At 62.5% G+C, this 57,554-nt stretch carries 51 protein-coding genes and 2 pseudogenes (1 of these 53 running past the window's edge); 28 read left to right on the top strand and 25 right to left on the bottom strand.

Annotated features, from left to right (window positions below):
* A partial coding sequence (locus ABDB81_RS07425) for a GntR family transcriptional regulator (protein ID WP_346810572.1) occupies window positions 1-168 on the bottom strand: 168 nt, incomplete at its 3' end.
* 152 nt (window positions 169-320) lie between these two features.
* On the opposite strand from ABDB81_RS07425, the gene ABDB81_RS07430 reads away from it, so the two are divergent.
* Window positions 321-767, top strand: a complete 447-nt coding sequence (locus ABDB81_RS07430; RefSeq protein ID WP_137925200.1) for a carboxymuconolactone decarboxylase family protein — start codon at window positions 321-323, stop codon at window positions 765-767.
* A gap of 22 nt (window positions 768-789) precedes the next feature.
* Here ABDB81_RS07430 and ABDB81_RS07435 read toward each other — a convergent pair whose 3' ends face one another.
* The 4 genes from ABDB81_RS07435 to ABDB81_RS07450 all read right to left on the bottom strand — a co-directional run bounded on the left by ABDB81_RS07435 (window position 790) and on the right by ABDB81_RS07450 (window position 6,207).
* Complete coding sequence (locus tag ABDB81_RS07435) at window positions 790-1,983, bottom strand: PepSY-associated TM helix domain-containing protein (RefSeq protein ID WP_346810533.1); 1,194 nt, start codon at window positions 1,981-1,983, stop codon at window positions 790-792.
* An 11-nt stretch (window positions 1,984-1,994) separates the two neighbouring features.
* The gene (locus ABDB81_RS07440) at window positions 1,995-4,535 is read right to left on the bottom strand and encodes a TonB-dependent siderophore receptor (protein ID WP_346810534.1); all 2,541 of its coding nucleotides are present in this window, start codon (window positions 4,533-4,535) and stop codon (window positions 1,995-1,997) included.
* Between the two features lie 80 nt (window positions 4,536-4,615).
* Window positions 4,616-5,668, bottom strand: coding sequence for a FecR domain-containing protein (locus ABDB81_RS07445; protein ID WP_346810535.1), 1,053 nt, complete (start codon window positions 5,666-5,668; stop codon window positions 4,616-4,618).
* Window positions 5,669-5,670: 2 nt separating this feature from the next.
* Window positions 5,671-6,207 (bottom strand): sigma-70 family RNA polymerase sigma factor, encoded by a 537-nt coding sequence (locus tag ABDB81_RS07450; RefSeq protein ID WP_160473719.1) that lies wholly within the window; start codon window positions 6,205-6,207, stop codon window positions 5,671-5,673.
* Between the two features lie 133 nt (window positions 6,208-6,340).
* On the opposite strand from ABDB81_RS07450, the pseudogene ABDB81_RS07455 reads away from it, so the two are divergent.
* Window positions 6,341-6,531: pseudogene (locus tag ABDB81_RS07455) on the top strand (GNAT family N-acetyltransferase); the annotation flags it as partial.
* 102 nt (window positions 6,532-6,633) lie between these two features.
* A complete protein-coding gene (locus tag ABDB81_RS07460) occupies window positions 6,634-7,845 on the top strand; it encodes an MFS transporter (RefSeq protein WP_346810573.1) in 1,212 nt (403 codons plus the stop codon).
* Between the two features lie 69 nt (window positions 7,846-7,914).
* On the opposite strand, the gene ABDB81_RS07465 is transcribed toward ABDB81_RS07460, so the two are convergent.
* Window positions 7,915-9,090, bottom strand: coding sequence for a hypothetical protein (locus ABDB81_RS07465; RefSeq protein WP_346810536.1), 1,176 nt, complete (start codon window positions 9,088-9,090; stop codon window positions 7,915-7,917).
* 181 nt (window positions 9,091-9,271) lie between these two features.
* Between ABDB81_RS07465 and ABDB81_RS07470 the strand changes: the two genes are divergently transcribed.
* The gene (locus ABDB81_RS07470; RefSeq protein ID WP_137925208.1) at window positions 9,272-9,865 is read left to right on the top strand and encodes a hypothetical protein; all 594 of its coding nucleotides are present in this window, start codon (window positions 9,272-9,274) and stop codon (window positions 9,863-9,865) included.
* A gap of 257 nt (window positions 9,866-10,122) precedes the next feature.
* On the opposite strand, the gene ABDB81_RS07475 is transcribed toward ABDB81_RS07470, so the two are convergent.
* A complete protein-coding gene (locus ABDB81_RS07475) occupies window positions 10,123-10,257 on the bottom strand; it encodes a hypothetical protein (protein WP_346810574.1) in 135 nt (44 codons plus the stop codon).
* Window positions 10,258-10,309: 52 nt separating this feature from the next.
* The gene (locus ABDB81_RS07480) at window positions 10,310-11,503 is read right to left on the bottom strand and encodes a DUF4382 domain-containing protein (RefSeq protein WP_346810537.1); all 1,194 of its coding nucleotides are present in this window, start codon (window positions 11,501-11,503) and stop codon (window positions 10,310-10,312) included.
* A gap of 363 nt (window positions 11,504-11,866) precedes the next feature.
* Between ABDB81_RS07480 and ABDB81_RS07485 the strand changes: the two genes are divergently transcribed.
* Window positions 11,867-12,148, top strand: coding sequence for a DUF2502 domain-containing protein (locus ABDB81_RS07485; protein WP_346810538.1), 282 nt, complete (start codon window positions 11,867-11,869; stop codon window positions 12,146-12,148).
* Between the two features lie 96 nt (window positions 12,149-12,244).
* Here ABDB81_RS07485 and ABDB81_RS07490 read toward each other — a convergent pair whose 3' ends face one another.
* The 5 genes from ABDB81_RS07490 to ABDB81_RS07510 form a co-directional block, all read right to left on the bottom strand.
* A complete protein-coding gene (locus ABDB81_RS07490) occupies window positions 12,245-13,045 on the bottom strand; it encodes a YecA family protein (protein ID WP_137925211.1) in 801 nt (266 codons plus the stop codon).
* A 199-nt stretch (window positions 13,046-13,244) separates the two neighbouring features.
* A complete protein-coding gene (locus ABDB81_RS07495) occupies window positions 13,245-14,087 on the bottom strand; it encodes a lysophospholipid acyltransferase family protein (RefSeq protein ID WP_137925254.1) in 843 nt (280 codons plus the stop codon).
* A gap of 331 nt (window positions 14,088-14,418) precedes the next feature.
* Window positions 14,419-15,792 carry an L-serine ammonia-lyase gene (locus ABDB81_RS07500; RefSeq protein WP_346810539.1) on the bottom strand — a complete coding sequence of 458 codons (1,374 nt, stop codon included), beginning with the start codon at window positions 15,790-15,792 and terminating at the stop codon, window positions 14,419-14,421.
* Between the two features lie 61 nt (window positions 15,793-15,853).
* Window positions 15,854-16,981 carry a C45 family peptidase gene (locus ABDB81_RS07505; protein ID WP_346810540.1) on the bottom strand — a complete coding sequence of 376 codons (1,128 nt, stop codon included), beginning with the start codon at window positions 16,979-16,981 and terminating at the stop codon, window positions 15,854-15,856.
* A 59-nt stretch (window positions 16,982-17,040) separates the two neighbouring features.
* Window positions 17,041-18,024 (bottom strand): tripartite tricarboxylate transporter substrate binding protein, encoded by a 984-nt coding sequence (locus ABDB81_RS07510; RefSeq protein ID WP_346810541.1) that lies wholly within the window; start codon window positions 18,022-18,024, stop codon window positions 17,041-17,043.
* A gap of 176 nt (window positions 18,025-18,200) precedes the next feature.
* Between ABDB81_RS07510 and ABDB81_RS07515 the strand changes: the two genes are divergently transcribed.
* Window positions 18,201-19,115, top strand: a complete 915-nt coding sequence (locus tag ABDB81_RS07515) for a LysR family transcriptional regulator (RefSeq protein WP_346810542.1) — start codon at window positions 18,201-18,203, stop codon at window positions 19,113-19,115.
* 428 nt (window positions 19,116-19,543) lie between these two features.
* On the opposite strand, the gene ABDB81_RS07520 is transcribed toward ABDB81_RS07515, so the two are convergent.
* Both ABDB81_RS07520 and ABDB81_RS07525 read right to left on the bottom strand, forming a co-directional pair.
* The gene (locus tag ABDB81_RS07520; RefSeq protein ID WP_137925213.1) at window positions 19,544-21,037 is read right to left on the bottom strand and encodes a DUF1214 domain-containing protein; all 1,494 of its coding nucleotides are present in this window, start codon (window positions 21,035-21,037) and stop codon (window positions 19,544-19,546) included.
* A gap of 90 nt (window positions 21,038-21,127) precedes the next feature.
* Window positions 21,128-22,558, bottom strand: coding sequence for a DUF1254 domain-containing protein (locus tag ABDB81_RS07525; RefSeq protein ID WP_137925214.1), 1,431 nt, complete (start codon window positions 22,556-22,558; stop codon window positions 21,128-21,130).
* Window positions 22,559-22,821: 263 nt separating this feature from the next.
* On the opposite strand from ABDB81_RS07525, the gene ABDB81_RS07530 reads away from it, so the two are divergent.
* Window positions 22,822-23,595, top strand: a complete 774-nt coding sequence (locus ABDB81_RS07530) for a transporter (RefSeq protein ID WP_202126901.1) — start codon at window positions 22,822-22,824, stop codon at window positions 23,593-23,595.
* Between the two features lie 276 nt (window positions 23,596-23,871).
* Here ABDB81_RS07530 and ABDB81_RS07535 read toward each other — a convergent pair whose 3' ends face one another.
* The 9 genes and pseudogenes from ABDB81_RS07535 to ABDB81_RS07575 all read right to left on the bottom strand — a co-directional run bounded on the left by ABDB81_RS07535 (window position 23,872) and on the right by ABDB81_RS07575 (window position 33,368).
* A complete protein-coding gene (locus ABDB81_RS07535; RefSeq protein WP_160473726.1) occupies window positions 23,872-25,086 on the bottom strand; it encodes an MFS transporter in 1,215 nt (404 codons plus the stop codon).
* A gap of 11 nt (window positions 25,087-25,097) precedes the next feature.
* A pseudogene (gene chrA, locus ABDB81_RS07540) lies at window positions 25,098-25,811 on the bottom strand (chromate efflux transporter); the annotation flags it as partial.
* A gap of 62 nt (window positions 25,812-25,873) precedes the next feature.
* Window positions 25,874-26,311, bottom strand: a complete 438-nt coding sequence (locus ABDB81_RS07545) for a Chromate resistance protein ChrB (RefSeq protein ID WP_346810543.1) — start codon at window positions 26,309-26,311, stop codon at window positions 25,874-25,876.
* 140 nt (window positions 26,312-26,451) lie between these two features.
* The gene (locus ABDB81_RS07550) at window positions 26,452-26,802 is read right to left on the bottom strand and encodes a hypothetical protein (protein WP_346810544.1); all 351 of its coding nucleotides are present in this window, start codon (window positions 26,800-26,802) and stop codon (window positions 26,452-26,454) included.
* 98 nt (window positions 26,803-26,900) lie between these two features.
* Window positions 26,901-30,005, bottom strand: a complete 3,105-nt coding sequence (locus tag ABDB81_RS07555) for an efflux RND transporter permease subunit (protein ID WP_346810545.1) — start codon at window positions 30,003-30,005, stop codon at window positions 26,901-26,903.
* A gap of 9 nt (window positions 30,006-30,014) precedes the next feature.
* Window positions 30,015-31,127 carry an HlyD family efflux transporter periplasmic adaptor subunit gene (locus ABDB81_RS07560; protein ID WP_346810546.1) on the bottom strand — a complete coding sequence of 371 codons (1,113 nt, stop codon included), beginning with the start codon at window positions 31,125-31,127 and terminating at the stop codon, window positions 30,015-30,017.
* A 13-nt stretch (window positions 31,128-31,140) separates the two neighbouring features.
* Entirely contained in the window at window positions 31,141-31,701 is a 561-nt protein-coding gene (locus ABDB81_RS07565; protein ID WP_346810547.1) for a hypothetical protein, read from the bottom strand.
* Window positions 31,698-32,903, bottom strand: a complete 1,206-nt coding sequence (locus tag ABDB81_RS07570) for a TolC family protein (RefSeq protein ID WP_346810548.1) — start codon at window positions 32,901-32,903, stop codon at window positions 31,698-31,700. The genes ABDB81_RS07565 and ABDB81_RS07570 overlap by 4 nt, the downstream gene beginning before the upstream one ends.
* Before the next feature lie 93 nt (window positions 32,904-32,996).
* Window positions 32,997-33,368: a hypothetical protein gene (locus ABDB81_RS07575; RefSeq protein ID WP_346810549.1), complete on the bottom strand. Its 372-nt coding sequence runs from the start codon at window positions 33,366-33,368 to the stop codon at window positions 32,997-32,999.
* Here ABDB81_RS07575 and ABDB81_RS07580 point away from each other — a divergent pair.
* The 12 genes from ABDB81_RS07580 (at window position 33,355) to ABDB81_RS07635 (ending at window position 45,474) form a co-directional block, all read left to right on the top strand.
* Complete coding sequence (locus tag ABDB81_RS07580) at window positions 33,355-34,344, top strand: isoprenylcysteine carboxylmethyltransferase family protein (protein WP_346810550.1); 990 nt, start codon at window positions 33,355-33,357, stop codon at window positions 34,342-34,344. The genes ABDB81_RS07575 and ABDB81_RS07580 overlap by 14 nt on opposite strands.
* An 82-nt stretch (window positions 34,345-34,426) precedes the next feature.
* Window positions 34,427-34,714, top strand: coding sequence for a CnrY/NccY family anti-sigma factor (locus tag ABDB81_RS07585; protein ID WP_346810551.1), 288 nt, complete (start codon window positions 34,427-34,429; stop codon window positions 34,712-34,714).
* Window positions 34,711-35,157 (top strand): periplasmic heavy metal sensor, encoded by a 447-nt coding sequence (locus ABDB81_RS07590; protein ID WP_137925226.1) that lies wholly within the window; start codon window positions 34,711-34,713, stop codon window positions 35,155-35,157. The genes ABDB81_RS07585 and ABDB81_RS07590 overlap by 4 nt, the downstream gene beginning before the upstream one ends.
* A complete protein-coding gene (locus ABDB81_RS07595) occupies window positions 35,154-35,732 on the top strand; it encodes a sigma-70 family RNA polymerase sigma factor (RefSeq protein WP_346810552.1) in 579 nt (192 codons plus the stop codon). Before ABDB81_RS07590 ends, ABDB81_RS07595 begins: the two co-directional genes overlap by 4 nt.
* Window positions 35,733-35,810: 78 nt before the next feature.
* On the top strand, window positions 35,811-37,073 hold the full coding sequence (locus ABDB81_RS07600) for a TolC family protein (protein WP_137925228.1): 1,263 nt from the start codon (window positions 35,811-35,813) through the stop codon (window positions 37,071-37,073).
* Entirely contained in the window at window positions 37,070-38,257 is a 1,188-nt protein-coding gene (gene nccB / locus ABDB81_RS07605; RefSeq protein WP_346810553.1) for a nickel/cobalt/cadmium efflux RND transporter periplasmic adaptor subunit NccB, read from the top strand. Before ABDB81_RS07600 ends, nccB begins: the two co-directional genes overlap by 4 nt.
* On the top strand, window positions 38,254-41,487 hold the full coding sequence (locus tag ABDB81_RS07610) for a CusA/CzcA family heavy metal efflux RND transporter (RefSeq protein WP_346810554.1): 3,234 nt from the start codon (window positions 38,254-38,256) through the stop codon (window positions 41,485-41,487). The genes nccB and ABDB81_RS07610 overlap by 4 nt, the downstream gene beginning before the upstream one ends.
* Window positions 41,488-41,511: 24 nt before the next feature.
* Window positions 41,512-42,846: an MFS transporter gene (locus ABDB81_RS07615; RefSeq protein ID WP_346810555.1), complete on the top strand. Its 1,335-nt coding sequence runs from the start codon at window positions 41,512-41,514 to the stop codon at window positions 42,844-42,846.
* A gap of 34 nt (window positions 42,847-42,880) precedes the next feature.
* Complete coding sequence (locus ABDB81_RS07620) at window positions 42,881-43,555, top strand: heavy metal response regulator transcription factor (RefSeq protein WP_346810556.1); 675 nt, start codon at window positions 42,881-42,883, stop codon at window positions 43,553-43,555.
* 43 nt (window positions 43,556-43,598) lie between these two features.
* Complete coding sequence (locus ABDB81_RS07625; protein ID WP_346810557.1) at window positions 43,599-43,973, top strand: hypothetical protein; 375 nt, start codon at window positions 43,599-43,601, stop codon at window positions 43,971-43,973.
* A 103-nt stretch (window positions 43,974-44,076) separates the two neighbouring features.
* A complete protein-coding gene (locus ABDB81_RS07630; RefSeq protein WP_237380498.1) occupies window positions 44,077-44,751 on the top strand; it encodes a HupE/UreJ family protein in 675 nt (224 codons plus the stop codon).
* A gap of 12 nt (window positions 44,752-44,763) precedes the next feature.
* Window positions 44,764-45,474, top strand: coding sequence for a transmembrane anchor protein (locus ABDB81_RS07635; protein WP_346810558.1), 711 nt, complete (start codon window positions 44,764-44,766; stop codon window positions 45,472-45,474).
* Between the two features lie 290 nt (window positions 45,475-45,764).
* On the opposite strand, the gene ABDB81_RS07640 is transcribed toward ABDB81_RS07635, so the two are convergent.
* Window positions 45,765-46,493, bottom strand: a complete 729-nt coding sequence (locus tag ABDB81_RS07640; RefSeq protein ID WP_346810559.1) for a GntR family transcriptional regulator — start codon at window positions 46,491-46,493, stop codon at window positions 45,765-45,767.
* Between the two features lie 228 nt (window positions 46,494-46,721).
* Here ABDB81_RS07640 and ABDB81_RS07645 point away from each other — a divergent pair, with 228 nt between their 5' ends.
* The 9 genes from ABDB81_RS07645 to ABDB81_RS07685 all read left to right on the top strand — a co-directional run.
* Window positions 46,722-48,041 (top strand): FAD-binding oxidoreductase, encoded by a 1,320-nt coding sequence (locus ABDB81_RS07645; protein ID WP_346810560.1) that lies wholly within the window; start codon window positions 46,722-46,724, stop codon window positions 48,039-48,041.
* An 86-nt stretch (window positions 48,042-48,127) separates the two neighbouring features.
* Window positions 48,128-49,456 carry an MFS transporter gene (locus ABDB81_RS07650; protein ID WP_346810561.1) on the top strand — a complete coding sequence of 443 codons (1,329 nt, stop codon included), beginning with the start codon at window positions 48,128-48,130 and terminating at the stop codon, window positions 49,454-49,456.
* A 48-nt stretch (window positions 49,457-49,504) separates the two neighbouring features.
* A complete protein-coding gene (locus ABDB81_RS07655; protein WP_346810562.1) occupies window positions 49,505-50,413 on the top strand; it encodes a dihydrodipicolinate synthase family protein in 909 nt (302 codons plus the stop codon).
* Complete coding sequence (locus ABDB81_RS07660) at window positions 50,413-51,915, top strand: aldehyde dehydrogenase (RefSeq protein ID WP_346810563.1); 1,503 nt, start codon at window positions 50,413-50,415, stop codon at window positions 51,913-51,915. Before ABDB81_RS07655 ends, ABDB81_RS07660 begins: the two co-directional genes overlap by 1 nt.
* Before the next feature lie 48 nt (window positions 51,916-51,963).
* Window positions 51,964-52,887: an aromatic amino acid DMT transporter YddG gene (yddG, locus tag ABDB81_RS07665; protein ID WP_346810564.1), complete on the top strand. Its 924-nt coding sequence runs from the start codon at window positions 51,964-51,966 to the stop codon at window positions 52,885-52,887.
* A 42-nt stretch (window positions 52,888-52,929) separates the two neighbouring features.
* Window positions 52,930-54,105, top strand: a complete 1,176-nt coding sequence (locus ABDB81_RS07670) for a porin (RefSeq protein ID WP_346810565.1) — start codon at window positions 52,930-52,932, stop codon at window positions 54,103-54,105.
* A gap of 136 nt (window positions 54,106-54,241) precedes the next feature.
* Window positions 54,242-55,363, top strand: coding sequence for a triacylglycerol lipase (locus ABDB81_RS07675; protein WP_137925243.1), 1,122 nt, complete (start codon window positions 54,242-54,244; stop codon window positions 55,361-55,363).
* Window positions 55,350-56,408, top strand: coding sequence for a lipase secretion chaperone (locus ABDB81_RS07680; RefSeq protein WP_346810566.1), 1,059 nt, complete (start codon window positions 55,350-55,352; stop codon window positions 56,406-56,408). The genes ABDB81_RS07675 and ABDB81_RS07680 overlap by 14 nt, the downstream gene beginning before the upstream one ends.
* Before the next feature lie 272 nt (window positions 56,409-56,680).
* Window positions 56,681-57,554, top strand: partial view of an efflux transporter outer membrane subunit gene (locus ABDB81_RS07685; RefSeq protein ID WP_346810567.1) — the 5' portion only. It continues 647 nt past the right edge of the window; the window shows 874 of its 1,521 coding nt (coding positions 1-874); it begins with the start codon at window positions 56,681-56,683; its stop codon lies off the right edge, out of view.

The raw sequence follows: 57,554 nt of genomic DNA on the forward strand, positions 1-57,554 counted from the left end.
ACCGAGCTGCGTCGCGAGATCCCGGCCAGACGGCAAACGCTGGCCGGATGCCAGCCGACCGTCGACGATTGCCTGTCGCAGGCTCGCATGGATCTGGTCGCCGATGGGCACGGCTGTGGCACGGTCCACCTGGATGGAAAGCGTAGCGGGCGCATTCGGGTCGGTCATGTTGGATCAGTCGTTTTGGCAGTTTTTGGGTCTGTTGCTCCAATGCCCGGCGGAGTAACGTGGCTTTATGACATGTTCCGCGCCCGGCGTCGATATACGGACCGTGCGCCCTGACTGCTCTTTACGTCCCTCAACGACAGGAAAGGACCGAGATGACCCGCTTGAACTGGCAAGACATCGCACCTGACGGCGCGAAGGCACTATTTGGTATCCACCACTATGTAACCAGGAAGACGAACCTGCCGGAAGAACTTGTCCACCTTGTGTTTCTTCGCGTTTCGCAGATCAACGGCTGCGCCCACTGCATCGACATGCACAGCCGCGATCTTCGGAAAACCATGTCGATCGACAAGATCACGTTAATACCGGTCTGGGATGAGGTGCACCATCTGTTCTCCGACCAGGAACGCGCCGCGCTGGCCTGGGCAGAGGAAGTGACCCGCGTCAGCGAAACGCATGCCTCGGATGAAGCGTATGCCGCGGCCTCGGCAGCATTCACGCCCAAAGACCTTGTCGACTTAACGATCACGATCGCCGCAATGAATGCGTTCAACCGACTCGGTGCGCCGTTTCGGCTGCCTGTTGCCGCCGAGGCGTGAGCTGGCGATGGCCCGTGACCACCTACGACCGAAGGCGATTCGTCCTGCGCGCTCTACGCTTGCGCATCCAGATCACGAGGCCGGTCGCGCTGAGCGCCGCCACAAGGATTCCCATGAACGACATCAGCACGCGTCCCGGCATGCCCAGCAGACGGCCGGAGTGAAGTGGCAACTGCGCCTGCATGAAAATGTCGCCCGCAGTGCCTTGCCCCGGCACCTTCTCGCCGAGGATCGCACCGGTATTCCCGTCCAGATAGAGGACCTCGTTCCCCATGCCGTCGTCATCCCGGTCGTCTTCCGGTGTGAAGAACGCCACGCCGTAGATGCTGAAGCGTTGAGCATAGAAGATGGACCCCGCAGGACGGGTCCAGCCGCGGCGGCGACCTTCGGCCTCGGCTGCCGCGATGGCCTGCTCGCGGCTCAATATCGGCTCGGCAATTTCCCGCTCGCGACTGCCTTGGCGCACCTGGAATGGCGAGGGCGTCAACGGAGAGAAAACCGACACGAGCGGTCGCATGACTTGCGTTCCCAGATTCAGCGAGACCGAGGTCACCGCCAGCATCAGCAGCAGACCCCACACCCAGACGCCGCCGGAGCGGTGGATATCGAAATTGAGTTTGAATCCGCCCTGGCGCAATCGGAAGGTCAGCGATTTACGCCAGGCGCGCGCGCTGGGAAACGAGACATATAGCGCCAGGAAGCAGTCCACAATCCAGACAGCGGACACCACGCCCATCAGCCACACGCCAATATCGATACCCCAGCCCTTGGGAATGTGCATGGTGTAATGCAGCTTGTAGAGGAAGGGCAGCAGGTTCTCGCGCGATAGCGATATCTGGCCCCATTGACGCCGCCCCTGCACGTGGCCGCTGGCCGGGTCCACCGCCACCTGGTTGAAGCCAAGGGCGTATGGCGCGCCGGTGGCGGGGTCAATGCGCGCGGCAACACCCAGCATGGCCGTATGACCGGGCTCCAGCGTCAGCGGCAGGAAGCTGACCCGCAGTCGCGGCTCCTCCGCCTCAATGCGGCGCGCCAGCTCAAGAGGCGGAAGCGGGCTCTCCGTCGCACCGGAGGTGGCCTGGAACAGCCGGGGATTCACCCACTCGTCGAGTTCATGATCCCAGGCGATCACCGCGCCGGTCAGGCCGGCGATAAACAGGAAACCGGCGATGAAGAGGCCACACCAGCGGTGCAGCACCACCAGCGCGCCACGCATGCGGCCCCGCATCAGAACTGGTAGCGCGCGGACAGCATTGCATTGCGCGGCTCGCCATAGACGTTGCTCGGGAAACTGACGCTACCGGACAGCGCGTTGTAGTACCGCCTGTTAAAGAGGTTATTGATGTTGAGTTGCAAGTCCAGCTTCGGTATCGGCTGCCATCCCACTACCAGATCGACCAGGGTGTAGGCACCCTGGGCGATGCGGAATGGCACACCGCTCGTGGTGCCCTGGTTGTAAATGGAGTCCTGCCCGTAGATCGAACCACCAATGCGCCAGCCCTGCAATGAGCCGCGCAGCCGGTACATGGTGGACAGTTTGAACAGGTGCCGTGGCGTGTCGGTGTCGAAGATCGCGCCCACGTTGCTGGCTGTGGCGTCCTTGCGATAGCGCGCAATCGCCACGGTGTAGCCAGCCCCCACCTGCCAGTTGGGCGTGATGGCGCCTTGCACTTCGAACTCCACACCCTGGCTGCGCACCTCGCCGGCGGCCGAGTAGCACACTACGGTCGGGTAGCTGGCGCACTGGGTCTGATCGGCGCTGCGGAAGGCACGGTTGTTCTGGTCGATGCGGAACACTGCCGCCGAGGCATTCAGCGCACCTTCGAAATACTCGCCCTTGATACCGATTTCGTAGTTCTTTCCCACCACCGGGTCCAGCAGCTTGTTGCTGGCATCCAGATAATTCTGGGGCTTGAAGATATCGGTGTAGCTGGCGTAAAGCGAGTGGTGGGCGTCAAGGTCGAAGACCAGTCCCGCATATTTCGTCAGTTGGTTGTTGACGCTGTATCGGTTGTGCGCACTGACGGATGGCGTGTTGGCGTTGAAGTTCGGATAAGTGTTGACGGTGTCGTTGTAGTCGAACCAGTCCAGCCGTCCGCCCAGAATCAGTTTCAGGCGATCGGCCAGATTCAGGCGCGTGGTGGCATAAAGGCTTTGCTGGCTGATCCTTGCGTCCATCCAGTCCCGTAACGGAATGTTCGGATCTGCGACGGCACCCGGATTGAAGTTGTAGAGGTTGAGGTTGCTGTTGAGCACCAGGCCCTGGCGGCTATTGCCGTTGAAATCGACGTTGCGGTAGCTGGCGCCCAGTACCAGCTCGTGCTTGCGGCCCAGCAGTTCGAAGGGGCCATTGGCATACACATCCGCACTGCTTTGCTTCTCCCGGTGTGCATTGCGCGCACCCAGCTGGCTGTAATTGCCAGTGGCGTAGCTGTAGCTGAGGTAATGGCCCTCCATGTCGACATCGGCCTGCGCATAGTAGGCCGAGAGGTGCATGCGCCAGCCGTTGTCGAATCGGTGGTCGAGTCCGATGAAACCAGAGTTCGTGGTCTTGTTCCAGTACTCCCAGTCATTGGCGTAGGAGGTGGATCGCGGAAGTCCGAGATCGCTGCCGTCGCGCGCCACGGGCAGACCGGTGAAGCCGTTGCCGTGCAGTCGGCTTTCCTGATGCAGTCCGCTCAACGTGAGCGTGGTGGCGGGCCCAAGATCTTTCTCCAGGATGCCGTAGAACGTCTGGCCGTTGCTGTTTTCGCCGCGCTTGTAGCTACCGTAGTCCTGTGCCGCGATCACCGCGCGACCGCGCAGGGTGCCGTCCTCCGACAGCGGGCCCGAGGCATCCACCTCCGCGCGATAGCGGTCCCAGCTTCCAGCCTTCACACCGACGGACACCTGCGGCACCTTGGTCGGCCGCTTGCGCACAAGATTGATGGCCGCCGATGGGTTGCCCGCGCCCTGCACGAGGCCGGTGGCGCCACGTACGATCTCCACACGGTCGTAGATCGCCATGTCGGTGGCCAGCAGGTCTTGCGACAGGTTGGAACTGTCCAGGCCCACGGGCAGGCCGTCGTACATGATGTTGTCCACATACAGGCCGCGTGAATAGAAGGACGCGCGCTCTGGCCCGAAACGCCGGAAGGTCAGACCCGGAGCCGTCTGCACCACGTCGTTGACCGTTGCCAGGCCCTGATCCTGTATGCGTTGATTCGTGATGACGGTGACCGCCTGCGGCGTCTCGCGCAGCGCCAGCTCAAGCTTTGTGGCCGTGCTGACCGGCCCGGAGTCGGTGTAGGAGCCGGTGCCCTCGGTAGTACCGCTCATGCCTCCAGCCTGCACGACGACTTCGGGCAGCGTTGCGCCATGAGCCGCATCGCCGGTGCTTGCCACCTTGCGCAGTACGTAGCCCGCCGATGTCGGTACGGCGGTGTAGCCGCTGCCGCGCAACAGGTGCTCGAATCCCTCTTCGCGACCATAGCTGCCGTGCAGCGCCGGCGCCTGCATGCCGTGCAACTGTCCGGCGTCCATCACGATCGATACGCCGGATTGCTGCGCGAAGCGGTTCAGCGATGTTGCCAGCGGCCCGGCGGGAATGTCATACCGCGTGGCCTGCGCTGCGGTCTGTGCGCTCGCGGGGGCCGGCGTGGCAAGCCAGAGCGCGGCGGCAAAGCTCAGGTGGGCCGCCACGGCTAGCGGGGTCAGCCGCATATGGCGGCGTGCAACGGTCAGGGCTGGGCGCCGGAAGCGGGCGTTGCGGTGCGGTGTTGCGGACATGCTTGCGGTTCCTCGATTCGTGATCTCTCATGGCCTTGACGCATGAAGATCGGAATGCGGAACCGGTTCGAAGAAAAAGTTTATCGGACCGATGCGGCGGGCATGTCGATGTACACGAGGTAGGGCGTCAGTGTCCGGATGCGCAGGGCGGGGTAGTTGATTGCCAGTAGCTGCAGCGCGCGGTCCGTATCGTCCAGCGGCAGGACGGCATTGACGCGGATACCGGTTACTGCGCCGCGGTCGAAGTACAGCCCGCCCCGTCGATTACGCGCCAGTTCGTCGAGCACATCGGCCAGCGGGCGGTCATTGACCACAAGCTGATGATGCCGCCAGGCATCGTCAAGACTGCGCGCATCGATGGACTCCACCGGACCGATGCCATCCGGCGTGATCCGCACGCGCTCGCCCGCCTGTACGGCGGTCCCTTCGCGCTCCCCGGTCTGACGCTGGCGTGGCGTTTGGGCCAGGACTCTGGATTCGATGACGTCGAGTACCGTGGCGTCAGCCTCGCGATCCACGACGAACCGGGTGCCTAGCGCCCGCATGCTGCCGTCGGCGGTCTCCACCACGAACGGACGGGCGGCATCCTTGGCCACGTCCACCAGTATTTCGCCTTGTACGAGTTCCACGACCCGGCGCGCCGCGTCGTAGTGCAGGTTGACGGCGCTCCCGCTGCGCAGCGTGATGCGGCTGCCGTCGATCAGCGTGTGCGTCTTCCATTCGCCAGAAGCGGTGCGGATATCGGCAAGCAGATAGGCGGGCGGCCAGGCATGAAGGGCCAGCCACGCGGGCATGACGACGAGACAGGCAAAGACCAGCGCCATGCCGGCGCGCTTGAGCCGCTGCTGACGGCGCACGCCGGCACCCGCGGCGTCAAGCGCCGAGCGCGCTGGCCGTCCAGAGCCCGCTGTGCTGTTGCGCACGCCGCGAACCTTCCCGAGCAGGTGCTCGAAACTTGCTGCGGCCGCCGCGTGACGAGGATCGGCGCGCTTCCATCTCTCGAAATCCGCACGCGCCTGTTCACGTTCGTTGGGGTCGTCGGATGAAAGCGCGACGATCCATTCCGCAGCTTGCTCCAGCAGCAGGTCTTCGGATGATGCGGGGGTGCGTTCGGCAGTCGAGCGATGCGGCATGTTCACAGTGGGTGATCCGCCAGGGCAGCGCATCGGGCCCGGCAATGCAGCAGCGCCTGCACGAGATACTTCCGCACCATGCGTTCGGAAACGCCCATGTCTACGGCGATGGCTGCCTGTGTCTGATCATCGAGATAGTGACGCAGGAACGCTTCCCGCACGCGCGCCGGCGCGCCTTCGAGCGCATCGGCAATCTGGGCCAGGGCCTCGACGGCCATGGCAATCTCTTCCGGGGAGGGGTAGCCGGGCAGCGTATCGGCAATGAGCGCGATCTCGGCCAGATAAGCCTGCTCCACCAGTTGCCGGCGTGACCGATCGATCAGGAGACGCTTGGCAATGGTGGTCAGGTAAGCGCGCGGCTGGTCAATGCCAAGCAATGCATCGCGCGAGCTGATAATCCGCACGAAAGTGTCTTGCGCCACGTCAGCGGCATGGTGCGCGCACCCCAGCTTGCCCTGCAGCCAGCGATGGAGCCATCCATGGTGGCCGCTGTAGAGAGCCTCGAGTTCTTGACGCTGCGCGAGATCGGACGAAGACACGTTTGGCCTGCTACGCCCGGATAAGCAGAGTACGGGGCGCGTTCAGTAAATGAGAATGGTTCGCATTGTAATGCAACTTTGGCGCGCGGCCCAGCGCCGGAACTATTGGAAGCAGATGCCGGCGGCTTCGTCAGGCGAGCACATCATGGTTGGCGCCATCTTGGCTGGAAATGCCAGTTCCATTCGTCCGCACGAAAAGCTGGGATTCGCGCATGTTGGCTTGATGCGGTAGTGGGTACGAAGTTTGGCAAGTGGCTGGCCCTGGTTTTCATGCAGTTCAAGGTCGATCATTGCCGTGATTCGGATGGAGTGAGCAAGCAGTAATTCCCCATCGCTACACATTTCCTTCCCCTAGAATTATCCGTGTCTGCGCTGGCTGGCGATGCCATTCGCGTCGGGAGCCAGCGCCGCATGCATTTTCAGAACATGATTCCCCCATCGAATACCGCCTCGAGATCGCGGACGTCTCGTCTCAATCCCGTACTGGCGATAGCCACGGCCCAATTGTTTGGCACATCCTTGTGGTTCAGCGCCAATAGCGCTGCCGATGACCTCGCCAGGGCATGGGGGCTGACCGCCGCGAATATTGGCATGCTCACGGCAGCCGTCCAGGGTGGTTTCATCCTTGGCACGCTTGTGTTTGCACTGTTCGGTCTGGCTGACAGGTTTTCCGCGAGTCGTATTTTTTGTATTTCGGCGTTGCTGGGCGCCGCCTTCAATGCCTGGTTTGCCTGCTTGTCCGGGGACTTCACGGCGGCAATCGGACTTCGGTTCGCCGTGGGTATTTGTCTTGCCGGCATTTACCCGATCGGGATGAAACTGATGATTGGGTGGGCCCCCGAGAGAGCAGGCGCCGCGCTCGCGTTGCTGGTAGGCATGCTGACCCTGGGAACTGCCTTGCCGCACGGGTTGCGCATTGTCGCGGCGCAGTGGCCGTGGCAACTCGTGATGGCGGGATCGTCTGTGCTGGCGTGCATTGCAGCCGGTATGGTCATCTACCTGGGCAATGGCCCGCACTTGCCGGCGCGTCGTGCTGACGGACCGAATCCAGGAAATCCGTTGCGAGCCTTTCGAGCCCGCCAGTTTCGCGCTGTTGCCGTGGGCTACTTCGGGCATATGTGGGAGCTCTACGCGTTCTGGACGATGGTACCCATGCTCATCGCGCGCACGTCGCTTCCTGCCCAGTTTGGGGGGCAGGGCGTTTCCGCACTTGCGTTTGCCGTGATCGGTATCGGCGCCTTCGGGTGCGTCTTCGGTGGATGGCTGACGCGTTGGGTGGGAAGTGCCAACGTCGCGCTGACCGCGCTGGTCATTTCCGGTGTGTGTTGCCTGCTACTGCCAGTGGCCGCCGATACGCTGTCGCCTGGTTGGCTGCTGCTGTTCTTCCTGGTGTGGGGCGCCGCAGTCGTGGCCGACTCTCCACAGTTTTCGGCGCTCGCGGCCAAGGCATGCCCGCCGGCATTGATCGGTGGCGCGCTGGCGATCCAGAACTCGATCGGATTTGCGCTGACTGTGGGGTCTATCGCGCTGGTCTCCACACTGCTGGGCGATCTCGGTATGAAGATCTCCTGGCTTCTCCTGCCGGGGCCGATCGTCGGTGTGTTGGGCTTTCTCTGGCTTCGTCGTAGCGCTCGCTGAAAGACTTTGACCGAGCGATCCCCACCAACTGCAACATGCCGCCATTGCGCTCCCCGCCGTCCCCCGGTGTTAGCGGAGCGCCGGACCCGAGTCGATATCCGGAAAGTGATATAGATGCCTGTTACTTGCCGGTTCGCCGATCCGGATTCCCGCGGGTTGGAACAGGGCGCGACGGCGGTAATTTTCGCTATCGGACTTCGCCGCTGTCTTTGCAAGAGAGACTGCGTCGGCATACGTCATGGGTTCTTTCTCTTTTTCGATTCGAAGTCGCTTAGTCGCTTCGTCAATGCGCACGCTAAAACGGCCGAGGTTGTAGAGCAAGTACATGGCAAAGAGGTTGTCAAAATCGCGATACTCACCTTGCTCTCTTCGGAAATCGAGTGATAACACCGACGGAAAGCGGTCGGGCAGATTTTTGAAGGCAACTTTTGGATCTTCACGCGGTTCAATATATTCCGATGCTTCGAATTTCTTGTATAGAACCACATCCATCTTGTATTGACGCAGATTCCACTGCTCCATCAATTTCAGGGCCATTTCGGTAGGGACATTTGCTGTCGCCGCCGCAACGACGCGCCGACCACGGAGTAGCTGAGGATCGTTGACCTCAAGACGTTCATAGCCTGCGCCGAACTTGAACGCTGCGCCAATAACCTTTGCACAGTTCAGTCTCAGATAGTCGTACTTGACCTCGCCGTGGTGATACTCCGCATTATTCACGTGCCGGTGATAGTCGCCGTTGATACGCGAGAAGTATGAAACCAACGCTTGTTTCTCGGAGGATGGCATGCCGAAGACCCGTATGCCGATGACCGAGCGCTTATAAACTTCGCCGTAGTCGAGGCCAAAGACCGCAAGAGCATCCAGCGATGAAGTCGTCTTGAACAAATACTCCATCTTGGGAACACCGACCACCAATTCCTTAGTGTAGAAGCGACCTTCATGTTCAGGTGCACGGTCGGCGTAGAAATTTGCGGAATACACCGTTTCGTCGGCTGCTCCATCGCTGCGTACCGCCAGTGCAATATGCCCGGCCGAGCCGCCCTTGGATGTCCCGAAGCTAATCAGAAGTTCGAGTTCGTAAGGATCTCGACGCAAAAATTCGGCCAGTTCCAGAATGTTGTCCGGCTCAGGGCCTTCCGTGGTTCCGAACTCGGCTGCCAGGCTGCTTTCGACAACGAGAGCGAGCACCAGGAGCGATAACTCGGCTACCCACTTTCTCAAATGTGGAAATGATTGATGCATAAACAAATTCCTGGGATGCAATGTGATTTCCCCTGTTACAGCATAGTCGGGCGAGAAAGTGATGCAAGATCGTGCGAGGGCGGATCTGGTAGGTCTAAAGGCCATTAGTGAACCAGAGATGAAAGCCTAGAATCCAGATCGGATCGGTCTGACCTTCACCGATGTCCAAAGGAGTACCGTGATGAAGAAGATGTTTCTACTTTCCATTTTCAGTGCTCTTGGGCTGTCGACCGCCGTGCTGGCGCAGGCACAGCCTGACGTAAAAACGGATGTGACTCGATCGCCGGGTCAGGCGACGGCGACGGGGATGGTAACCGCGACAGCCGTTATCACCGCCATCGATGCAGCGAATCGCAAACTGTCCCTCAAGACACCACAGGGAAAGACCGTCGAGATGACCGTCGGCCCCGAGGCCCGCAACTTCGAACAATTGAAGTTGGGAGACAAAGTGACGGTGTCTTATCGGGAGGCGCTGACAGTCAGCCTGAAGAAGGGGAGCGGCGCGGCTTCCATGAAGGAAAAGGAGATTTCCGAACGCTCACAGCCCGGCGAGCGCCCGGGCGGAACGGTGGGGCGCGAGGTTACCGTTGTATCGCAGGTCGTCGCCGTAAATCGTGAGGCGCAGACCATAACGGTCAAAGGCCCACGGGGCAATCTTGTCGATTTGAAGGTGAGCGATCCGGATCATATGACAACCGTAAAGAAGGGCGATCGGGTCCAGGCGGTCTACACCGAAGCGGTGGCGGTCTCGGTCGCGCCCGCCTCAGAAAATTAGACGGCTCGCCAAGGCTTGCGGGCGTTGCAGCGGTGTTTCGCCCGCCTTGGACCCATCGGCCGAGGAAGTCATTCGATTGCGCGAAGCGTTGGCCGAGCAGGTACGGTCACTCAAAGTGTTGAAGACGATGACGGCCAGTTATGGCTGCTCGTGTTACGAATGGTTGCACTGAGGCAGTCGCTTCTCGTTTGCACTCGCATTGGGTAGAGGAAAGGCCGGCCTGTATCGCCGGCCTTAGTACGTTGAAGCGGGCCGGATTAGCAGTTGCCTTTCTTCGCTTGGCCCGGCGGACAGAAGTTGTTGCCCGGCCCGCCCTGGGGACGGGCCGCAGGACCGGGGTCGGACACGTAGTAAGCGCAGCCACCGAGCAGCGTGGTGCTAAGGGTCATCATGACGATGATGGCTTTCATAGTTAGGAAGGCTGACGCCCCTCTTCACACTGGGTTAGAAATTAAAGTTCACGCCGCTCTGGCCGCCGCCGGAAACGTTCGCTGCACTGGTCTGCGTCGCACCGGACGCGCTCGTCGCCTGCACCGAATACTGTCCGGCAACCGATGCGGCCGTCAGGGCGATTGGCAGTGTCGGGCTGTATGTGCCGATCATTGGCGCCGCGGCCGGTAACGTCAGCGAATACGCGCCAGTATCAAGGTTGGCGTTCGCCGAGGCAATTTCGTACGACACCGAGTTAATACTCTGCAGCGCGCGTACCGACGCCTGTGCCGATGCCGTGGCCGTGCCGGACACAGTGTTGGTGACGGACGTTGGCAGTGTGATGGGGGCGCCCGAGGTCGATACCGTGGTCGTCGCGCTCGCCGTAACTGGCACATTACGGATAATGCCGGTTGCATGGCCGGACGGCAGCTTATTGTCGACAACCACTATGTCATAGGTGCCGTTGGTGCTGCTTTGGATAAGGGGCGTCAGGACGAACTGCCCATTGCCATCGGCTACTGTGCCGCGAATGACCTGGCCATTCTGCTCTGCGTAGACCGTGGCGCCAGCCTGTGCGGCAGGCACGAATCCGGAGATCGTGCCGCTCACGGTCAACGGCGTGGCGGTAACTACCGGCTTCAGGCTGTATGAGCCATTGCCCTGCTGGACAATCGACTTGCAAGCATTGAAGTCAAGAATCAGGTCAACCAGCGTGTTCGCAGGCACCGTAAACGGCTGAATGATCTTGTACCCGCTCTGGGTGGCGCTCGGCGTGGCCAGAGGCACCTCGTTCGTCGTGCCCGAGACGACCAGGGAGTTGGCCAGGGAATTGCCTTGGTTCGCGTTCAGCACCAGGCGCACCTGTTGGTACTGGCCGGCGGGTAAGGGTGCGCGGCCAATGTCGAACAACACGCCGTTGGTAAGAGAGAGCAGGTCCACCTTTTGCGGCGCGGGCAGCGTGATGTCCGTCCAGCCACTGTCGTTGTCCCCGGCATTGCTGCTGCTGTTCACCCGCACCTTGTTGACCGTGACATAGACGTGATCAAAACCGCAGGACGGGGCATCGGTCATTGCCACATGCAGGGTGCCATTAGTCGGTGCGTTGTCGCTGCTGCTTCCGTCACCGCCACCGCACGCAACCACGATAAAGGGCACCGGCAAAACGGCGAATATTCTCTTTAGATTAAGCTGGCTTCTCGTTATCATTTTTTTGACCCTCCTCAGGGCTCGATGGAGCCTGCAGCATAGGGGAAGCGCGTTCGCGGCAACGGGGCGGCATTGCAACGATCTGTAACAGGAATGAAACAGCCGTATTCGCCGTTAAGCTGGCTCCGAAGTTCGAGCGCCTGAGTTTAGACGCGGGATATCTCGAGAAAAATTGTCCCGAATATCAAAGCGCGATACGCGCGAAATCCGAAGAGAACGCGAACGTGCCAGTTGTAACGTCGCATGGAGTTGCCCCCCGCCCACAATGGCGAGCTCCGGTTTGGGCATTGCCATTGACGCCCGATATGCAACCCAAGGTAGTATCGATGGTTTCCTTCTTTCTCCCCACAACAAGGAGCTTCCGTGAAGAAATCTGTCGTTGCGATTACGCTCGCATGCAGCGGTTGGGCCGCGAGCGCGGCTGATGTCAATGTCTTCGTTGGAAATACGAGCATCCACGCGCCCGGTGTCAGCATCACCTTTGGCAGCCGAGATAGCAGGGGCTACTACTGGGATGGCGGGGAGTATCGCGATCCGGATTACTGGCGCAAGCACAACGGCCCCAAAGGCGAGAAGTACTACACCGGCCGCGGCAAGGGAAATGGCGGTTGCCCACCGGGGCAGGCCAAGAAGGCGAAATGCTAGTTGCCTTCTGAAGGGCCGGAGGGGCCCCGGGTAATCAGGCAGACGTCGCGCCGACCTGCCACGTGCAACTGACCACTGCAAGACAGCGGCTTGCCCTTATCCTCCGTGGCACTTCTTGAACTTCTTGCCGCTGCCGCAAGGGCACGGGTCGTTGCGGCCGGGCTGGTCGCCTGTCACCACGGCCTCCACGCGCGGGCCCAGGCTCTTCCAGATCTGGCGCAAGTCGTAGACCGCCCAGATCGCCTCGCCAAAGGTTTCCAGGCGCGCTCGGCTCGTGCTGGGCGGGCCATCTTCGCTGTACATGCGGACTTCGGGCTCGCCGGTGTCGTCCTCGGTCAGGGCGACGATGCTTTCGAGCGCGTCGTCCAGCCACTGGGCGACCTCCTTGTCGCGCGGGGCGGCCCATTCCTCGGGCCAGTTCTCCACCACGAACATGAAGCCCAGCGCCCACACTTGGCCAAACGACGGAATTTCCCGCCCATCCATCTCAGGGCGCTCTTCCTGGGGCAGGCTCAAGACGGCGCCGCGGATGTCCATTGCCTCAGGATAGAAGGTTTGGTCATCCTCCAGTGTCTCCACGGGCTGGTCGAGCTGGTGCTCCACCTCATTCCATCGGCGCTGCCACAGCGCCATGAAGCGGGTCTGCTGGGCCGCGTCGTGGAACGCGGGCAGCAACGGCAGCGGGCTGCCCTCGGGCACGTCGAGCACAGCACCGTCTCCCAGCAGCATGGGCAGGTAGTCGGAAGCGGGGATGCGGCGGCGCGTGCAGACCAGGGCCGTAAGAAAGCCGTCGCAGAATTCCCATTGTGGGATTTCCTCAGCGCGCTGGCGCAGGTCGTCCAGCAGATCGTCGAGCTCCTGGAATTCGTCGGGCGTAAGAGCGGTGGCTTCGGTCATGGGGTGGGTTCTCGCGGTGCTGGGTGGAGATGCGCTGGACGCATCGCCGCGAAGTATAGCTCCGGTCGTGCGCCGGTCGTGCGCCGGTCGTGCGCCGCACTTCCGCAAGCGGCCGAAAACAGGCAACGATGCCGATGCCGATGCCGATGCTTCCTGCAATGATGGTGCGCGAACCGATCCGGTCGGTAGCGCGGCGCGCTTATTCGGCTGGCCGAGGCGGCGCGCCTGGAGGCGCCTTGTAGCGGTTGTAGCTCCAGAGGTACTGTTCGGGAAAACGGCGAATCAACGTTTCCATCGCGTCATTGAGGACAGCAGCTTGGGCGGTTGGTTTTTCCGGCATCTCGCCGGGCAGCCGCGTCAGGTGCAGGCGCCATCCGCGCCCGCTTGGCAGGCGCTCGCCCGACGCGAGGATCACGGCTGCTTTAGTCTGTGCCGCCAGCTTTCCCGGCAGCGTCATGGTGAACGCCTGTCGGCCAAAGAAAGGAACCCACACGCCCTCGCCAAGGCTCGGTGCCTGATCGGGTAGCAAGCCCACGGCACCGCCTTCACGCAGCGTCCGTAGAAAGGCGCGCACGCCTTGCGACGAGGCTGCCACAGCGGTCAACTCGGAGGTGGAGCGAGCGCTGTCCATCAGCGTTCGCAGATATTCCTTGCTGGGCGTGCGGAACATCACGGTGAGCGGCATCCGCTTGGCAACATATCGCGCCGTAATCTCGAAGCTGCCCAGGTGTGGTGTGAGGAACAAGATGCCCTTGCCCTCGGCGCGGGCGGTATCAATGACGTCCCAGTCGTCGCAGATGACGCGCGTGATGCTGTCGTCACTACGAAACCAGATGCGACAGGTTTCGAGGATCATGGCGCCGGCCTCTCCGGCCGAGTGGCGCGCAAAACTCGCATCCGGATAGCCAGCTTGCGCGGCATTCTCCTGGAGGCGTTGCCGATATCGCCCGGGCAACATGTAGACAAGACGGCCTAGCGCACGACCGATGGCGTGCAACACGGGCAGGGGCAGCACTGCCAGCCCGCGGCAAAGTGTTGGCAGCCAATGAGAGCGAGTTTGGGATTCCAAGACCAAATCGAAAACGGGGTTGACTCTTGCGAGTACGTGATGGTGTTTCTACCGCAACCGCCCCCGCAGATAAAGTGCTACGTTGGAAAAGACTGTTGCGCGGCATGGACGGTGAGCATGCCAAGAATATGGCGCTAAAGGCGACGTACGTGGCCGTACGCTTGACCGCGTGTCATCCCCTCAGCGGGGATCATTTCAACACGAGCAGGCTTCGGTGTTTTGCAGTTTTGAACGGAGATTTCGTTTCTGCATTCTGCGGTTACGGCGTCGGCGGCAGCTATTGCGACACATCACATGTCCGGTGTCAGCATTCGATGACGTTGACCGCCAAACCGCCTCTCGCGGTTTCCTTGTACTTGGTCTTCATATCGGAACCGGTTTCGCGCATCGTCTTGATGACCTTGTCCAGGCTGACGTGATGACTGCCGTCACCATGAAGCGCCATCCGAGCGGCACCAATCGCCTTGATCGCGCCGATGGCATTTCTTTCGATGCACGGTATCTGGACGAGCCCACCCACAGGGTCGCACGTCAGCCCGAGATGATGTTCCATGGCGATTTCCGCGGCATTCTCGACTTGCTCGACGGTGCCGCCCAGTACCGCACACAGTCCGGCCGCCGCCATTGAGCACGCGACGCCGACCTCGCCCTGGCATCCGACTTCCGCGCCCGAGATGGAAGCGTTCTTCTTGAAGAGGATGCCGATGGCGGCGGCGGTCAGCAGGAACTCGACGACGCCGTCCTCGCAGGCACCAGCTTCGAACTTCATGTAGTAGTGGAGGACGGCCGGAATGATGCCGGCAGCGCCGTTCGTTGGCGCTGTGACCACGCGGCCGCCTGCCGCGTTTTCCTCGTTGACGGCCAGGGCGTACAGCGTCACCCAGTCCATGGCATCAAGCACGTCGCCGGAGGCGCCACGCGTGCTCAACTTGCTGAACAGGGGCGCCGCGCGCCTGCGAACATGGAAGCCGCCGGGGAGAACGCCTTCGGTGCGGCAACCTCGCGCCACACACTCCTGCATCGTCTTCCAGATGGCCAGCAGTGCGCCACGGGTGTCTGCGGCGGGCCGCCAGGTCTCCTCGTTCCGCCGCATGACCTCGGCGATCGAGATGCCCAGCGTCGCCGCGATGGCCAGCAAGTCATCGGCGTTGTCGAATGGCAGTGGCAGCGCCACCTCCTGGGGTGACTCCATGCCTTCCCGGTCCGTCGCTGGCTCGGGCACGACGAACCCGCCGCCGATCGAGTAGAACGTCGACGACCTGAGTTCCGCGCCGTCAGCGGCAATCGCGACGAAGCGCATGCCATTCGCGTGCAAGGGCAAGCTACGTCGATAGAAGACGACGTCCTTGCGCGCGTCGAAGGCGATCGATTGGTCGCCATTCAGGGCAAGAGTGCCTGTGTTGCGGATCTCGGCCAGGTATTCCGGGATACGTGTGACGTCGACCGTTTCGGGATCATGGCCGGAAAGGCCCAGCAGGATCGCGGTGTCGCTGCCGTGTCCCTTCCCGGTTGCACCAAGCGATCCATATAGTTCGCTTCGCAACTGCGTCACGCTGCCGAGCGCGCCGTGGTGTTCCAGCGTCTGCACGAACTGCTGTGCTGCCCGCATGGGGCCAACCGTATGCGAGCTGGATGGCCCGATACCAATCTTGAAAAGGTCCAATGCACTGAATGGCACGCGAAATCTCCGGAATGACGACATCTCTCTGGCTACCGCACAGGACGTGAGTGGCCTGGTCCTAAAGCGTGTATTCCTGGAACTCGCGGCACTCGTATGGTTTGCGCGCAATCCACATGACCTTCTTGGAGACATCCATCAGGGTTGTTGCCACCGTCGCCGAGATGCTGCTGAAATCGCCAGGCTTGGGGCTGCGCAAGACCCCATCGGGGAATCCGAAATCGTCGGCCAGGATGGTGCGGACGTCGTTCCATTCGATGCCCCGGTCCGTAATGGACCGTAGTCCGTTCTCCACGCGATGCTGCCGATACAGGCTGTCGGGCCGCGCGGCAAGGCCAGGGTCCCGCAGCCTCGACACTGCCACGCGCGAAAGCCAGTGATTGGCATGCACCAGCACGTCGTCCTGGGGAAGGGTCCAGTACACGTCGGTGGGCGCGGCTTCGAGGCTGGCGCATGCCCCATCGGTCGCGCTGCTCTGCGCGAGGATCATGTTGCTGGAGCAGTAGCGGCGCGCGCTCCATACGGTTCGCATCGCATGCGCAAGGTTGGGGGACTCCAGCAGCCGTCGGCGCAAGAGCACGACCGGAACACCTGGGCCATGCTGATAGTCCTCATGGCAGGACAACGCATTTCCCGTGAGCGACACGCCATGACTGTTGAACCCGTGCCGTGCGAGGGCACCGGCTTCCGTGAACGCGAGGATATCCGGGCCATTGTCGGCGCGGATGCGCAGCACGATGCAGGTGTCCACGCATTCCTGACGCCAGTCCCAATTGTGGGCGTGCAGCAGCCGGCCCGTGGCAGAGCGCTTTGGCAACACCACCAGTCCGGTGCAATCGCCGTCCTCGTTGCCGTCTTCCAATGTTGCACTGGCACCGATGGTCGAAAAGCCATAGAGCATTTCTGTGCGGCAATTGATGACGACGACGTCTTCAAGGGACGTGCCCGCGCCTTCGGCGATGCCTCGGATTTCCTCCAGATAGGCTGGCTCGAAGGCTTCGATCTGCGGGAGCATGGCGCGTGCGAGACGGTCGATCGTGGCATCGTCAAGGCCACGACGGCCAAGCTGGGCACGGTATAGCGTGGCGCCCGCCGCAATGCGTTCGGGCACTGCCCGCCCATGCTGGAGTCCGCGGTGGTATGGGTCGCCGGTCACGTCCACCAGCGGGAAGTATTGCGCTGCACGCATTCGAATATCCTTCATCCTGCAGTTTTAAGAGGGCGAGGCAAGCTGCCCGCAACGGGGTCTTATTGCGCAGCCAGATTCAGCGATTTGACCAACGGGCCCCATTGCTCGGCGTCCAGCCGGGTGGCTTTCGCCACGGCGGCCGTGGACTTGTCCGATGGCTCCGTCATGTAGATCCTGCCCAGCTTTTGCCGGGACTCGGGGTCCGCCCACATCTTCGCGGTGGCCACGTTGAGTTTCTGAATGATGGCGTCGGGTGTACCCTTCGGCGCCACGAGACCGTACCAGCCACCGCCCAGCGACTTCGGGATACCGACTTCCGCCTGCGTGGGGACGTCGGGCATCTCGGGCACGCGCTTGTCGGCAAATACGACTAGCGGCTTGACTTTCTTGTCCTGGATGAACGGGATGGCGGAGAAGACCACGGCACTGGTCAATTGGGTTTCGCCGCCTACTACGGCCAGCAGGGCAGCGGCGCTGCCCTTGTAGGGAACATTCAGCAGATCCACGCCAACCTGTCTGGCGAATATCTCCATGTTCAAGTGGGTCGAATTGCCTTTGCCGGCGGTGCTGTAGGAGTACTTGCCCGGCGATGCCTTGGCCAGACGGATCAGATCGGCAACGTTGTTGGCTGGAAGCGCATTGTTGGCGAGCAAGACCTGCGGCGTGGTGGCAAGGATGCCGATGCCGGCGAAGCTCTGGTCAGGATCGTAATTCAGCTTGCCAAACGAGAAACGGTTGAGCGCGAGATTGGACTGTGTGCCACGCAGGATCGTGTAGCCGTCTGCCGGCTGGGTGGCGACGTATGCAGCCGCGATCGAGCCATTCGCGCCGGCACGGTTTTCCACTACGACGGTCGTGCCCAGATGCCGCGCCACGTAATCGCCCCAGATGCGCGCAAGGCCATCCGCACCGCCCCCCGGGGGAAGCGGCACCACCAGCCGTATCGGCTTGGCCGGAAAGTTGTCCTGAGCGAATGCGACAAAGGGCAGACAAGTGGCGGCCGCAGCACTACCGTACGCGAGGGCCAGGAAAAAATGCTTCATCTTCAGTCTCCGCAATTCAGGCCGCTGCGATCTGCAACACCTGCTTGTGCGAGAAGTATGGACCCAGGAAACCTCAACTTTTCATCATATTTATGCCGTATGACATACCATAACGGGTATGTTTCAGCGTTAATCTCGAATGCTCTTTGAGGGCGGTCCTAAATCCAAACCAAACAATGAATTTCCTATCACTCCGACGTTTCGACCTGAATCTGCTGGTCGTATTCGAGTCCCTGATGGAGACGGGCAGCGTCACCAAGACCGCGGAAAGGCTGGTGCGCACGCAGCCGGGCGTGAGTCGGGATCTCGCCCGACTACGGGAGGAGTTGGCTGACCCGCTGTTTGTCAGGGTGCGAGGAACACTGGAGCCCACTGAACTTGCTCGCAATCTACGCGGCACGGTCAGGCAGGCACTAGAAGCCGTCGACCAGGCGCTGGAGGAGGGTGGGGGGTTTCGTCCGTCAGAGTCAACGCAGGTATTCAAGATCGGCACGACGAGTGCCGTCGAACTCCTGCTGGCCCCGTTGCTGCATAGGTTCCTGGAATCCGCGGCGCCTGATGCAGGTGCCTATTTTTTCCCGGCGTACGGGGATGTCACGCCCGTCGAGGATCTCGAAACTGGTGCTGTCGACATTGCAATCGGTCGCTTTGACCATCAGGCGCGCAACATCACGTTCTTTCCACTGTTCGAAGAGCGGCGCGTATGTCTTGTGCGGCGCGATCATCCGCTTGGCGACAAGCGGCTTGAACTGGCCGATCTCGCAGACATGCGCTTTATCAGCACGATCAACATGCTTGGACGCGACAACGATGTCGACAACATGCTCAAAAAGCATGGGCTGTCGAAGCGCAAATTTCCGATGTACGTGTCGACGTTGTCCCTGGCGCCGTTCGCCATGCAAGGCAGCAACGCGGCAATAACGCTGCCGGTGCGTGTAGCGCGAATCCTGGCAGACCAGTTCGACCTGAACATGCTGGAATTGCCCGAAGAGTTACCAAATCGCATGTATTCGATTGCATGGCATGCACGTTGGGACACGTCGCTGTCACACCGGTGGTTCCGCGATGCTGTCATATCCATGCTCAGGTAGCTCGGCGGCGAGGCATTCGAAGGTCTCCGATCGACCCATTGCAGACGCTCAGATTTGAGCTGCGGGCGACTGAAGCTAGTAGTTCAACGGTCATTCCATTGCCTAAAATCGCTACACCCGCCGCTCGATGCATTCGAGCCCCCGCACATCAGGAATCACAAAGCGAGAGTAGGTGCGCGGATCCAACCGTCTTTCTCCAGTTGCTTGAGCTCCCGGTCACCATCGGGCGAGATCGGCCCAAGAATGCGGGGCCAGACATTCGATTCGGCCGACGCCGATACCACGTCGCTGTCGCTTCGCACCAGCTATGCGCTGGCCAATGTGCAGAATCGATTCTCAGGGCGGCCGTAGGAGGCCGCCACAAGCTCTGGCGCGGTTGAGGCGCAGACCGACCGCCTCGGGGAGCCTTCGCGTGCCCGCACCTGCGCCTACGTGCCAACCAATTCAAAGTCCGGCATCTTGAACGTCTTGTTGTTCATGGCGTCGGTAGCGCCATAGAAGCGCATGGTCGGCATGGGGCGCTTGCCCTCGCTCGGTAGCCAGTTGGACTCCAAGCCCCCCGGTGCCCGGGGTCCAACGTAGATGGTCACGCTGCCATCGGGGTTCTTCCTCATCTTGTCCAGATCATAGGAGGACAGGGTGGTGCGGTTGGAATCGCTGTAGATGAAGGCGAACGTGGCGTGGTCGTAGACGGTGAGCGCCCAGAACTGCTTGACCGGCATGTCGCGCGGCACGTCCACCTTGTACAGCTTGCCGGGCTCGAGCCGTTTGCCGTCCTTGTCGGCCAGGGCGACCATATAGTGCGTGGCAGGGGCTACGCCCAGTTCCTTGGGCATATAGGTGCACCAGAAGTACTCAGCGGCACGCTCTATCAGGTCTATCCGATCGTCGTAGGTGAAGGTGAAGCGACGGTTGGCATCGGTTTGCAGTAACGACACATAGTGCCGATCCGGCCAGTAGACGCGCTTCACCATTTCAGTGTCGAACCACTGCTGCAGGAAGAACCAGGCGTCGATCGCTGCCTGACGCATCGCCCGTTTCGCGGTGTCGTCGGGTGTGAACGGCTTGCCCTTCTCGATTCCGAGGGATTTCAGCATCCCCATCATCACCTTGTCCTGCTCCTTCACCGGCTCCACGCTCAGGATCTCGTGCATGTCCGCGAAATGCCGCTCGTCATAGAACGGCAGCGTCGGATACCGCTGGTTGGCCGGGTCGACAAAGCGCTGGCGCGGCGGGCTGGCAGCTTCGGAGAGGTAGTACATGCGCAGCCGTTGCGCATAGTGGTAGGCGTCCTCCACGGACTTGCCGGGCGCGCGTACCGAACGAAAAGCGAGGGCGATCCGGTAGTTTGGTGACGCCACGTGGATATGGCCCTTTGGGATCGGATCCTTGTAGCCCGGTGGCGTGAACAGGTACTTGCCACCTTTGCCCTTGTCCATGCCGGATGGTCCCACGTCGGCAATCGTAAACTGCCACGCGTCCACCACCTGTCCGTAGACGCTGCCATCGGGTCCGGCCTTCGGTACCTCCAGCACTACCGGGCCCTTGCGCAGGTCGGTGTAGGCGGCGATGTAGGGCGTCGAGCTATTGGCGGTGATGGCCTCGAGCCGTGGCGTTGCCGGTGCGGAGTACGCAATGATGTCGTTGTCCTGCATCCCGAGGTCCGCGAACGCTGCGCGACGGAACGCGAAAATCGCAATCGCCGGCATGTTCCAGAGCACGGCCTCGAAGGCGCGGTGGTATTTGATCTGGTAATCGAAGTCTTTGACGGACGGCGCGCTTCCCGGTGGAGGCTGGCCACCCAGAGGCTCGCGACTTCCCTGCGCGGGGGCAGCGCCCGCAGGCTGGGCGTCCGCCGGTGCGCCCGTCGTGGCGGCAAGGGCACCGCCCGCGGTGGAAACCAGGAATTGACGTCGATCCATCGCAATGCTCCCTAACGTTCATCACGTTTCGGTCGTCAGAAGGCGGCGCCGTCGGCACGGCCGGATTGCCGCCAAAAGTCATGTCTTGCGTTACTTGCTGACACGCTCCATCTGCGGAAGCTTCCAGGCGCCTGAGATGATCGCGTCCTTCGGCTGGTAGATACGCAGCATTGCGTAGAAGCCCCCGCTCGGCGATGGCAGCCAGTTGACGCTCTCGGCCGGTCGTCGCGGCGACACGGTCACCGAGAAGCTGCCGTCAGCATTCTTGTGGATGTCCTGTGTATCGCTGCCAAACTTGTATCGGCTGATGGGGTTGTCGATCAGCATCTTGGTCTTGGCGTCGTAGATCGTCAGCGACCAGAACGCGTTGTTGGGTGGCTCACCCGAGAACCGCACCACATAGTCGTTCGCCCCATCCAGTGGCTGGCCCGCCTGGTCCGTGTAGCGGATCGGGTACACCGCTTCCTTCTCGCCCTGTCCGCCAAGGTAGGGCCCGGCCACCACAGCGCGCAAGGGATAGTCGTATCCGAAACTGTCCAGCCCTCGCACGTAATTCCAGCCCTGGCGCACTTCCGATGCCTGGGCGACGGCCGATACCGCAATCAGCGGCGCATCGTTGATCGCGCGCATCAGGCCCTTGCGCTGGCTCTCATTGAGCTTGGTCGGGTCGAATCCCTTTGCCGTGAGGCCGATCCGCGCGAACTGCTCTGCGAGCGCCTTGTCCTCGATGCGAATCGGGTTGTCCTTCAGCGCCGCGCCCAGGTGCTTGTAGAACCCAAGGGGATCAGTTCCGATATCCGGCAGTGGCGCGAGCGAGGCGGCAGGTGCCTTCCAGTCCTTCTTGCCCACCGCCGACAGCGGGCGGAGGTCGAACGTATCCTGCAGGGCGTGCAGCTTCTTCATATCCTCGCCAGGGGAGACACGCATACGGCCCCACAGCCATACCTTGCTGGTCTTGATGTCCAGCCGTTTGACACCCGCCGGCAACTTTCCTTTCCAGCCCGGGCCGACAAGGGCAAAGCGGCCGGCCTTGGTGCCTGTCACGCGGCGGCCAATGTAATGCTCCAGCTCTTGCCACATGTTGAAGGTGTCCACTACGTAGTAGCGTCCGCCGGTGTCCGGAACCGAGAGGATGTAGGGCTCGCGAGACAGGTCCACCACCGCGCTCAGATACGTGGTGTCGTTGTTCGCGGTTGGCATGTCCAGCGCCGACGGCGTGGCCAGGTCCCGCGCCCAGCCGATCTGGTTCAGCGGGGCCCGATAGCTGGTGGAAGGCTTCGGATTTGGCACGTCGATGTATTCCCGTGCCACGCGCTCCATTCTGACTAGCGGATAACCCCAGACGTAGGCCGACAGGCCAAGTTGATACGCATCGAACTCATTCCCCTTCGCGACGTTCTCCGGCGTTCCGGCTGTTTCCAGCAACGGGTCAGGCCAATCCTTTGCCTGACTTGCCGGGATCACACTGCAAAGAACTGCTGCCGCCAGACTCATGGTGATGCGCTTCGAGAGGCTTGTCATCGGGGTGCTCCGTTAGTCAGCAGGGCAATATCGGCTCATGCCCAATCTGACCTAGTATGCCGAGCCAGTGCCCGGAAAAGCTGCCCCCTTCGCATTTCTCGCAAAGTTTCAAAACAGTTCAGAAATCTTTCATTTCGCGGATGGCCTCGCCATAGGCACCATGGCCACCATTCGGTGAAATCCGGTCAGTCAGATTCCCGGTATTCAAGGAGCTACCCATGTGTCGTCGAGGGAGAGCAGTCAGATCCATGTTAAGGATCGCCATGCCGCTGTTCGGCGCAACCGTAGCGTCAGCCCACGCGGAAGATTCGGCCGATCTGGCAAAAAAGTTGAGCAATCCCGTCGCAGCATTGATCAGCGTCCCGTTTCAGTTCAACTACGATCGCGGAATCGGGCCGGCCCATGATGGGGATCGACTGACGATGAACTTTCAGCCAGTCGTTCCCATTTCGCTCAATCAGGACTGGAACCTGATATCGCGAACGATCTTGCCCTTTACCTATCAGTCATCGGTCACGCCTGGCTCGGGATCGCAGACCGGACTGGGAGATACGGTGCAGAGCCTGTTTTTCTCACCGAAAGCGCCCACGGCGGGCGGCTTGATCTGGGGAGTGGGGCCGGCAATGCTATTGCCCACGGGTACCGAAAACCAGCTCAGCAGTCGCAAGTGGGGTCTGGGCCCAACCGCAGTGGGCCTCGTTCAACATGGCCCGTGGACCTACGGGATGCTCGGGAACCATATCTGGTCAGTTGCGGGCGACAACGGCAGGCCAGCGGTAAGCAGTACCTTCCTACAGCCATTCCTTGCTTATACGACGCCCACCGCGTGGACGTACACGATCAATACCGAGTCCACCTATGACTGGAAACAGTCGCAATGGAGCGTGCCGGTTCATGCGGGTGTCAGCAAGCTTGTAAAGATCAGGGATCAGCCGGTCAGTTTCGGATTGTTCGCGACATACTGGGCGGATTCGCCTGTCAGTGGGGCACATGGATGGGGCGGTCGCGCCGTGGTGACATTGTTGTTTCCGAAATAACGCCTGGCGCTTTGATTCGGGTATGAAATGCTCCGATCCTGCGGCGTTTGAAGATCGGAAAGAAGACTGGCTGGTAACCGCAGGATGTCGTAGGTACAGTCGCCCACCTCGCATAGAGGAGGGTACCTGCAACGGGATAAACCAGACCGGCAGTAGCCGACCCGTCGCAGTCCCCTCAGCATTGCAGTGCCACCGGCAGCTTTTGGCCGGTGAACGGTCATGTAGAGTCGCCGCCCCGGCTACCGGAGGTTTGCGATGGGTTGCATCTTAGTTTCGTCAGTTCAACGTTTTGGTCTGCCTGAACGCCGCCAGGATGGCCAGGTCATAGCCGATCTTCAGCAAGCCGCAGGCCAGCAGAGGGGCTCCGGTCCAGCCTATTGCCATGAGGCCACCGGCAAGCATCGGGCCGATCGCTGCGGCCAGGCTGCGCGGTACTGCGGTGAGACTTGCTGCCGCACTGCGCTCGGCGGGGGTGACGACTGCCATCACGAACGCCGTACGCGTTGGCACATCCATCTGGGACAGTGCGCTGCGCGCCAGCAGCAACAGTAGCGTCAGGGACAACGACGGTGCGAACGCCGCCGCAATCAGGAACATGCTGGATGGAATATGCGTGAACACCATGGTGTTCAATAGTCCGATCTTCCGGGCGAGCGGGACGGCGGCGAGTTGGGACGCGGTTGTCAGCAGTCCCGCCCAGAAGAAGAATTGTCCTGCTGCACCGGAAGTCATGCCGAAACGCTGCATTAGCCAAAGCGAGAGCAAGGCATTGACGACCAGGCCGCCTGCGAATGCATCCACGCTAAACAGCATTGCCAGCCGCACGACTATGCAGCGCGATGGACCTAACGGTGCTGGTGGCGACATTGATTGCGGATGTGGATCGGGCAACCTCGCATAGAGTGCCCACAGTGCGATGCCCGACAGCGTGTAGACGGCGAACATCAGACGCATGGCGTCAAGAGACGATACGCCGGCATGCATGGACATCCAGCCCGGAATGGCTGCGGCCAACGCCCCGAACGCTGCGGACAGGGAACCCGCAAGACCGTAGCGTGCAAACAGTGCCGTGCGTGAATCGGGTGTCGCCGCCTCAGCCAGTCGTGATTGTTCCAACGGCAGGAACACGCTCACATCGCCCGAGCTAGGGTTCAGTGTGCCGACGAATGCGACGATCAACAGTGGCCATAGCGATGTCAAGCCCGCAAAGGCCGCACCCGTGGCCGCCATCAGGACGGCGGCCAACATCAGCAGGCGTCGCTGTGCAAAGCGATGGCCGACAAATCCGACGAGGATGGTGGCGAGTGCGGAGCCGATCAGCGTGGCACTGCTGATCGCTCCCACCGCGAACTCGTCGAAGCCGAGGGCCAGCAGGTATGCGGGCAGGAGCACGGCAATGAAGCCATCGCAGAAGCCACGCAACGAGCGTCCGGCAAGAAGCGGCAGGACGGTTGCGTCGACACCGGACGGCACGATGAGGCGGGAAAGCATGGTGTGCCGTATCAATGGTGCAGCAATGGATAGACCACCAGACCAATTAATGCAGCGCCAGCAACAATCATCGGCTCTGACAGCTTCTTGAACTTGAGCAGCAGTGCAACTGTGGCGAGCGCCAGCAACGCAGTCGGGATATCGACGATCGAACGCTTCGCCAGAACGATCACCGCCCCGGTGATGGCGCCGATCGCCGCTGCGGTCACGCCATCGACGAACGCCAGGATCGCAGGCAGCTTGCCGTATTTCTTGAAATACGGCGCAGGGAGAACGGTGAACAGGTAGCAAGGCAGAAACGTTGCGGCAGCCGCGACGCAGGCGCCGGGGAAGCCCGCCACGAGGTAGCCGATGAAGCCCACCGTGATGACAACTGGGCCGGGTGTGATCATCGCGACGGCTACGGCATCGACAAACTGCTTGTCGTTCAGCCAGTGATGCTCGGTCACCACGCCACCGTACAGGAATGGCACGATGGCAAGCCCGGAACCGAATACGAACGCACCAGCCTTGGCGAAGAACACGGCGATTTGCGACAGAAGCGGCCAGTCAACCGTACTCATCAAGCCGCCCGCCGCCAGCGGGGTAGCCGCTATCGCATTCAGTCTGCCTTGCCGCAGCCATCTTGGCGGGGCGCGAACGAACCACACCAGCACGCCGGCCGCGAGGAACAACCACGCGACCTCCGATTCCGTGATCACTGTCACGGCGACGAGCACGAGATAGTTCATTGTCTTGCGTAGAGAGTGTTGCGGAGAGTTGGAAGCCGTCGACGAACTGGCGTGTCCTAGCGTTTGCGCGCGCTGGAGAAATGCGTATAGAGCGAGTCGAGGACATAACCGACCTCCTCCAGCAATGCGTCGTCATCGGACAGTCGCTCGCGTGCGCCGGCCAATATCGCTTCAAAGCCACTGGCTTCCGCTACGGGCGTGCCATATTCGGCCGTGCGATCGAACAGCGCGCGATATTCGGCATCCTGCTCGGGGGCGGTGGCATGCACGGAAAGCGTCCAGACCTTGCCATCCTCCTGGATCGCGTCGGTAGAGAGGGCTCGCAGTGGCTCGTGCAATCCAGCGAGATCGGGTAGCAGATAGACCCCGTCGCGCAAGGCCGCCGCACCAAGCGCCTTGATGCCGCGCCAGAACCGCATGCGGGCGGTGGCGGCAGATGTGGGCAGGCTGACGATCAGCAGCACCCACGGGGAGGAGGACGGAACAGGAGTCATGCGCCCAGCTTAGTGGGTCGAAGTTCCTGCTTCAATGTTGTAGAGGTCTCTACAAAGAAGGGTTGTGTACGGCAGCTAAGTGTCGATTGCAGCGCAAATGATCGGCGACCCTCCTGTCAGGGTCGCCGATCCTCATCGTCTTACTTCACCGAAAAACGTACCGTCACCGTCTGACCATCGGCAAACGTCACCGTTGCAACCGCCTTGGCCCCCGACGGCAGCGCGATGGCGTCCTTGGCAACCAACGCGTTGTCGTTGCCCGGTGCCAGCGTGGTTTCCTTCTTGTCCGTGCCGGCCAGTACGGTCAGCTTGCCTTTGGCGCCAGTGACGGATTTCTTTTCGTCGTGATCGTCGACGTACAGGCTGATCTTGCCGTCCTTTTTCACCAGTTCGAACTGCATGTCGCTAGCGGTCTGCACCACGCCGCCGTACTGCGCCGGCTTTGCGCCGTGGGCATGGGAGACCGGCGGTGCCCAGGGCGGCGGCAGCAATGGCGATGGCGATCAACTTCTTCATGGGATAACTCCAGAAAACGGGCGACTTCCAGGGCGTCGCCACAAAGCCCTTGGATCCAGTGCGATCCGTGCAATCAATACGCTTCGCGTCCGCCTTCCTTCACAATCCGTTCGATGGGTTCGCGTCCGAAGGACCAGACGATCACTGGTGTGAGCACGGCATCGAGCAGTGTGGAGCTGAGCAGTCCGCCAAAGATCACGACGGCCACGGGGTGCAGGATTTCCTTGCCGGGCGCATCCGCCGAAATCAGCAGCGGCACCAGCGCAAACGCCGCCACCAGCGCCGTCATCAGCACCGGCGTGAGCCGTTCGAGCGATCCGCGCACCAGCATGGGAATGCCGAATTGCTCGCCCTCGAAGCGACAAAGGTTGATGTAGTGGCTCACCTTGAGAATGCCGTTGCGCGTGGCGATGCCGGTGAGCGTGATGAAGCCCACCATCGACGCCACCGACAGCGTCAGTCCGCCGATCCACATCGCGGCCACGCTGCCGATCAGCGCGAACGGGATGTTCCCCATGATGGCGAGCGTCAACCGATGTGAACGGTAGCGCGAGAACAGGACGAGATAGATCATCGCCAGTGAACCCAGCGCCAGTAGCGCGATCAGGCGGCTAGCCTGTTCCTGCGCCTGGAACTGGCCTTCCACGCTGACGAAGTAGCCACCGGGCAGCCCCGATTGCGCGATGGCGTCGCGTACGCCGCCGATGATGCGCGACATGTCGGAGCCATCGGTATTCGCGTAGACCACGATGCGTCGCCGGCCGTTTTCTCGACCCACCTGATTCGGGCCGTCGGCTTCCTCCACCGTGGCAATGGCCGATAGCGGGATGGCGCCGCGCGGAGACTGGATCATGATGCGCGCCAGATCCTGCGGTGTGCGACCGGCATCGGGCAGGCGTACAACGAGATCGAACCGTTTCACGCCTTCGATGACTTGCGAGACGCGCGCGCCTTCGGCGAGCGTTTGCAGGCTCGCCAGTGCATCACCGGGCGCGATGCCGTATTGCGCTGCCTTGCGATAGTCGAGCCGGATATTGACCTGTGGAATCAGCACCTGCTTCTCTACCGAAATATCGACCAGCCCGGGAATGCCAGTGAGCCGTCCGCGCAGGTTCTCTGCGAGTCCACGCAGCGTGTCGAGATCGTCGCCATAGATCTTGAGCGCGATCTGCGCGCGCACGCCAGACAGCAGGTGATCGAGCCGGTGCGAGATTGGCTGACCGATGGCAACCGAGGCCGGCAGCGTGGATAGCTGCGCGCGAATGGCGGCCATCACGACTTCCCGGCTGCGGCCGGAGCGTTTTAGGTCCACATCGATTTCCGACGAGTGAACGCCTTCGGCATGCTCGTCGAGTTCCGCGCGGCCCGTGCGTCGGCCGACCTGAACCACCTCGGGCACCTGCCGGATCAGCGTTTCGGCCAGCGCACCCATGCGGTTGGCCTCGGCCAGCGAAGTGCCGGGATTGAACATCAGCGACATCACGAGCGAGCCTTCGTTGAAGGCTGGCAGAAATGCGCGCGGCAGGAAGGGCACGGTGGCCGCGGCGAGCAGCACCGTTGCCACGGCGGCGGACAGCACCATCCGCGCACGGGGGAAGGCCCAGCCCAGCACCCGCGTTTCCACGCCCTTGAGCCATCGCACCAGCGGACTGTCTGGATGATCGAGGCGCTTCATCGCCGGCAGCAGGTAGTACGACAGCACCGGCGTGACCGTCATCGATACCAGCATCGAGGCGAGGATCGACACGATATAGGCAATGCCCAGCGGCGCGAACAATCGACCTTCGATACCGGGCAGCGCGAACAGCGGTACGAACACCAGCACGACGATCAGCGTGGCGTAGACGATGCCCGAACGGACTTCGATCGATGCGCGCCAGATGACATCGAGTACGGACGGTGGGTTGTCCATGGTCCGCCGCAGCTTGAGCCGTCGCAGGATGTTCTCGACATCCACCACGGCATCGTCGACCAGTTCGCCGATGGCGATGGCCAGACCACCTAGCGTCATCACGTTGATCGACTGGCCCAGCAGCTTGAACGCGAGCGCCGTCACGGCCAGCGACAACGGAATGGCGATCAGAGAGATCGCCGTGGTGCGCGCGCTAAGCAGGAACGCAAACAACACGATGGCCACCATGATGGCGCCATCACGCAGCGCCTCCACTACGTTGCCGATCGATGCCTCGATGAAGTCGGCTTGTCGGAACAGGATTTGCGGAGCGGCCATACCCGCAGGCAGACCCTGCTTGAGTTCTCCAAGCGCTTGCTCAAGCTCTCGCGTCAGCTTGACGGTATCGGCTGCCGGTTGCTTCTGCACGCTGACGATGACGGCTGGCAGGCCATTGAAGCCCGCGTCGCCACGCTTGACCGCCGCGGCGTGCCGCACCGTCGCGATCTGCTCCAGCAGCACCGGTGCGTTGTCTCGATAGCTGATGGCCAATCCGCGCAGGTCTTCAAGCCGCGTCGTGCGCGCCAGGTTGCGGATCAGGTATTCGCGACCGTTCAGGTCGATAAAGCCACCGCTTGAATTGGCGGCGAAGTCGCGCAGCGCACGGCTCACATCGGCAAGCGTTATGCCAAATTGCGCCATACGTGCGGTGTCGGGTTCTACGCGCAACTGCCGGACCTCGCCGCCGATGGGAATGACTTGCGACACACCGGGCACGGACAGCAACCGTGGGCGCAGCACGAAGTCGGCGTACTCGCGCGCCACCATGGGGCTGACTTTCGCGGCATCGACAGGCAGCGCAACGAGCATGATCTCACCCATGATCGACGACACCGGGCCGAGGATCGGCGTGAGACCACCGGGCAATTGCTCCTTGACCAACGCCAGCCGTTCGGACACCAGTTGGCGGTTGCGATAGATATCGCTTCCCCAGTCGAACTCCGCATAGACGATGGACAGGCCCACGCCCGACACCGAGCGCACGCGGGTGACACCGGGCATGCCGTTGAGCGCGGTCTCGATCGGGAACGACACCAGCAGCTCCACTTCCTGCGGTGCCATGCCGCCGGCTTCGGTGATCACGGTGACCAGTGGTTTGTTGAGGTCAGGGAACACGTCGACCGGAGTGCGCCATGCGGTGAGCGCGCCGTACACCATCAGGATGATGGCGACGGCGAGCACCATCAGGCGATTGCCAAGGCTGGCGCGGACGATCCAGTTGAACATGGCGCGTCCTTATCGAATCTGATTGATCAGCGAGGCACCGCTCACAACGACGCGGTTCTCCGGCGACAGGCCGCGCGTGACCACGATGGTCCGTGCGTCGAGTATGCGAATTTCCACCGGCTGGGCGATAAAGCGTTGCGCGCCCGACTTGATCCAGACAGTCGGTTCATTGTTCTGGTTGCGCACTACGGCCTCGCTCGGCAGCGCGATACCCTTCACGGTGTCCGACAGATGCGCGATCACGGTGACGGGCTGGCCGACGGCAAACGTCGTCGAACCGTCGGTCAACCGGAATGTCAGCGGCACGGCGCCATTCCTGAGGCTGCGGCCTGCGCCGACGAATATCAGCTTGCCGCCGTCGACGAGTACGCCATTGCGGATACGGCCGACCAGCGAGGCATCCGCGCTCTGCGCCTCTATCATGAGCCGTTGCGGATCGACGATCTCGAACAGGATGTCCTGAGCGGTCACCACCTGTCCCGCGATCACATTTGCCGATGCAATGACACCCCCAACAGGCGCGCGCAGCGTATCGGTGGGATGGAGGCTCGTAGCCACGGCTTCGCGCTGGCCCGTCAGGCTTTGCACTTCCGCGCGCGCCGCATCGATATCCTTGCGCGGAATGCTGTCTTGCAGAGATTCCAGTCGTTCCAGCCGTTGCCGGGCCAGCTTGAGATTGGCCGTCAAGGTCGCGAGCTGCGCCTGCTGGTTGCCGATATCGAATGGTTCGTTCTTGTGCCGCAATACCGCCAGCGCTTGTCCCTTCGTGACGCGTTGCCCCAATACCGGAAAGCCATCGCGCGGGGATTCGAGCCAGCCCGGATGACCGGCCTGTACACGGCCGCCCGCATTGGGGTCCATCACGACAGAGGCGTTCAGCGGCACCGTCTGCGGATGCTCGCCAGCTTGCGGCATGACGGTGCGAATCCCCATGCGCCGTTGCGCGAGTTTGGGTATCTGCACGCTGCCATCCGGCAGGCGCGCGAGTCCGCTGGCTGTAGCTGTTGCACCCGGTGCATCGAGATGCTCGCCGCCGGGACCATGGGCACCGGGGGCGGCGTTGGCGAACAAGGCATGGCTCGCCAGGAGGGCGACGAGGGTCTGGGTCAGGAATGTCTTCATGATGGCTTTGCCCTTAACGAACGGTGCGGCGACGACGGAGGCGCCATGCCATCACCATCACGAACAGCACGACCAGAACAACCGCGCCGATTTTTACAACGGGGCTCGCGTACCAGTGGCCATGCGCGCCCCCGCCCTGCGCCACGTGCAACTTTCCTTCGATCAGGTCCGTGTCGTTACCGGTGAGCAGTGTGAACACCAGCGCGTGGTCTCCCGGCTGCCGCAGTGCAGCCAGCAGCTTTGGCTCGGTGAAGGAGAAGCTGCCGATGTCGGCATTCAACTTCCCTTGCGCCTTCAGCGCTCCGAGTTCGACTTCCAACGTACCGGTCGTGACCGGCTCGTTGGTGACATAGCGATCGACGAGGACGGAGAACTCGCTGTCCTGCAGCGTGCCAACGAGTTCAAAGCTCTCTGTGTTGGCTTCGATGACCGGGCGAGTGGTAGCACCGGATGCCGTAGCGCCCGGCGCATCGAGGTGTTCGCCATTGGGCCCGTGGGCGCCTGGTGCTGCGTGCGCGGCCGGTAAGGTCAGGGCCACGCAGAGCCAGAGGGATGACATCAGCAGTCGGATCATGGCAGCACTCCCAGTGCCTGGTTCATGTTGGCAATGGCGAAGCCGCGCCGCGCGCGGACGCGGGCCAGTTCGACTTCGGCATCCAGTGCCTGGTTTTGCGCGCGCAGGACTTCGGGCAGGCCGATCTCGCCGGCATTGAAGGTCTTGCGCAGAAGGGTGGCGCGTTCGGTCAGCGTGGCGCTGCGCTGCGTGACTAGCGCAAGCTGCTGCTCGGCCAGCGCCAGCGTCTGCTGCGCGGTATCGATTTCGGATTGCACGACGCGCTCGGCGCGGTCCCGCTCCGCACGTGCGGTCATCAGTTCGGTCTGCGCAGCAGTTTCGCGCGGCAGGTTGCGGGCGTCGGTGGCGAACGGAAAACGCACATAAACACCGACTGTCTGGTCGCTGGGCAGGCCGCCGCCAGCGGAGTCACGACGGTAGGTCACGCCAACTTCGGGCGCGTCACGTCGGGATTTTTGCAGGTAGCCGATCTGGCGTTCTCCGCGCTCGACGGCCCGCAGCGCGGCGTCGAGCCGGGGATGCGGTGCGCCGGCGATCACTGGCGCCGGCAGTTCGTCGTAGCGCAGCGGCAACGCCTGGACGCCCGAGGTCTGCATGAGCCGCGCGCGCATCTCGATGACGCGTGCTTCGCTTTCCGTCATCAAAGCACGGTTTGCCAGCAGATCCTGTTCCGCGAACAGCAGGTCGGTGCGGGCCAGGTCGCCTGCGGTGACACGTCGCTGAACATCGTCGCGCAATGACCTCGCGACGGCCGTGCGGCGGCGCAGCACCTCGTTCTCCGATTCTGCGGCGGCGAGTTGCCAGACCCGTTCGCGCACTTCGGCTGCGACGGCGAGCTGACCGAGCATCATCGAAGATTCCGCCTCGGCAGCCTGTGCGTCCGCCAGTGCGCCCCGCGCGCTACGCTGTCCGGGCATCCAGACGGGCACGCCGAGCGCGACTTCGCTCTCGCGGATGCCGCGGCGATCCGTCAACTGGTCGCCCCGATGGCGCAGGTCGATCGAGGGCGAGCCCGCGATCAGCGCGTTGGCCTGGACGCGGCTGGCGGCGGCTTCCTGCCGGCGGCCTGCCGTGGTCTGCATGGCAACGGAACGTTCCCAGGCGACCTCGAACAAGGCGTGCAGATCCGTTGCCGGTGTCTGCGCGCACACGTCGGCCAGCATCGCGAACGATGCGGCCAGCAATACGAAAAACTTCTGCATGACTTCCCCAAACGCTTATGGCTCGACAAGCGTCACGGCGGGGCACCGTGTCACGTCAGGACACGGCGAGCAGGAAAGGACAAGGCCCCGCCGTCAGGCGGGCGCGTGAGGTGGACGTAAGGGGGGACCGAAGGCGACGGCGGGCACGGCGCGGGCTGCAAAGGCCGGCTTTACGTGCGTCATGTCAAGCAGAAGCGGCGAGGCCATCGACGGCAAGGCGCCAAGGAGGTTCGACAGCAGGTCGAATTCGAGCTGGTGGCTGGCAGAGAGGAAATCGTCGTCCACGTCCGTGCCATCTTCGTCGTGGTGATGATGCGGGATGTTCTCGGCGTGTGCGGCGAGATGCTCGATCGTATCCCCTGCATCGGAAGCCTCGGACGATGCATGCGCGAAATGTCGCTCCGCCGCAGCCAGCGCGTGCAGCGGGAGAATCAGCATCATGAGAATGGCAATGATTCGCGACATGGCGCGGCATTCTACAGGACTGCAGGTATGGGTGGCGGAAGTCCCCGGCCCACGCAATGGAATGAAGCCGCGTCGAGAGCACGAAGGCGCAGAGGCGAACCTCCTTATGGGAAGGGCGCTTTCGTCACTCGGCGACCTGCTCGCCATCGGGGGGAAAGCGCGTTCCCTGAGCTGGAGCCCGAAGATTGACGGGCAATTACATCTTGGCAATAAAGCCGGATCGTCGATGGCGCTGCATAGAATGCCGCGAACAGTTGGGCCTTCCATTGCGCCGGCTCTGCTGTGGTCCGCTGCATGTCTCCCGATCTTCCTTAGCCCACGTCCTCGTATATCCATGTCGCCAATCCAATACCAGGCTTCCGTCTTTTCTTCGTCTATCGACAGCTTTCTGACCCGACATCGTATTGGGGTCTGGCGTGGTGTGGGTGCCGTGGTGCTGATTGCACTGCTGGTAGGTGACTCTCGATGGGACGATTCGCGGTTCTCGTCGCTGCTGGCCATCGTCGGCGTGTTGGGCGTTGTCGCAGCAACCATCGGGCGCCTGTGGTGCGCGCTCTATATATCGGGCAGGAAGAGCGAGGAACTGGTGGTGGAGGGGCCGTATTCGATGTGCCGCCATCCGCTCTATGTCTGCAATTTCCTGGGCATCGCCGGATTGGGCGCCATGACAGGCTCGATGATCATCGTGGGATTTCTCGTAATTGCCTTTGCGCTCGTCTATCCCGCCGTGATCCGGTCAGAAGACCGGTTGCTGGCAAGGAACTTCCCGTCCTTCACGGAATATTTTGCGCGAACCCCTGCGTTCTTCCCGAACCGTTCGCTCTATCGATCCGAGCGTAGCTGGACGGTGCATCTCGGGTCCTTCCATCGAAACGTGGCCGATTCCATCTGGTTTCCGCTGGCGGCGCTGCTGTTTGAATCGCTGGACCAACTCCATGCCGAAGGCATCTTGCCGACCTGGATCCTGCTTGGCTGACCGGACGCCGAAATGCGAGGGGAGGTGGGGATCAGCGCCGTATATAGAATGTCCACCGCACCTAGAGATCGGAGATCTGGCCATGGCTGATATCGACAGTTGGCTTGAGAATGCAAAGAAAGTGACGCACGAGGCATCGAGTGATCTCGATATTTCCGGCGTCCAGCGGCAGATTCGCCGCGAGCCTGCGCAGATGGTTCTGGCCGCGCGCCATGACATCTGGCGCGCGGTCGTCTGCGCCGCACTGGCGTCGCTGGTGGCGTTTACCGCGATTGATCGTATTGCTGGCGGCCTGCTGGAAAAGCCCCAGCCCACATGGGTGGCCGCCCCGTCTGCGGCGTCGCCATTCAGCCTGCTGATCGGGAAATGATGAAGTCGCGCACGCTCCGTTTATCGCTCTCCACGCTCGTTGGCGCGCTGGTGGGTGTCCTGGTTGCCATCGGCGGCATCTATTTCACGCATACGAACGAGGATTCGCATACGAGCCTGCACGAGGTGCTGCACGATGCGGTGCCGCTGGATGCCAACGAACGCGGCATCCTGGAGTTGAAGGAGCAGGCGTTTGCCGAGCGCCGGCGGGAAATCGAAACGCGGCTCCGGGCGGCCAACGGCAAGCTGGCCGATGCCATTGCGAAGAATCCGCAATGGACCCCCGAGGTCGAAGCGGCCACGCAGGAAGTGGAGCGGGCTGCGGGGGATCTTCAGCGCGCCACGCTCGTTCACGTGTTTGAAATGCGTGCGGGGCTGAAGCCCGAACATCGCGCGGCCTATGATCGTGTGCTGGTGGATGCCTTGCGTCGCGGGTCGCAGTGACCGGACTATCGACAGACAATTTCCTTGCCGAACGCGCTGCGGACGGCGATCAGCACGCCTTTGGCCAACTGGTGCAACGGCACGCGCGCGCGCTCGCTCAAGCTGCACGCTCGTTCGGCATTCCAGAGACCGACATCGACGATGTCGTGCAGGACACGTTTATTGCTGCCTGGCACGCGCTGGACGAATTCGATCAAGAGAAGGCTTTCCGTCCGTGGCTGTTCCGCATCGGTCTGAACAAGATGCGCGACCTCTATCGATTTCGGCGTGTCAGGCATTTTTTCTTTGGTGCGGCGGACGTCAATGACGCGGCAGTCGCCGACGTCGCCCCCACCGATGCGCCCGGTCCCGAGCGCGAGATTGGCGCGCGGCGCGAACTCGCACATATCAACAAGACTCTCGACAAGCTGGACCGCGCATCGCGCGAAGTCATCATCCTCACCTCGTTCGTAGAGATGTCACATGCCGAGGCGGCTGCCGCGCTCAATATCTCGCCCAAGGCAGTGGAAAGCCGGGTGGCACGGGCGCGGGCAAGGCTGACGGCGCTACTGGAAGCCGAAGGAAAAAAGATTTAGTCGCATTGCGAGGGGGCCTTGCATCGGGCGCCGTATTGAAAAGTGGAGCAGCCAATTTCGGCTTCATCTTTTCTCGCAATGAATCAGGTGACCTTCTCATTACCCACGATCGCGCGACAGGCGGGTGCCGCTGCCGCGCTGATGTTGATGGCGGCAGCAACAGTCCATGCAGCGGAAGCCCCGCCTTATGCCGATCTTCTGCGGCAGTCTCTGGCATTCGCACCGACCATGGCTGCACAAGCGGCCACGGTACGCGCTGCAGGTGCTGACGCTGCGCAGGCCCGCGCATGGCTCAATCCGCGTATCGACACGGTGATCGAGAATCTCGGCGCGCCTGCTGCGGATGGCTCGAGCCAACGTCAAAACACCTACACACTGAGCCAGCCGCTGGAAATCGGCGGAAAACGCGGCGCACGCATTGCAGTGGGCGAGCGGAATTTCGCTGCCGCGCAGGCGCGAGAGCGGCAAATCCAGGTCGCCTACTCGGCGGAACTGGCTGTCGCGTATGCATCGGCGGAAGCCATGCTCGCGCGCAAGACGCTGGCCTCCGAAAACCTCGGACGCGCCAACGATGAACTGAAGGCGGCGCGCGCGCTGGTGGAATCGGGCAAGGAAGCCTCGTTGCGCACCGCGCAGGCGCAGGCCAGTGTCTCGGCTGCGCAGGCTGCGGAAGCCGCCGCGCAAAACGATGCGACACAAGCGCTCGCGCGATTGTCCGCCATAACGGGCGCTACCGAACCCTATACCAGCCTTACCAGTTCGCTGCTGTCCGTGAAGCCGTCGCTGCCCAATCAAAGCTTGCCAGCGGCCGATTCCCCCAGCGTGCTGGCAGCCGAAGCCGAACGCAATGCGTTGGACGCTCAGGTCGATGTCGAACGCAAACGCTGGATTCCCGATATCGCGCTGAGCGCGGGTGTGCGCCGCTATGGCTGGACCAATGCCAGCGGGTATGTCGTTGGCGTGACCGCATCGATTCCGTTGTTCGATCAGAACCGCTATGGCGTGAACGCAGCCGTCGAGCGTGTATCGGCGGCACAGGCCCGACTCGACAACGCGAGACTTGAGGCCGTGGCGGCACGCCGCTCGGCGATCTCGCAGGCCATGGCCACTGACCAGCAGCTTGCCGCTGCAGCCGTAGGCGAGCAGGCTGCCTCGGAAGCCTATCGGCTCGGGCGCATTGGATACGACTCCGGCAAGACCCCGCTCGTGGAACTGCTTGCCGTACGGCGCGCACTGGTGGAAGCGCGGCAATTGACGATTGATGCCCGACTGGCCCGCGTGCGCGCGCTGGCGGCGATGGCGCAGGCGGACGGCCGTCTGGCATTTGAGGAAGCACGATGATGACGAAGAACGAGCGCCGGCAACCGAGCTGGCCCATGATCGCCGGAGTTGCCGCCGCAGCGGCACTGGTTGGCTTTGGCGTGGCGCGCGGCCTGGGTTCGGGTGCCGAGTCCGGCAAGGCGGCTGCTGCACCGGAGAAGGCCGCCGCTTCGGCTCCGGCCGCCGAACCTGCCGAAGTGAAGATCCCCGGCGAGTATCTCGCTGCGGCCAATATCGCGGTGGAGCCGGTATCGGCTGGCGGTGTCGGATCGGAAGTGTTGGCACCGGCCACGGTATCGGCGATGCCGGGCAGCGAGGCCGTCATCGTCTCGCGTGCAGCGGGTGCCATACTGCGCATCCAGCGCAAGCTTGGCGATGCCGTGCGAGCCGGCGACGTGCTCGCACTCGTGGATAGCCCCGAGGCCGCCGCCATGGCCGCCGAACGCAAAGTCGCGCAGGCCCGCGCGGATCTCGCTCGCAAGACGTACGAACGTGAATCGAGCCTGTTCCAGCAAGGCGTGACGCCTCGCCAGGAAATGGAGGCGGCGCGCATGGCGCTGGATGTGGCGCAGGCCGAGGTGCAACGGGCAGCAACGGTGGCGCAGGCCGCCAAGGTTTCGAGCGATGGTCGCTCGGTGGCCGTCGTCAGTCCCATCGCCGGCAAGATCACTGCGCAGGCGGTCACCCTCGGCGCTTATGTTGCACCTCAGGCTGAGTTATTCCGCGTGGCCGGATCGGGTGCCGTGCAAGTCGAAGCGTATGTGACTGCCGCCGACACCAGCCGCATTGCCGCCGGCAGCGACGCAACCATCGTGCTGGCCAACGGTGCGCCGCTGGCTGGCCGCGTGCAGGCCGTCACGCCGACGGTCTCCGGCAGTGCTCGCGCCGCCACGGTAGTGGTGACGCCGGTGGATGCGAACAACGGCCTGATCGTGGGCGAAGGGGTGCAGGTGCGTCTGCATACCAAGGCTGCCGATATGAATGCGATGTCGGTGCCCGAAGACGCCGTGCAGAATCTCGATGGCCGCGATGTGGTCTTTGTGCGCACGCAGCAGGGCTTCCGTCCGAAGTCCGTACTGGTGGGAACACGTAGCGGCGGTGTGGCGCAGATCCTGTCGGGCGTGCGCGCCGGTGAGCAGGTAGCTACGCGCAATGCGTTCCTGATCAAGGCAGAAATGAACAAGGCCGGCGGGGACGACGAATGATCGAAAGCATCCTGAGCGGCGCCGTCCGCTTCCGGTGGCTCGTGCTGTTCCTGACCGCCGTTGTCGGCGTGTTCGGTGCATGGCAGCTCAACCTGCTGCCCATCGACGTGACGCCGGACATCACGAACAAACAGGTGCAGATCAATACCGTGGTGCCCACGCTGAGTCCCGTCGAAGTGGAAAAACGCGTGACGTACCCCATCGAGACTGCCATTGCCGGCCTGAACGGCGTGGAGAACACGCGCTCGCTCTCCCGCAATGGCTTCAGCCAGGTGACGGTGATCTTCAAGGAAAGCGCCAACCTCTACTTCATGCGCCAGCAGGTCACTGAGCGGCTGGCACAGGCGCGACCCAATCTGCCGGACGGTGTGGAGCCGCAGATGGGTCCGGTGTCTACGGGGCTGGGCGAAGTCTTTCACTACAGCGTCGAGTACCAGTTCCCTGATGGCAAGGGTGCCACCGTGAAGGATGGCGAACCCGGGTGGCAAAGCGATGGCAGTTTCCTTACTGACCGTGGCGAACGTCTGTCGGATCGCGTGTCGAAGCTGGCCTACCTGCGCACGGTGCAGGACTGGATCATCCGGCCGCAACTGCGCACCACGCCGGGCGTGGCGGACGTCGATTCGCTCGGAGGCTACGTCAAGCAGTTCGTAGTGGAGCCCGATACGGCAAAGATGGCGGCTTACGGGATCTCGTACTCGGAGCTGGGCCAGGCGCTGGAGGATGCCAACCTGTCCGTCGGCGCCAACTTCATCCGCCGCTCCGGCGAGTCGTATCTGGTGCGCGCCGATGCCCGTATCAAGACGGCGGACGAGATCGCACGCGCCGTGGTGGCGCAGCGGCAAGGCGTGCCGATCACGGTGGGTCAGGTGGCCAACGTCAATATCGGCGGCGAACTGCGCTCGGGTGCGGCAAGCCGCAACGGCGTGGAGACCGTGGTCGGCAGCGCGCTGATGCTGGTGGGCGCCAATAGCCGCACAGTGGCGCAGGCCGTGGGCGACAAACTCGACCAGATCACCAAGACCTTGCCTCCCGGCGTGGTGATCGTGCCCACATTGAACCGTTCGCAACTGGTGGTCGCGACGATCGAGACGGTAGCCAAGAACCTGGCCGAGGGTGCGCTGCTGGTCGTGGTGATCCTGTTCGCGCTGTTGGGTAACTGGCGCGCGGCGCTGATTGCCGCGATGGTGATCCCGTTGTCGCTGCTGATCAGTGCCATCGGCATGAACGGCCTGAACATCTCGGGCAACCTGATGAGCCTGGGCGCACTGGATTTTGGCTTGATCATCGACGGCGCCGTCATCATCGTCGAGAACGCATTGCGCCGCCTGGCCGAGCGCCAGAAGCACGAGGGTCGCCTGTTGACATTGGAAGAGCGCCTTGAAGAAGTCATCGCATCGTCGCGCGAAATGGTGAAGCCGACGATCTACGGCCAGCTCGTCATCTTCCTGGTCTTCCTGCCGTGCCTGACCTTCCAGGGCGTGGAAGGCAAGATGTTCTCGCCGATGGTCATCACGCTGATGCTGGCGCTGGCCTCTGCCTTCGTGCTATCGCTGACGTTTGTGCCCGCGATGATTGCCGTGCTGCTGCGCAAGGAAGTGTCGGAGACCGAAGTCAAGGTGATTGCGGTGACCAAACAACGTTACCGACCGTGGCTGGAACGTGCTGTCGCGCGCCCCGCACCGTTCATCGGCGCAGGCGTTGCGGTGCTGGCGCTGGCCGCGCTGTCGTTCACGTTCGTTGGCCGCGAGTTCATGCCTACGCTCGACGAGCAGAACCTGAACCTGTCGTCGGTGCGGATTCCGTCCACGTCGATTGACCAGTCTGTGGCGATCGACCTGCCGCTGGAGCGCGCGGTCATGACGCTGCCCGAGGTGCAGACCGTGTATTCGAAGGCCGGTACGGCAAGCCTTGCTGCGGACCCGATGCCGCCGAATGCATCCGACAACTACATCATCCTGAAGCCCAAGAGCGAATGGCCGGAAGGGATCACGACCAAGGAGCAGGTGATCGAGCGCATTCGCGAAAAGACCGCGCCGATGGTGGGCAACAACTACGACGTGACGCAGCCCATCGAGATGCGCTTCAACGAGCTGATCGGTGGCGTGCGCAGCGATGTAGCCGTCAAGCTCTATGGCGAGAACCTTGATGAACTGGCCGCCACGGCGCAAAAGATTGCGGCGGTGCTGCGCAAGACGCCGGGTGCAACGGACGTGCGCGTGCCGTTGACGGGTGGCTTTCCCACCTTCGATCTGGTGTTCGATCGTGCGGCGATTGCGCGCTACGGCCTGACCGTCAAGGAAGTGGCCGACACGATTTCCGCTGCGATGGCGGGCAGGGCTGCAGGCCAGGTGTTCGATGGTGATCGTCGCTTCGACATCGTTGTCCGCCTGCCCGGCGCACAACGCGAGAACCTCGATGTGCTCGGCGCATTGCCCGTCATGCTGCCAGCGGTGGATGGGCAATCGCGCGCCTCCGTTCCCTTGCGCCAACTGGTGCAGTTCCGCTTCACGCAGGGCCTGAACGAAGTGAGCCGGGATAACGGCAAGCGCCGCGTCTATATCGAGGCTAACGTTGGCGATGGTCGAGACCTGGGTAGCTTTGTCGACGATGCGGCGGACCGTATCGCCAGGGAAGTGAAGCTGCCGCCGGGAATGTGGATCGAGTGGGGTGGCCAGTTCCAGAACCTGCAGGCCGCCACCAAGCGGCTAGCAATCATTGTTCCTGCATGTTTCGTGCTGATTGCTGCCGCGTTGTATCTCGCCATCGGCAGTGCAGTGTTGACTGCTACGGTGCTGACAGCTGTACCGCTGGCGCTGGCCGGAGGCGTGTTCGCACTGTTGCTGCGCGGCATCCCGTTCTCGATCTCGGCGGCAGTTGGTTTCATTGCGGTGTCAGGCGTGGCGGTGCTGAACGGACTGGTGCTGATCTCCGCCATTCGCAAGCGGATGGAGGACGGCATGGCGCCGAACACTGCCGTGATCGAAGGCGCGATGGAGCGTGTGCGACCTGTGCTGATGACCGCGCTGGTGGCGTCGCTCGGCTTTGTGCCGATGGCGATTGCCACGGGAACGGGCGCGGAGGTACAGAAGCCGCTGGCCACGGTGGTGATCGGCGGGCTGGTCACCGCTACCGTGCTCACGCTGTTCGTGCTGCCGGCGATCTGCGGCATGATGCTGCGGCGCCGTGCATCGCAGTCGGCGAACATTGAACCCGTGCTGGAGTCGTGATCATGTCTGATTGGGAGTGTGTCGATGCTTGAAGTCCTTGCCAATCGAACGTACCGACACCTGTTTCTTGCGCAGGTCATCGCGCTGGTGGGCACTGGTCTTGCAACCGTTGCGCTTGGCTTGCTGGCGTATGACCTTGCCGGTGCCGATGCTGGCAGCGTGCTGGGCACGGCGCTCGCCATCAAGATGGTGGCCTATGTGGGGATTGCGCCCGTGGTGGGCGCTTTCGCGAACCGGCTACCCCGGCGGGCGTTCCTCGTGTCGATGGACCTGATTCGCGCAGGCGTGGCCATCTCGCTGCCCTTCGTGACGCAGGTATGGCAGATCTACATCTTGATCTTCCTGCTGCAATCGGCATCGGCGGCATTCACGCCGACGTTCCAGGCCACGATTCCCGATGTATTGCCGGAAGAGAAGGACTACACCCGCGCACTGTCGCTGTCGCGCCTCGCCTATGACATGGAGAGCCTGGCGAGCCCGGCGCTCGCAGCGGCGCTGCTATCGGTCATCAGCTTCCATTGGCTGTTTGGCGGCACGGTGGTCGGCTTCCTGATTTCGGCTGCAATGGTGGTGTCCGTGCGGTTGCCGCAATCGCGCGCTGTCGAGCGTTCGGGCAGCATCTACGCGAAGACGATTCGCGGGATGTCGATCTATCTGCGCACGCCGCGTTTGCGCGGACTGCTGTCGCTGAATCTTGCTGCAGCGGCCGCGAGTTCCATGGTGATCGTGAACACGGTGGTCTACGTGCAGAGCAAGCTGCAGCGTCCCGCTTCCGATGTGCCATTCGGTCTGGCCGCGTTCGGCTTTGGATCGATGCTGGTGGCGTTGTTGTTGCCGCGCCTGCTCAACGACCGTCCCGATCGTCCTGCGATGCTGACCGGTGCCACGATCATGACGGCAGGGCTGGCCTTCGGCATTGCACTGACGGGATTCGCGCCCGCCGTGGAGTGGCCGGTATTCCTGCTGACGTGGTTCGTCATCGGTATTGGCTACTCGATGACGCAGACCCCGAGCGGCCGGTTGCTGCGGCGCTCCGCCACGTCCGCCGACCGTCCCGCCGTGTTCGCCGCGCAGTTCTCGCTGTCGCACGCCTGCTGGCTCATTACGTATCCGCTGGCCGGACAGATCGGCGCGCGGTTCGGCATGACCGCAGCATTTGCCGCGCTGGCCGCGATCTCGGCGCTTGGCGTACTCGCGGCATGGCGCTTCTGGCCTGCCAACGATCCCGACATCATCGAACACCATCATGCGGAAGGCGATGCCACGCACCTTGCAGAAGGCGACCGTACCGGTAAAACCAGCCATCGCCATGCGTTCACCATCGACGACGATCACCCGCGCTGGCCCGATTCGCGCTGAGTACCGCGGCTGGAATGCGGAAGGAGTGGATCACATGAAGTTGCTCGTGGTCGAGGATGAGGTGCGGGCAGCCGAATATCTTGTCAAGGGACTTTCGGAATCGGGCTTCAGCGTCGACGTGGTCAACGATGGGCTCGACGGCATGCATGCGTTCAGGGAGGGCGAATATGACGCCGTCATCCTGGACGTCATGCTGCCGGGCGCGGACGGCTGGGCCGTCATCCGCTCCATCAAGACGCTGCGCGACACGCCCGTACTGTTCCTGTCGGCACGCGACGAGGTTGCGGATCGCGTGCGCGCGTTCGAGCTGGGCGCTGACGACTATCTGGTCAAGCCCTATGCGTTTGCCGAACTGCTCGCGCGTTTGCGCCGCTGCCTGCGGCAGACATCGGCGCGCGATTGCGAACGCATGCAGGTGCGCGATCTCGACATCGACCTGCTCGGCAGACGCGTGTATCGCGGCGGTAAATGGATCGAGCTGACGAACCAGGAATTCATGCTGCTTCATCTTCTGGTACGCCGGCAGGGCGAGGTGTTGTCGCGCGCGATGATCGCCTCGCAGGTCTGGGATGTGAACTTCGAAACCAACACCAACGTCGTGGATGTAGCGATTCGTCGTTTGCGAGCCAAGGTGGACGATCCGTTCGACATCCGGCTGATCCATACCATTCGCGGGATGGGCTACGTGCTCGACCCGGATCGGGGCTGAACGGATGCCGATTGCGAAGTCATGGCGTCATACCGGCGAGCACGTGACCCCATTTGCATGGCGCGCCACGCTGCTGGCGCTCGTCACGATCGCGCTGCTGGTCGGCATGTTCAAGGCGCCGTGGCGCGGCGAATCGGCCACGCATGACGCGCGCGAGATGCTGGCTGCGGAGGTAGCTGCCGGGCATTCGCACGATGACGACACAGGCATCGACACCGGAACCGAAAGCGTGTCCGGCCATGTGCATGGGCACGATGCATCCGATCACCAGCACGACGTGATGCACCTGCCGCCGGTGGTGCATACGATGCGGTGCCGGCTGGACTACGGCTGGCGAGCCGCTCACGTGCCGCAGCGATTGCCCGGGTCTCCGTGGCAAATCGAGCGGCCACCGCGTCAGCACACCCCTCTCGCCTGACCGGCCGCGCTGCGGCCGCCCCAACATCCAGAAATTTCGGAGTTTTATGCAAATGCCGTTATCACACGGAGGCTGGAACGCGCCCCTATTGCGCCGCTGCCTCATGTTCGTGACCCTTGCCGCGTTGCTGCTGTTCGCCATGAGCGGCGCAGCGTTCGCGCACGCCGTTGCCGAAGGCGACAAGGGCTACATCCAGGAAATCACCGGTGTCCATGTGCTGCCCTTCATCTACCTGGGCGCAAAGCATATGGTGACCGGATACGACCACATCCTGTTCCTGCTGGGTGTGATCTTCTTCCTCTACCGCCTGCGGCACATCGGCCTGTATGTCAGCCTGTTTGCCATCGGGCATTCCACCACGATGCTGCTGGGCGTGTATTTCAACATCGGCATCAACAGCTACATCATCGACGCAATCATCGGCCTGTCCGTGGTCTACAAGGCGCTGGACAACCTGGGCGCCTACCAGCGCTGGTTCGGATTCCAGCCCAACACCAGGGTGGCAACGCTGATCTTCGGCTTCTTCCACGGCTTTGGCCTGTCGACGAAGATCATCGAGTACGACATCTCGCCCGATGGCCTCGTCCCCAATTTGCTGGCGTTCAACGTCGGTGTGGAGATCGGCCAGTTGCTGGCGCTGTCCGCCATCCTGATCGTCATGGGCTACTGGCGCCGCACAGGCAGCTTCCTGCGCCATGCCTACACCGCCAACGTCGCCATGATGTCCGCCGGTTTTGTGCTGATCGGATATCAGCTCGCCGGCCTCTTCGTGTCCTAAGGATTCTCACGCATGTACAACACCGATATTCCGGCTCGCGCAGAGCTGCCGACTTCCGCGCAACTGTTTCGCTCCACCGCCAGTGCGGCCGCAGCAGCAGCCGCCATCCTGATCACGATCGTGCTTCCTTCGGAGTATGCGATCGACCCGACAGGCTTGGGCCGCGCTCTCGGCCTCACGCAGATGGGGGAAACCAAGGCACAACTCGCAGCGGAGGCCGCCGCCGATACGGCTGCCGACCGAAAGGCAGCGCAAGCAAGCCTGCAACCGAGGATTCGGCCCGAGCCGGCGCATGGCCACGACCATGCATCGCCTGATGCGCATGCCCACGACGCGCCGTCGGCGTCAGTCAGCGCTACCGCCGCCACTGCCCAGCCGCCAGCAGCGCCGCAGCCCGCTGCCGCAGCGGGGCGTTCGGACAAGGTCAGCCTAGTTCTGCGTCCTGGTCAGGGTGCGGAAGTGAAGCTCACGATGAAGGCCGGCGACAAGGCGTATTTCGATTGGACGGCCAATGGTGCCGCCGTCAACTTCGACGCGCACGGCGACGGAGGTGGTCGATCCATCTCGTACAAGAAGGGCCGTCAGGTTGGCGAAGACACCGGGGTCATCCAGGCAGCGTTCAACGGCAACCACGGCTGGTATTGGCGCAACCGTGGCGACAAGGACGTGACGATGACGCTGCGGACGCAGGGCGACTACACGGAGATCAAACGCGTCGACTGATCGGCGATCGGCGCTTCAGACGCATGACGTCGCGGCCCCGCCAGCCTGCTGGTTGGCGCCGCGGCGTCGTTGCGGATCGACGTCGATGTTATCTAGAGGCAATCTTGTTGGGACGACGTCTGTATGGATCGCCAGATCGTGGCGTCGTCCGCATGACTTATCGGAGTTCGTGATGGACCGGAACGCCCCCGGCGCTGTCGTGGAATCGACTGCGAGGCTAGCAGATCGCCGTCCTGTCATGGAGCGTAGGGAAGAGGGGTGTTGGCAGCGAGCTACAGCCACCATTGCAGCTACAGAACCAGCGGCACCTCCACACCCACCGGCGCTACATATTCCTTCATGCGTCGGCGCGAGAGATCCATATGGGCACGCACGATGTCGCCTGCCGTTTCGGGATCATGGCGCGCGATGGCCTCGATGATCTCGTCGTGCTGGTCGGCCGCCTTGCCGAGATCCAGTTCCATGTCGACGGGTGCGGGATGCCGGTAGAAGATCTTCCCCAGCCGCGCATGGTCGATCAGGATGCGGCGCAGGCTCGGCATCAAATACGGGTTGTGCGCCATCTTGCCGATCTGCAAATGGAACTGGTCGTTGTTGAGCACGCGGTTTTCCACGTCGTTCCGCTCGATGGCTTCGCGGAACCGTCCCTGGATGGCTTTCAATTCCTCGATCTCCCGCGCGGTGGCGTTGGTCGCGGCCAGTTGCGTGGTGGCGATGTAGATCATCGGCGCGGCCAGGAAGAAATTCCGTAGCGACTGGTGGTTCATCGAAGACACCCGCGCCGCACGGTTGGCTTCCAGTTCGATATAGCCCTCGGCCGCCATCTGCCGCATCAGCTCCCGCACCGGAGGGCGTGACAGGCCAAATTCCTCGCTCAGCGCCAGCTCGTCCACCACTGCGCCAGGCGCCATATCCATGCTGACGATTCGCCGGCGCAATGCGTCGGCGAGAAGCGCCTTGCGATCCACCGATGCGTCGGAAATCGGCGCGTCGTCCGCGCCCGCCTTGGTTCTTGCCATCTCAGACCCCTGTCTATCAATCGTAGACATTCTAGGCCAACCGCCCGGCCAATCACGCATCTCCCCTAAAAAGTGCTGCAAAAGCAACGGTATGAGCGCGTTCGTCGGCCGAGCGTAAACCCTCATAGCCGTTTGTCTATCGTAGAAATATTCTTTGTCTACAAATGATAGACACGAAGAAGGGCGCAGCCGGAGACATCGAGGCAGGCGCTCTGGAGTGAGGCTCACATGACGAAAGTAACTGCGATACCAGCTGACGATTCCACCTGCGGCTGGTTTCACCTAAGCCGCGCACGCAAGCCGATGCCGGCGCATTCCGGCAAGACCAGTGCGCGCTGGGCGATCATCGGCGCGGGCTTCACCGGCCTGGCCGCTGCCCGCCAACTGGCGCACCGGTTCCCGGACGACTCCGTCGTGCTGGTGGATGCGCAGCAAGTGGGTTTCGGCTCATCCGGCCGGAACGCAGGCTTTGCGATCGACCTCCCCCACGACATCGGAGCCGACGACTACATCGGCGACATCGCCACGGCCCGCCATTGCATGAACCTGAACCTGACCGGCCAGCGCATTCTCAAGGGGTTGGTGGACGAGTACCGGATCGACTGCCAGTTTCGCGCGTCGGGCAAGTACCAGGCGGCCATCGAAGATCGGGGCATCGCGGTGCTGGATGCGTATCGCCGCGGACTCGACAAGCTGGGCCAGCCGTACGACATGATCGAAGCCGCGGACCTGCCCGGCCACATCGGCACGTCGTTCTACCGGAAGGCGCTTTTTACGCCGGGCACCGCGTTGATCCAGCCGGCCGCGCTGGTGAAAGGGCTGGCAGACAGCCTGCCGCCCAATGTGGAGTTGTACGAGAACACGCCGATCACCGATGTGGAATACGGCGACAAGATCGTGCTCACGCATCGCGGCGGCAGCATCACCGCCGACACGCTGATCCTGACCAACAACGCGTTCGGCCAGCGCTTCGGATTTCTCCAGGGCACGATGCTGCCCGTCTTCACCTATGCCAGCCTCACGCGTCCGCTGACGGCGGCCGAGCAGGCGCAGCTCGGCGGCAAGGAATTCTGGGGCCTGATCCCGGCCGATCCGTACGGCACAACGCTGCGCCGCACGCATGACAACCGCATCCTCGTGCGCAACAGCTTCAGCTACAACGCGGATGGCCGCAGCCATCCCAAATATCTCGAACGCTTTGTGAAAACCCATCGGGATTCGTTCGAGCGGCGCTTTCCGATGCTGCCGGGTGTGGAGTTCGAATACACGTGGGGCGGCTCGCTCGCGCTCTCGCGCAATCACATGGGCCACTTTGGCCAACTCGCACCCAACGTCTTTGGCGCGTTGTGCTGCAACGGACTCGGCATCACGCGGGGCACCGTCACGGGGCACCTGCTGGCCGAGCACCTTGCCGGCGAGCGCAATGAACTGATCGACTTTCTGCTGTCGTCGCCGGGACCAAACCGCAATCCGCCGGAGCCGTTCCTGTCGATGGGCGTCAACGCCAATCTGTGGCTCGGCCAGCGCCGGGCGGGAAGGGAGGTCTGAACCCATCACGCATGGATTAGCTGCACCCGAAGAAAGCCGGACCCAACGCAGGTCCGCGCACGACACGGTCAAACAGGAGACAAACGGTGGCAAACAACGTATCGATCGAGGACGTTCCTCTGAATGGATTTCATCAACTGCTATGCATCCGCTCGGGCGGCGGCTGGCTGCTGGACGGCTATGTGCTGAGCATCATCGGCGTGGCCATGGTGCCGCTGGCTGCCGCGCTGGACCTGAGCAGTTTCTGGCAGGGCATGGTGGCGGCATCGGCGCTGATCGGCATCTTCTGCGGCGGCTTTCTGGGTGGCGTGCTGACTTGCAGGCTGGGCCGCAGGAAGCTCTATTTCGTGGGGCCGACGATCTTCGTGCTGTGTTCGGTGCTGCAGTACTGGGCCACGTCCGGCGAGGAACTGTTCTTCATGCGCTTTCTGATCGGGATCGGCGTTGGATTCGAATATCCAGTGGCTGGCGCGCTGCTCGTCGAATTCCTGCCGAAGAAATACCGCGGCCCCCGTCTGGCGATGCTGACCATCCTGTGGTTCGCCGGTGCCGCGCTGGCCTATATCGTCGGCAACGCATTGCTCGGTGCCGGACGCGCCGATGCATGGCGCCTGGTGCTGGCCAGCCCGGCCATCATCGGTGTGGTGTTGCTGGTGATCCGCATGGGTACGCCCGAGTCGCCGCGCTGGCTGCTGAGCAAGGGCAGGGCGTCGGAGGCGGAACGCATCATCCGCAAGGTCTACGGTCCGACTTTCTCGCTGCGCAACCTGCCCGAGCAGGCGGCCGAGAAGAAGGTATCGCTGCTGTCGCTGCTGCACTCCGGCTACGGCAAGCGCATGTTGTTCGTGTCGGTGTTCTGGAGTTGCTCGGTCATTCCCGTGTTCGCGGTCTATGCCTTTGCACCGACCGTATTGCAAGCGCTGAACCTGAAAGGCGAGTGGGCATCGCTGGGGTCGGTGGCCATCACCATGCTCTTCGTGGTCGGCTGCATCGTTGCCACGCGACTCATCAACACCATCGGCCGCCGCAGCATGCTGATCCACAGCTTCCTGTGGTCGGGCCTGGCGTTGCTGGGGCTGGGCGCGTGCTCGGACGGCAACCAGATGCTGGTGCTCGCGTTGTTCGGCGCCTATGCGCTGTTCATTGGCGGAGCGCAGGTGCTGCAACTGGTCTATCCGAACGAACTGTTCCCGACCGAGATTCGCTCGGCGGCCGTGGGGCTGGGCGCGTCGCTGTCCCGGATTGGCGCCGCCATCGGCACCTGGCTCGTGCCGATCTCGCTGCAGACCATCGGCATCGGCCACACGATGTACGCCGCTGCTGGCGTCACGCTGGTCGGTCTGCTGGTCTCGCTGTTACTCGCACCGGAGACGCGCTCGTTGAGTCTCCAGGAGGCGGCCTCGCTGAGCCGCTGACCCACCCCTCATTCCCTTTATCGAATTCCCGAAGTTACGGAGAGCATCATGAAGTTTCAAGGTATCTACACGCCGGCCATCACGCCGCTGACTGCGGAAGGCAAGATCGACAACGCCGCGTTTGGCGACGTGCTGGAGTCACTGATCGAAGCCGGCGTGCACGGCATCATCATTGGCGGGTCCACCGGCGAATACTATGCGCACACCACCGAAGAGCGGCTTGCGCTGGCCGCGTTCGCCAAGGAAGTGATTGGCACCCGCGTGCCGCTGATCGTTGGCACGGGCGCGGTGCGCACGGAAGAATCGGTGGTGTATGCCAAGGGCGCAAAGGCCATCAAGGCCGATGCCATCCTGGTTGGCTCGCCGCCGTATGCGCTGCCGACCGAGGCAGAGAATGCCATCCACGCGCTGACGGTCGACAAGGCCGCTGGCCTGCCCGTCATGCTCTACAACTATCCGGGCCGGATGGGTGTGTCGATGGGGCGCGAGTTCTTCCGCACGGTGACGTCGGCCTCGAAGAACTTTGTCGCCATCAAGGAAAGCTCGGGACAGACATCGCAACTGCATATGCTGGCCACCGAGTTCCACGATATCGACATTTCGTGCGGCTGGGACGATCAGGCGCTGGAATTCTTTGCCTGGGGCGCACGTAGCTGGGTCTGCGCTGGCTCCAACTTCATTCCGCGCGAGCACATCGCGCTGTATGAAGCCTGCGTGATCGAGAAGGATTTCGATAAAGGCCGCCGCATCATGTCTGCCATGATGCCGCTGATGGATTTCCTGGAAGGCGGCAAGTTCGTGCAATCGATCAAACACGGCTGCACCGTTGCAGGGCTGAAAGCCGGCGGTGTGCGCGCACCGCTGCAGGATCTTGAAGACACCGAGCGCCGCCGCTTGCAGGCGATCATCGTCGAACTCAAGCGCGTGGTGGCGACCATCGTCGGGGAGAAGGCGTAATGGCTCAACTCCTGACTGCTGCAGAGTACGCCGCCATTGCAGACAAGATCACGCTGCCGACGCAGGCTTTCATCGACGGAAAGTTCGTCCGCGCCGTATCGGGCAAGACGTTCCAGACCAGCAATCCGGCAACGGGACAGGTCTTGACGGAAATCTCCGCCTGCGATGCGCGCGATGTGGATGTTGCCGTGGCCAAGGCCAAGGCTGCGTTCGAGGATGGCCGCTGGCATCGCCAGTCGCCGGGCCAGCGCAAGGCCGTGCTGCTGAAGTTCGCCGACCTGCTGGAAGAGCATGCTCACGAACTGGCCGTGATGGAAAGCCTGGATAGTGGCAAGCCGATCCGCGAATGCCAGAACACCGACATTCCCGAGACCATTCATACGATCCGCTGGCACGCCGAACTGATCGACAAGATCTATGACAGCACGGCGCCCGTGGGTTCTGCTGCGTTGTCGCTAGTGGTGCGCGAGCCGATTGGCGTGGTGGGGCTTGTCCTGCCGTGGAATTTCCCGCTGCTGATGCTGGCGTGGAAGATTGGTCCGTCGCTCGCGGCCGGCTGTTCGATCGTGGTCAAGCCTGCCAAGGAAACCACGCTCACCGCACTGCGCGTGGCCGAACTGGCCCATCAGGCAGGCGTCCCTGCGGGGGTGTTCAACGTGCTGCCCGGCGGCGGCAAGGAAGTGGGCGAGCCCCTCGGCATGCACATGGACGTGTCGATGGTCAGTTTCACGGGTTCCACCGCAACCGGGCGGCTGTTCCTCAAGTACGCGGCGGAATCCAACCTCAAGCGCATCGTGCTCGAATGCGGCGGCAAGAATCCTGCCGTGGTGCTCAAGGATGTGGAGGACATCGACGCCGTGGCCCAGCACGTGGTCAACGGTGCCTTCTGGAACATGGGCGAGAACTGCTCGGCATCGTCGCGGCTGATCGTGCATGCCGATATCAAGGACGAGTTGCTGACACGCATCGGCGTCCACATGCGCGACTGGAAGATGGGCGATCCGCTCGATCCCGAGCATCGTATCGGCTCGCTGGTGAGTGAAGCGCATTTCCAGAAAGTGCGCTCGTACATCGAGCATGCCGATGCAGAGCGCCTGAACGTGACGTTCGGTGGTGGCACCAAGGGCGAATCGTTCGTGGAGCCGACTGTAGTCGATGGCGTACCGCCGGAGAGCCGCCTGTTCCGCGAGGAAATCTTCGGTCCCATCCTGTCGGTGACCACCTTTACCGATATCGATGAGGCTATCGCGCTGGCCAACGACTCCGTGTATGGGCTGGCGGCATCGGTCTACACGAGCCACCTTAACCGCGCGATCCGGCTCTCACGCGAGATTCGCGCGGGCGTGGTGACCGTGAACTGCTTCGGTGAAGGCGATATCACCACACCGTTCGGCGGCTACAAGGAGTCCGGTTTTGGTGGTCGTGACAAGTCGATCTGGGCACATGACCAGTACACCGAGATCAAGACGATCTGGATCGATGTACCATCCACGGCCAACTGAGCGGTAGTCCCGCCAATCCCCTAACCACCGTTTCATCACAAGGTAGTCATGCAAAGCAAACAGGCAACGTTGATTGGACTCTTGGCCGTACTTCTCTGGAGTTCGATCGTCGGCCTGATCCGTGGCGTCAGCGAGAGTTTCGGCGCCACGGGCGGGGCGGCCCTGATGTATTCGGTCGCCTCGGTGCTGCTGTGGATATCAGTAGGGCCGGTGCGGATCAAGGCGCTGCCACGGGCATACCTTTTCTGGGGCAGCCTGCTGTTCGTGTCGTACGAGCTGTGCCTGTCGCTTTCCATTGGCTACGCGAACACTGGCCGGCAGGCCATCGAAGTGAGCATGGTGAATTACCTGTGGCCCACGTTCACGATGATGGCCGCGATCCTGTTCAACCGGCAACGGGCGAACTGGCTGATCGTGCCGGGCTTTCTGGTAGCCATCCTGGGTGTCACGCTGGTACTGGGTGGCGATCAGGGACTCGACGCTGCCAGCCTCGCGGCCAACGTGCGTGACAACCCGCTAAGCTATGGCCTGGCCTTTACCGGCGCGGTGATCTGGGCGGGCTACTGCACCGTGACGGCACGCATCGCACAGGGCAAGAACGGTGTCACGCTGTTCTTTATCCTGACCGCACTGACGCTGTGGGCCAAGTACCTGTTCACGGGTGGCGAGGCGATGTCCTTCACCTTCGGCGGCGTGGTCTATCTCGCACTGGCCGCCTGTGCGATGGGCTTTGGTTATGCGGCGTGGAATGTCGGCATCCTGCACGGCAACGTTGCGGTACTGGCAGGCGCGTCGTACTTCATCCCGGTGCTGTCCGCCGCACTCGCCACCACGTTGCTTCACGCGCCGTTGTCCTTCGCATTCTGGAAGGGCGCGGCGATGGTCGTGGCCGGATCCATTCTCTGCTGGCTCGCCACGCGGGGGAAGGGCGCCCGGACCGCACCATCTGGCGGATCGAGCCAGGCGACATAGCCCACTCACATTCCGGGGCAACGTACCCCAAGGAAACACCCAATGAAATCGGAGAGAGACAAGCGCACCCAGTGGCTGTGCAAGGCAGCCCTGTGCGCGATATCGGCATCCACCTCGGCGTCCGTCCTGGCGCAAAGCACGGTAACGCTGTATGGCGTACTGGACGAGGGGATCAACTACACCAACAACGTCGGCGGACACAGCCAGGTGGCGATGGCCAGCGGCTTTCCGCACGGCAGCCGCTGGGGGCTGAAGGGCAGCGAGGATCTCGGCGGCGGCACCAAGGCCATCTTCCAGCTTGAAAACGGTTTCGACGTCGATAACGGCCGCGCCTTCCAGGGCGGTGCACTGTTCGGTCGGCAGGCATATATGGGCTTGACCGGGCAGCGATGGGGTTCCGTGACACTGGGTCGCCAGTACGACTCGGTGGTGGACTACCTCGCACAGACCACGGCGGGCGGCACGTGGGGCGGCTATATGTTTGCCCATCCGTACGACAACGACAACCTGATCAACACCTTTCGCGTCAACAACACGGTCAAGTACACCAGCCCCGATCTTGGCGGCGTCAAGTTCGGCGGCATGTATGGCTTCAGCGACGACACCAGGTTCTCGAACAATCGCGTGTTCAGCGCAGGCGGGCAGTACGCGAAGAATGGCCTGACACTCGCCGCTGCCTACCTGCAGGCCGACAATCCTTCGGCCACGTCATACGGTGCCATCAACAACGGTGGCGACCAGAATCTGCCGGGCAGCCGCCTCAGGATCTGGGGAGCAGGGGGTACGTACGAAACAGGCAAGTTCCAGTTCGGTGTCTCGTACGCCCGGACGGAGGTGACGGACCCGCGCAGTTCCGCCTACGTTGGCGACATCACGCCGCCAACGGGCACGCTCGGTGCACTACGCTTCGACAACATCGAAGCCAACATCAAGTACCAGCCCGCCCGGCAATACTGGTTCGGGGCGATGTACGCGTACACGCGCGCAACGTTCGACGCCACCTCCGGCAAGACGCATCCGGTCTATCACTCGGTGGGGCTGATGGCGGACTACATCTTCTCGAAACGCACGGACATCTATGTGCAGACGGTCTACCAGCACGTGGGAGGCGACAAGACCGGCAGCGTGCTCGATGCGGCCTACGTGGTTGGTGCCGCGGGCGTGGCGTCAGGCCAGAACCAGGTGATGTTCAGGCTGGGGCTGCGGCACTTTTTTTGAACGGATTCTTGCTGCGTTCGAGGGCCACCTGCTGGAGGCAAATCAATTCCTGTGCAAATTGTTGATATCTCACCGAGGACTTTATGTATGGTGATCCTCGGCCTTCTTCACATGAACGTCCTCAGTGAGAACAGAGATGAAACAGTGCATTCACCTGGAACCAATCAGAGCGCGGGAACAGCATGGCGATGGCGTCCGTGCGCCTGAAAAACGAGCCGCCGCAGGGCGCATTGCCGGGCTTTCAGCAGTCGCTGCAGCAGCCATCGCCATGGCGGGGCCGGCAAGCGCCACGGCAAGCAGCGCTGACTATGCAAAGACGCGCTACCCGATCGTCCTGGTTCATGGCGTGACGGCCGCGGCAAAGATAGCCGGCGTCATCGACTATTGGTACGGCATTCCCAAAGTGTTGCGTGCCAACGGCGCCACGGTATACGTGGCCACGGTGCCCTCGTTCAATAGCGATGAAGAACGCGCGTTGGCATTGCAGTCGTACGTACGCGCGGTGAAGCTGGAGACCGGCGCTGACAAGGTCAATCTCATCGGCCATAGCCAGGGCGGCACAACGGTGCGTGTGGCGGCGGCCATGTCACCGCAGGATATTGCGTCGGTAACCACCATTGGCAGCCCAAATCGCGGCAGCGAATTCTTCGATGTCATCGATAGCCTGATCAGCGGTGTTGGCAGCGTTCCGGTGGCGGGACCGGTGCTGGTCGGCATAGTTCAGGGTGTGGCCAATGCCTTGGGCTGGATGAATGGCGTCGTCAACGGACAAATGTGGGATCAGAACAGCCCAGCCGCTTTGCAGGTCCTGACCACGCAAGGGGCCGCCGCGCAGAACGTGCGCCTGGACGCCACACTGGCGCCCGGTTCCAGATCCGCATTGGGGCCTGACTGCAATACGCCGGGGGCCGCGGTGGAGCAGAGGCAGGCGCGCGATGCAACCGGGAAGCTCGTCACCCACACCCAGGCTGCCTATTCCTGGACAGGGCACGGCGGCCCGGTCAACGTGTTTCGCTCCAATCTGTTCGACTTGTCCACACTGCCGCTGTCCGCGTTCGCAGACATCATGACCCTGAAAGGATCAGGCCCCAACGACGGGATGGTTTCAGTGTGTAGCAGCAAGTGGGGTCGTGAACTCGGCTCCTACTACTGGAACCACCTTGACCAGATCAATCAATTGTTCGGCATGTACCAGGATGCGGACCCGCGCACGGTGATCCTGAACCACGCCAACCGCTTGCGTAATGACCGGCTCTGAATCCCGGGCAGGGGTTGCCCTGGTACTGCTGGTGGGTGGGCTTGCGGGTGCGGCAGTGTACTGGGCGACCTTACCTGCCGAGCCGGCAACGCGTTCACCGCTCGCGCGATCCTCGATGGACGCGGTATCCGACATTTCCGTGCCGCTGGCGGATACCGCGCGCATGCCTGCTATCGGCGCAATGCCCTCGCTGGCGGGTGTCGATATCCCGCCCGGTCCGGAATCGGATGCGCGAGGCAACCTGCGTCTGACGCGAGCCCTACGGACTTACTTCGATTTCTTTCTAAGTGCCCGCCATGCCTCGGGCGACACGCAGGCATTGGATCGGTTGGTCTACGACGATATCCGCAAGCACGTGCCGCAGCCGGCTGCCGGGCAGGCCATGCAACTGTGGCAGCGCTATCTTGCTTATCTTGCCGAGATGCAGCGGATACCCGCGAACCAATCTGTCGTCGACGGGACCGGCGCACCGGACGCAGCACAGATACAGCGCCTGCGCGCCCACATTGCGGACCGCAGCGCAGTGCAGTGGCGACATCTGCCTGATGTGGCGTCGATCTGGTTTGGCGACGAGCAGACCTATGACGACGCCATGCTCGCCCGCCTGGAGGTAGCGATACAGTCCGGACTCGACGATGCCGAACGGAAGCGCCGCCTGGCGGCACTGGATGCCGCGCTGCCCGAGCCACTCCGTGCCGCGCGTGAAATGAACGCCAGGCCGCAGGCGATCACCGAAACCATTGCCAGCATGAAGGCTTCCGGACATGGCGCACAAGAGATTGGCGCAGCGCTGGCACAGGCATTCAGTCCGGAAGTGGCGCAGCGCTACCAACTTCAGGCACAGGCCGACCACGCCTGGCAGCAGCGCTATGACGAGTATGCGACCCGACGCACGCATATCGAAACGGTCGCTGGTCTATCTGACCAAGACCGCGCGCAACAGCTTGCCACGCTGCGACAGCAAGCTTTCTCCTTACCCAGCGAAGCCTTGCAAGCGGAAGTCATGGACAAGGCAGCGGCAGCAAAGCGGGCGGAGGGGCCATAGCGGGTGCTGCGGCCTGTCTTCTGACGGTTATCGTGTCATCAGCCGATCCGTCACTTTCCCAATCCCGAGAGATTCGCGATTCTCATTGCATACGTCACGCGCCCTCCCGCCATGGGCGCTGACGTGCTTTCCCGAAAAAGCTGCCACGAGCGGGAACTTCTGCTCGGTCGCGTCGGCGTATCTTGCGCGCAGATTGTCGCTCACCCATGACATCCAACACGGGGCCGGCGATACGCACAACGATTCAAGCCTACCTACCGGAGTTGCCCGTCATGACTGGTACTGCGCGCGAGCACGCGAGGCTGTTGCCTCCTTATCCATCCTCCATCGCCAGGCGCTGCGCCAGCGTCGCCGCGCTGGCAGTCGTCGTCTCCTTGACCGGCTGCGTCAACTACGGCGGCATCCACAGTGACAGCCAGATCGCCACGCCGGGCCAATACGCCACCGCTGACAGCCTGCCAGCGCAGGGTGGCCAGTGGCCGTCGTCGGCATGGACCGATCAGTTCGGTGATCCGCAACTCACGCAGCTCGTGGAGGAAGCGATCCGGGGCAATCCCACCGTAGCGGAAGCCAAGGCCCGGCTCGACAAGGCGAGTTCGTACGTGGACGCATCGCGTGCCTCGCTCTTCCCGCAGGCGGGGGCGAGTGCATCGGCCACGCGCCTGCGGCTCTCGGAGAACCTGGCGCCGCCGCCCTTCGGTGGCAACTGGTACAGCGATTTCAGCACCCTTGCGAGCGCGTCGTGGGATCTGGACCTGTGGGGCAAGAACCGCGCACGCGTGGCGCGCGCTGTGTCCCAGCAGAAGGCCGCCGATGCCGATCTGCAGCAGGCCCGCGTGACGCTGGCCACATCGGTGGCCCGCACCTACAACCGCCTGGCGCAACTGTATGCCTTGCGCGACATCGCCCGCAAGGAAGTGGCCGACCGCACGGCTATCGGCGCCATTGCCGATGACCGTGCCGCCGCCGGGCTCGACACGAACGTCGAGACACAAACGGCCCGCAGCAACGTGGCAACCAGCCAAGCCAGCGTGAGCCAGTACGACGGCGAGATCGAAGTGGTGCGCTACCAGATGGGTGCGCTGCTCGGTAAAGGGCCGGATCGTGGGCTGAAGATCGCGCCACCCACGCTCGGTGTCGGTGCGC

It is taken from the genome of Cupriavidus sp. DL-D2 (genome assembly GCF_039710735.1).
Classification (GTDB): domain Bacteria; phylum Pseudomonadota; class Gammaproteobacteria; order Burkholderiales; family Burkholderiaceae; genus Cupriavidus.

What these genes read in the sequence shown, in the direction of transcription:
- ABDB81_RS07430 (WP_137925200.1), top strand. Translation starts at nt 321, where the DNA reads ATGACCCGCTTGAACTGGCAAGACATCGCACCTGACGGCGCGAAGGCA.
- ABDB81_RS07435 (WP_346810533.1), bottom strand. Translation starts at nt 1,983, where the DNA reads ATGCGTGGCGCGCTGGTGGTGCTGCACCGCTGGTGTGGCCTCTTCATC.
- ABDB81_RS07440 (WP_346810534.1), bottom strand. Translation starts at nt 4,535, where the DNA reads ATGTCCGCAACACCGCACCGCAACGCCCGCTTCCGGCGCCCAGCCCTG.
- ABDB81_RS07445 (WP_346810535.1), bottom strand. Translation starts at nt 5,668, where the DNA reads ATGCCGCATCGCTCGACTGCCGAACGCACCCCCGCATCATCCGAAGAC.
- ABDB81_RS07460 (WP_346810573.1), top strand. Translation starts at nt 6,634, where the DNA reads ATGATTCCCCCATCGAATACCGCCTCGAGATCGCGGACGTCTCGTCTC.
- ABDB81_RS07465 (WP_346810536.1), bottom strand. Translation starts at nt 9,090, where the DNA reads ATGCATCAATCATTTCCACATTTGAGAAAGTGGGTAGCCGAGTTATCG.
- ABDB81_RS07470 (WP_137925208.1), top strand. Translation starts at nt 9,272, where the DNA reads ATGAAGAAGATGTTTCTACTTTCCATTTTCAGTGCTCTTGGGCTGTCG.
- ABDB81_RS07475 (WP_346810574.1), bottom strand. Translation starts at nt 10,257, where the DNA reads ATGATGACCCTTAGCACCACGCTGCTCGGTGGCTGCGCTTACTACGTG.
- ABDB81_RS07480 (WP_346810537.1), bottom strand. Translation starts at nt 11,503, where the DNA reads ATGATAACGAGAAGCCAGCTTAATCTAAAGAGAATATTCGCCGTTTTG.
- ABDB81_RS07490 (WP_137925211.1), bottom strand. Translation starts at nt 13,045, where the DNA reads ATGACCGAAGCCACCGCTCTTACGCCCGACGAATTCCAGGAGCTCGAC.
- ABDB81_RS07505 (WP_346810540.1), bottom strand. Translation starts at nt 16,981, where the DNA reads ATGCGTGCAGCGCAATACTTCCCGCTGGTGGACGTGACCGGCGACCCA.
- ABDB81_RS07510 (WP_346810541.1), bottom strand. Translation starts at nt 18,024, where the DNA reads ATGAAGCATTTTTTCCTGGCCCTCGCGTACGGTAGTGCTGCGGCCGCC.
- ABDB81_RS07515 (WP_346810542.1), top strand. Translation starts at nt 18,201, where the DNA reads ATGAATTTCCTATCACTCCGACGTTTCGACCTGAATCTGCTGGTCGTA.
- ABDB81_RS07520 (WP_137925213.1), bottom strand. Translation starts at nt 21,037, where the DNA reads ATGGATCGACGTCAATTCCTGGTTTCCACCGCGGGCGGTGCCCTTGCC.
- ABDB81_RS07525 (WP_137925214.1), bottom strand. Translation starts at nt 22,558, where the DNA reads ATGACAAGCCTCTCGAAGCGCATCACCATGAGTCTGGCGGCAGCAGTT.
- ABDB81_RS07530 (WP_202126901.1), top strand. Translation starts at nt 22,822, where the DNA reads ATGCCGCTGTTCGGCGCAACCGTAGCGTCAGCCCACGCGGAAGATTCG.
- ABDB81_RS07535 (WP_160473726.1), bottom strand. Translation starts at nt 25,086, where the DNA reads ATGCTTTCCCGCCTCATCGTGCCGTCCGGTGTCGACGCAACCGTCCTG.
- ABDB81_RS07545 (WP_346810543.1), bottom strand. Translation starts at nt 26,311, where the DNA reads ATGACTCCTGTTCCGTCCTCCTCCCCGTGGGTGCTGCTGATCGTCAGC.
- ABDB81_RS07555 (WP_346810545.1), bottom strand. Translation starts at nt 30,005, where the DNA reads ATGTTCAACTGGATCGTCCGCGCCAGCCTTGGCAATCGCCTGATGGTG.
- ABDB81_RS07560 (WP_346810546.1), bottom strand. Translation starts at nt 31,127, where the DNA reads ATGAAGACATTCCTGACCCAGACCCTCGTCGCCCTCCTGGCGAGCCAT.
- ABDB81_RS07565 (WP_346810547.1), bottom strand. Translation starts at nt 31,701, where the DNA reads ATGATCCGACTGCTGATGTCATCCCTCTGGCTCTGCGTGGCCCTGACC.
- ABDB81_RS07570 (WP_346810548.1), bottom strand. Translation starts at nt 32,903, where the DNA reads ATGCAGAAGTTTTTCGTATTGCTGGCCGCATCGTTCGCGATGCTGGCC.
- ABDB81_RS07580 (WP_346810550.1), top strand. Translation starts at nt 33,355, where the DNA reads ATGATTCGCGACATGGCGCGGCATTCTACAGGACTGCAGGTATGGGTG.
- ABDB81_RS07575 (WP_346810549.1), bottom strand. Translation starts at nt 33,368, where the DNA reads ATGTCGCGAATCATTGCCATTCTCATGATGCTGATTCTCCCGCTGCAC.
- ABDB81_RS07585 (WP_346810551.1), top strand. Translation starts at nt 34,427, where the DNA reads ATGGCTGATATCGACAGTTGGCTTGAGAATGCAAAGAAAGTGACGCAC.
- ABDB81_RS07590 (WP_137925226.1), top strand. Translation starts at nt 34,711, where the DNA reads ATGATGAAGTCGCGCACGCTCCGTTTATCGCTCTCCACGCTCGTTGGC.
- ABDB81_RS07600 (WP_137925228.1), top strand. Translation starts at nt 35,811, where the DNA reads ATGAATCAGGTGACCTTCTCATTACCCACGATCGCGCGACAGGCGGGT.
- nccB (WP_346810553.1), top strand. Translation starts at nt 37,070, where the DNA reads ATGATGACGAAGAACGAGCGCCGGCAACCGAGCTGGCCCATGATCGCC.
- ABDB81_RS07610 (WP_346810554.1), top strand. Translation starts at nt 38,254, where the DNA reads ATGATCGAAAGCATCCTGAGCGGCGCCGTCCGCTTCCGGTGGCTCGTG.
- ABDB81_RS07615 (WP_346810555.1), top strand. Translation starts at nt 41,512, where the DNA reads ATGCTTGAAGTCCTTGCCAATCGAACGTACCGACACCTGTTTCTTGCG.
- ABDB81_RS07620 (WP_346810556.1), top strand. Translation starts at nt 42,881, where the DNA reads ATGAAGTTGCTCGTGGTCGAGGATGAGGTGCGGGCAGCCGAATATCTT.
- ABDB81_RS07630 (WP_237380498.1), top strand. Translation starts at nt 44,077, where the DNA reads ATGTTCGTGACCCTTGCCGCGTTGCTGCTGTTCGCCATGAGCGGCGCA.
- ABDB81_RS07635 (WP_346810558.1), top strand. Translation starts at nt 44,764, where the DNA reads ATGTACAACACCGATATTCCGGCTCGCGCAGAGCTGCCGACTTCCGCG.
- ABDB81_RS07640 (WP_346810559.1), bottom strand. Translation starts at nt 46,493, where the DNA reads ATGGCAAGAACCAAGGCGGGCGCGGACGACGCGCCGATTTCCGACGCA.
- ABDB81_RS07645 (WP_346810560.1), top strand. Translation starts at nt 46,722, where the DNA reads ATGACGAAAGTAACTGCGATACCAGCTGACGATTCCACCTGCGGCTGG.
- ABDB81_RS07655 (WP_346810562.1), top strand. Translation starts at nt 49,505, where the DNA reads ATGAAGTTTCAAGGTATCTACACGCCGGCCATCACGCCGCTGACTGCG.
- ABDB81_RS07660 (WP_346810563.1), top strand. Translation starts at nt 50,413, where the DNA reads ATGGCTCAACTCCTGACTGCTGCAGAGTACGCCGCCATTGCAGACAAG.
- yddG (WP_346810564.1), top strand. Translation starts at nt 51,964, where the DNA reads ATGCAAAGCAAACAGGCAACGTTGATTGGACTCTTGGCCGTACTTCTC.
- ABDB81_RS07670 (WP_346810565.1), top strand. Translation starts at nt 52,930, where the DNA reads ATGAAATCGGAGAGAGACAAGCGCACCCAGTGGCTGTGCAAGGCAGCC.
- ABDB81_RS07675 (WP_137925243.1), top strand. Translation starts at nt 54,242, where the DNA reads ATGAAACAGTGCATTCACCTGGAACCAATCAGAGCGCGGGAACAGCAT.
- ABDB81_RS07680 (WP_346810566.1), top strand. Translation starts at nt 55,350, where the DNA reads ATGACCGGCTCTGAATCCCGGGCAGGGGTTGCCCTGGTACTGCTGGTG.